This window comes from Mesorhizobium sp. M0778 (assembly GCF_040320105.1).
Classification (GTDB): Bacteria; Pseudomonadota; Alphaproteobacteria; order Rhizobiales; family Rhizobiaceae; genus Mesorhizobium.
The window spans coordinates 227691-284632 of the sequence record NZ_JAMYPA010000005.1; the positions used below are offsets into that span (position 1 = coordinate 227691).

Here is a 56942-nt window from a genome sequence, read left to right on the forward strand (position 1 = left end):
ACCCACGGGCTGGAATTCGTGCCGGTGGCCGACTGTTTTGCCAGTGCGTTCCCCGACGGCCGCTGGTTCGGTGTCAGCAGCGATCTGGAAACGACCGCTGCACGAATGGCCGCCTTCTCCGCAATCGACGTCGCCACATGGCGCCGCTTGGTTGCGGCATTCCCGGCCGAGGCCGAGCATCTGTTCCGGCTGCTGGGCTCGCCGATGAGCGGTCGAGCGCTCGCCGGCACTGCCTGGAACCTGTGGCGCAAGAAGGGTTTTGCCGGCGCGCTCGATACCGGGCGGCTGCTGCTTTCCTCACCCCGCGCGTGGCTCGAGGAGACTTTCCAGTCGCCGCATGTCAGGGCGACGCTCGCCACCTGGGGCATGCATCTCGACTTCGCCCCCGACATCGCCGGCGGCGCGGTGTTTCCTTACCTCGAATCCATGGCCAACCAGTGCTTCGGCATGGTGCTCGGCAAGGGCGGCGCCGACACCATCATCCGCGCTTTGTCGGGCATGCTCACGGCGGCCGGCGGCAAGATCGTCGCTGGGGCTGACGTCGCCGAAATCACGGTGTCCGCCGGCAAGGCGACCGGCGTGCGGCTCGCTTCCGGCGAGATCCACACCGCCACCAGGGCCGTCATCGCCAGTGTCGCGCCCAAGGCGCTGACTGGGAAGCTGTTGCCTGACGGTTCGCGCGACGCCGTTTTCGACACGGCCATGAAAAACTTTCGCCATGCGCCGGGGACGATGATGATCCATCTGGCGCTCGACGATCTGCCGGATTGGCGCGCCGGCGCCGAGCTTCGGCAGTTCGCCTATGTGCATCTGTCGCCGTCGCTCGATGCCATGTCGCGGACCTATCAGCAGGCGATGTCAGGCATGCTGCCGGACGAACCGGTGCTGGTCGTCGGTCAGCCGACGGCGGTCGACACATCGCGCGCGCCCGACGGCAAGCATGTGCTGTGGGTGCAGGTGCGCATGCTGCCGGCCGAGATTGTGAGCGATGCGGCGGGCACGATCGCGGCGGCTCACTGGGACGAGGCTAGGGAGCACTACGCCGAGCGCGTCCTCGACATTATCGAGCGCTATGCGCCCGGCCTTCGCCGGAAGATCCTCGACCGCGCCGTGTTCTCGCCCATCGACCTCGAACGCGAGAACCCGAACCTTGTCGGCGGCGACCAGATCTGCGGCAGCCATCATCTGGCGCAGAATTTCCTGTTCCGGCCGGCGCGCGGTTACGCCGGCTGGAACACGCCGGTCGGCAATCTGCATCTGACCGGGGCGGCAACATGGCCGGGCGCCGGCACCGGTGCGGGCTCGGGCTTCATGCTCGCGCAACAGCTTGGCGGGAGGTAGGGTCCATTTTTCATCTAGGGTGAAGGAGGACAAGGCGCGGTTGCCCAAGGAGCCTGAACCCACCGATTGACAACGACACCGCGCATAAAAGCAACAGGGGAACGACCATGACAATCAACAGACGAGAATTGCTCGGATATGGCGCGGCCGCACTTGGCGCCACGGCGCTCGGCCTGCCGCAACAAGCCAAGGCAGCCGGCGAACTGACCATCGCCTACAATGTCAACCTGCCGTCCTGGGACCCGACCACCGGGCCTTCGGCAGTCAACCCGACCATCCAGGGCCTTTACCAATCGGTGTTCGACCAGTTCATCCCGCAGAAGCCGGACCTTTCCTTCGCGCCCGGCCTGCTCACCGAATGGGGCTGGAACGAAGATCGCAGCAAGATCACGATGACGGTGCGCGAGGGCGTCACCTGGCATGACGGCTCGCCATTTACGGCCGAAGACGTGGTCTGGTCGCTGCAGCGGGCGGGCGACGAGAAGACCGGCAACCCGATCCAGTTCGTCTGGAAGAACGTCAACAACTTCAAGATCGACGGCAACAAGATCACCGGCGATGTCGTCCAATTCGACCCGGTGTATTTCAAATGGATGTCGTTCCTGACCGGCTACATCATGCCGAAAGCCTATTACGAGAAGGTCGGCGCCGAGGGTTTTGAGAAGGCTCCGATCGGCACCGGGCCCTATATGGTCGACAAATTCGAGCGCAACGCCTTCCTGCGGCTCAAGGCCAACCCTAACTATTGGGGTGGCAAGCCGGCCTTCAAAAACGTGACCATCAAGTTCGTCACCGATGCGGCGAGCCGCGTCGCCGAGATCGAGTCCGGTTCCTCGCAGGTGACGCTCGAAATCCCCTATGAGGAATATGACCGCCTGATCGCCAAGGACGGGCTTGCCGGCTCGTGCAAGAACGTTTCCGACATCGGCATGATCTTTTTCAACGACATCGATGTGATGCTGGACAAGAACGTGCGCCAGGCGGCGGTGATGGCGGTCGACAAGAAGCTGCTGGTCGACCGGCTGTTGCGCGGCTACGGCCAGCCGATCGGTACGCTGGAGACGCCGGAATACGCTGCCTACGATGCGTCGATCAAGGTCGAACATAACCCGGAAAAGGCCAAGGAATTGCTGGCCGCCTCCGGCTATTCGCCGGAAAAGCCGGTCAAGTTCACGATCCAGACGACCAAGGGCTTCAAGCCCAAGGATTACGAGATGATCCAGGCGATCGTCGGCATGTGGCGCAAGGTCGGCATCGAGGCGACGATCGAGGTCTACGAAATCGCCAAGCACTACGAGCTGCGCGCCGCCGACAAGCTGGCGCCGGCAGCCTTCTACAATTGGGGCAACGCCATCGGCGACCCCACCACTTCGACCGGCTTTGCCATGTATGGCCCGAGCCCGCATTCGGTGTGGGACAGCCAGGACTTGATCGACATGATCAACCCGCTATGGGGCGAGAAGGACGAGGCCAAGCGCATCGCCGGCTGGAAGGCCGTCGACAAATACATCGCCGAGCAGGCCTATGTGCTGCCGCTGATCCAGTATGCGCAGCCGATCGTGCATGCCAAGGGCGTCAATGTCGTGCAGCATGTGTCGGGCGCGCTGTTGCCGGCGCTGATGAGCCCGGCCTGAGATCGGCCCGGGACTAACGCGCGCCGTCTGCAACGACGGCGCGCCTTTTCCGCCAGGCATACAGGCGACCATGCTGCTGCAAAGATTCCTGATCCGTCTTCTGACGATGGCGATCACGCTGTTCGGCGTGGCCGTCGTCGTCTTTATCGTCATCCGCGTCGCCCCCGGCGATCCGATCGCGATGATGCTGCCGCCCGGCGCCACCGATGCCGACATCGCGCGGCTGCGCGCGCTGTACGGGCTGGACAAGACGATCGTCCAGCAATTCTTCATCTGGCTGTCCGGCGTAGTCAGAGGCGATTTCGGCACGTCGATCTCACTGCGGCAGGATGTGCTGGGGCTGGTCTTCAATCGCCTCCCGGCGACGCTGGAGCTCGCCTCCGTCGCGCTTGTGATGGCGGTGGCGATCGGCGGCACGATGGCGATCCTCGGCGCGCGCGAGCGCGGCACCGCGGTCGAGGCCGGCATCGACATTGCCAGTGGTGCGGCGCTCTCAATTCCCGATTTCCTGTGGGGTCTGGTGCTGATCTTGTTGTTCGGCGTGCTGGTGCCGGTGTTCGACATTTCCGGCCGAGTGTCGCCGCAACTCGACCTGCCCTTCGCCACGCAATTCTATCTGTTCGAAAGCATCGTGCGACTGCGCTTCGACCTGACCAGGGACCTGCTGGCACACATGCTGATGCCGGCGATCGCGCTGGCGCTGCCGCTGGCCGCGATCATCTCGCAGCTGCTGAAACAGTCGCTGAAGGAAGTGCTCGACCTCGACTATGTCGTGCTGGCGCGGGTAAAGGGCTTTTCGGAAACGCAGGTCATCCTGCGCGAGGCGTTGAAGAACGCGGCGCTGCCGACGCTCACTCTGGTCGGCGTGCAGTTTACCTTCCTGATCGGCGGCACGGTCATCGTCGAACGGCTGTTTTCCTATGAAGGTCTCGGCAATATGGCGATCGATGCCGTCATCAATCGCGACCTGCCGCTGATCCAGGGCATCGTGCTGGTCTTCGCGCTGTTGTTCGTGCTGATCAACCTTGCCGTCGACATGATGTACGCGTTGCTCAATCCGAGGCTGCGCCATGGATGAGGCCCGCATTTCAAGACATGGCTCGCGCGCCCGCCTGTGGCTGGCCGGCGGCTGGCTGCTGATTGCGCTGTTGGCCGCAATTTTTGCGCCGCTGGTCGCACCGCAGGACCCACTGGCGCAGGATTTGATGCTGGAGCGCCTGCCGCCGTTCTGGCTGGGCGGTGCCGAGCCCGGCTACTGGCTCGGCACCGACAGCCTCGGTCGCGATCTGTTGTCACGGCTGATCTTCGGTGCGCGCATCGCCTTCATCGTCGCCTTCGCGGCGGCCTTTGCCGCCTGCCTGGTCGGCTCGACGCTCGGCCTGATCGCCGGCTATTTCGGCGGCTGGGCCGACCGCATCATCTCGCGTATCGTCGATGTCTGGATGGCGTTTCCGCCGGTGCTGTTTGCCATCCTTCTGGTCGCCGTGCTCGGCACCGGCTTGAGCTCGGTCATCATCGCCATCGCCGTCATCGACTGGACGCGCTTCTGCCGGGTGATCCGCGCCGAGACCATGGGTCAGTCGCGCATGGACTATGTCGAGAACGCCCGCATCGCCGGCTATGGCCGCATCGGCATCATGCTGCGCGAGGTGCTGCCCAATGTGGTGCCGTCGATCGTGGCGCTGCTGTCGCTGGAGATGGGCATTGCCGTCATCGTCGAGGCGATCCTGTCCTTCGTCAATCTGTCGATCTCGACAGACGACCCGACCTGGGGCGGCATCATCGCCGAGGGCCGCCTGTCGATCCATCAGGCCTGGTGGGTGCTGGTGTTCCCGCTGGTCACGCTGATCCTGACGGTGCTGTCGTTCAGCCAGTTCGGCGAGGGCCTCAGGGCGCGTTTCGATCCGGTGCTGCGATGAACGCGCCTGCGAAACCCTGCCTGGACATACGCAACCTTAGCGCGGTGCTGCCTAATGGCTTGCGCGTGCTGCGCTCGGTGTCGCTCGCCGTCGAGCCCGGAGAAGTCCGCGCGCTGGTCGGCGAGAGCGGCGCCGGCAAGACAATGATCGGCAAGGCCGTGCTCGGCGTGCTGCCACCGAGCGTGCGCATCGTCGAAGGCAATATGCTGCTCGAAGGCGAGGATCTGGGCCGGCTGGCACCCAAGGCAAGGCGCACCCTGATCGGCGCGCGCACGGCGCTGATCCCGCAAGACCCGCTGACGGCGCTCAATCCGTCACGGCGCATCGGCCCGCAAATGACCGACCGGCTGGTGCGCATCCTCGGCTGGAGCGGTGAGAAGGCCGATGCACGCATCCGCCAATTGCTGGACGAGGTGCAGATCCGCGACCCCGAGCGCGTGCTCAAATGCTATCCGCACGAGCTGTCCGGCGGCATGCGGCAGCGCGTGCTAATCGCCGCGGCGTTTGCAGCCGAACCAAGGCTGATCGTCGCCGACGAGCCGACGACCGCGCTCGACGTGACCGTGCAGAAACAGATCTTGCGGCTGATCGCGCAATTACAGCGCGAGCACGGCACGGCGATCCTGTTCGTTACTCACGATCTCGGTGTGGTTGCCAAGATCAGCCAGAAAGTTTCGGTGCTCTATGCTGGCAAGGTGGTGGAAGAGGCCGATACCGCAGCGCTGTTCGCCGCACCCCAGCACCCTTATACGCTGGCGCTGATGGCGGCGACGCCGCGCTACACCGATCCGTTCGCCTCGCTGAAGCCGGTCGACGACAAGGTGCTGGCCGGGCTGGCCGCGGAGATCGCCGCCGCCGACCAGGCATGGAGGCGACCGCATGGTTGAGCCGCTGTTTTCCGTGCGCGGGTTGAAGGTTGCGTTGCCCGACATGACGCGCAAACCGCTGATCGGCCGGGCGCCGCTGGCCGAGATCCTGAAAGGCCTGGATTTCGACCTGCCAAGGGGATCGGTGACCGGCATCGTCGGCGAATCCGGCTCCGGCAAATCGACGCTCGGCCGTGCCTTGGTGCGCCTGCTGGAGCCCAGTGCCGGCAACGTCATGTTCGACGGCCGCGACATCACACATCTGCCTGAGGCCGAGCTCCGGCCGCTGCGCCGCAATCTGCAGATGATCTTCCAGGATCCGATGTCGTCGCTCAACCCGCGCCGCACCATCTTCAGCATCATTGCAGCACCCCTCAAGCAGAACGGGCTTGGCGACAATCTCAAGGCACGCGTCGCGGAGGCGCTGCAGCGCGTCGGCCTGCCGCAGAGCTTTGCCGGCCGCTACCGTCACGAAGTGTCGGGCGGCCAGCGCCAGCGCGTCGGCATTGCCCGCGCACTGGCGCTGTCGCCGAAATTCGTGCTGGCCGACGAAATCGTCTCCGGCCTCGACGTGTCGACCCAGGCGCAGATCCTGACGTTGCTGGAAAAACTCGCCGCCGAAATGGGCCTGACCGTTGCCTTTATCAGCCACGATCTGTCGGTGATCCGGAGGCTCTGCCGACAAGTGATCGTCATGCGCGAAGGCGCGATCGTCGAAGCCAGCGCGACGGATACTTTGTTCGAGCACCCGCGGCAGGCCTACACGCGCGACCTCCTCGCCGCCATTCCCCTGCCCGAGATCGATGACGCCTGGCTGCTTCCCGCCCCAAAGGCGCCGGCATGAAGCACAATCCTATTCGCACGCCGAAGAGCGGGCCTCGGGCGTGCGCCCAGCAAAATGTCCCGCTATGGAGGATGACTGATATGAAGAATGCGATCCGATATGCGACGCTTGCAGCCACCGTGCTGGGAAGCATCGGCACCGCTTGCGCCAGTTCCATACCCGGCATGCGTGGCCACGACCACACCGGCGTCACCGTCCCCGACATGCAGCAGGCGGTCGATTTCTTCACCGAAGTGGTTGGCTGCAAGAAGGCGATGTCGTTCGGCCCGTTCGCCGACGACAAGGGCACATTCATGCAGGATCTGCTGGGCGTCGATCCCAAGGCGGTGATCGAGGAGATCACCCTAGTCCGCTGCGGATACGGGTCGAACATCGAGCTGTTCAAATACACCGCGCCGGACCAGAAGGACCTGACGCCTCGCAACAGCGACATAGGCGGCTTCCATATCGCCTTCTATGTCGACGACATCGCCGCCGCAAAAGCCTATCTTGACGGCAAGGGCGTCAAGACGCGAATGGGACCGCTGCCGGTTACCGAAGGCCCCGCCGCCGGCCAGGCCATCCTTTACTTCCAGGCCCCTTGGGGCTTGCAGTTGGAAGCGATCAGCTATCCCAATGGCATGGCCTATGAAAAGGATGCAGAAACGGTGCTGTGGAGTCCGAAGAACCCGGAAAAATAGCCCGGGAGTCCCTGGCCTGCGGAGCCGACTGCCGGCAAGGCGAGTTATCCGGGCGGATTGTTTCAATCTTGAAACTTCAAGCTTGAATTAATTTTCCTCAGGCGTAAACTCGACAAACAGAAGCGAAGAGGAGATCGCACGATGAAAGTTGCGGTTCTCGGCGGCGGACCAGCCGGCCTCTACTTTGCCATCTCGATGAAGCTCCGGGATGCGGCGCATGAGGTGACGGTGTTCGAGCGCAACCGTGCCGACGATACGTTCGGCTGGGGCGTCGTGCTGTCGGCCGAAACGCTGGAGAACCTGACCAGGAACGACCCGGTCAGCGCCGTCTGGATCCGCAAGCATTTTGCCTATTGGGACGATATCGCCGTTATCCATGACGGCGTGCGCACGGTCTCGACCGGTCACGGCTTTTGCGGCATCGGCCGCAAGCGGCTGCTCACGCTGCTGCAGCGGCGGGCGCGCGAACTCGGCGTCAAGCTGGTCTTCGAGACCGACATCGCCGATCCCAAGCCATATATGGAGACGCACGATCTGGTCGTCGCCGCCGATGGGCTGAACTCGAAAGCGCGGGGCGCCTTCGTCGACGTGTTCAAGCCTGATATCGATGTCCGCAAATGCAAGTTCGTCTGGCTCGGCACCCGTCAGAAATTCGACGACGCCTTCACCTTCATCTTCGAGAAAACCGAACATGGCTGGGTCTGGGCGCATGGCTACCAGTTCGACAGCGATACCGCGACCTTCATCGTCGAATGCAGCGAGCAGACCTGGCAACGCTTCGGCTTCGGCGCGATGTCTCAGCAGGAATCGATTGCCGTCTGCGAGCGCATCTTTGCCCGCCATCTCGGCGGCCACGCGCTGATGACCAACGCCAATCATATCCGCGGCTCGGCCTGGATCAATTTCCCGCGCGTCTTGTGCGAACGCTGGTCCTACAAAAACCTGGCGCTGATGGGCGACGCGGCGGCGAGCGCGCATTTCTCGATCGGTTCCGGCACCAAGCTGGCGCTGGAAAGCGCGGTGGCGCTGGCCGACTATGTCGAGTCCGAGCCGGACCTCGAGGCCGCCTTTAGCAAATATGAGGACGCCCGCCGCACCGAAGTGCTGAAGCTGCAGTCGGCGGCACGCAATTCGCTCGAATGGTTCGAGGAGGTCGAGCGCTATCTCGGCCTCGATCCGGTGCAGTTCAATTATTCGCTGCTGACGCGTTCGCAGCGCATCAGTCACGAGAATTTGCGGCTGCGCGATGCCGAATGGCTGGCCGGCGCCGAGGAATGGTTCCAACGTCAGGCCGGTGCTGGCGGCAACAGTCTGCGTCGCGCGCCGATGTTTGCGCCGTTCCGGCTGCGCGACATGGCGCTGCAGAACCGTATCGTCGTCTCGCCGATGGCGCAGTACAAGGCGGTCGACGGCTGTCCGACCGACTGGCATTTCGCCCACTATGCCGAACGGGCCAAGGGCGGCGCCGCTCTCCTCTACATCGAGATGACCTGTGTCAGCCCGGAAGGCCGCATCACGCCAGGCTGCCCCGGTTTCTATGCGCCCGAGCATGAGGTCGCCTGGAAGCGGCTGGTCGAGTTCGTTCATGCCGAAACCGAAGCCAAAATCTGTGCGCAGATCGGCCATTCCGGCGCCAAGGGATCGACCCGGCTCGGCTGGCAGGGAACCGACGTGCCGCTGACCTCGGGCAATTGGCCCGTCATGGCGGCATCTTCCGTGCCGTGGTCGCCGCAGAACCAGGTGCCGAAGGCGATGAACCGCGCCGACATGGATACGGTGCGCGAGCAGTTCGTCGCTTCGGCCGAGATGGCGGCGCGCTGCGGCTTCGACATGCTCGAAATCCACGCCGCGCACGGTTATCTCCTGTCCTCCTTCATCACACCCTTGACCAACCGGCGCACCGACTCCTATGGCGGCTCGTTGGAAAACCGCATGCGCTATCCCTTGGAAATCTTTCATGCGGTGCGCGCCGTATGGCCGGCTGAAAAGCCGATCTCGATGCGCATCTCCGCCAATGACTGGCTCGGCATCGAGGGCGTGACGCCGGCCGATGCGGTCGAGATCGCGCGGCAGCTGCATGAAGCCGGAGTCGACATCTGCGACGTGTCGGCCGGCCAGACTTCGGCCGTGGCAAGACCGGTCTATGGCCGCATGTTCCAGACGCCATTTTCCGACCGCATCCGCAACGAAGTCGGCATGGCGACCATGGCGGTCGGCAATATCTACGAGCCGGACCATGTCAACTCGATCCTGATGGCCGGCCGCGCCGACCTCGTCGCACTGGCAAGGCCGCATCTTGCCGATCCCTATTGGACGCTGCATGCGGCGGTCACGCTTGGCGATCGCGGCGTCAAATGGCCGGATCCCTATCTGCCCGGCCGCGACCAACTCTACCGGCTGGCCGAGCGCGAAGCGGCGGCGGGGTTGAAAGTATGAGTTCCGCCGCAGCGATTTCAGGGCGACATGCGCTGGTCACCGGCGGCGGCTCCGGCGTCGGCCGGGCGATCGCGCTGGCGCTGGCCGGCGCAGGCATCGATGTGACCATCTGTGGCCGGCGCGTGGAGCCGCTTGCCGAGGTCGCCGCTCAGAACAAGCGCATCTTCGCCATTGCCGCCGACGTCACCGACGAGGCATCGATGGCGTCGCTCTACGAGGACGCGGAAGCGGCACGCGGACCGTTAGACGTCGTCGTTGCCAATGCCGGCATGTCCGGCAGCGCCTCGGCGCAGCGGACCTCGCTGGCAGACTGGCAGCGCACGCTCGACGTCAACTTGACCGGTGTGTTCCTGACGGTGAAGCCGGCGCTGGCCGGCATGGCCGCGCGCAAGACGGGCCGTATCATCTTCATCGCTTCCACCGCCGGACTGAAAGGCTATCCCTATGTTGCAGCTTATGTCGCAGCCAAGCATGGCGTCGTCGGTCTGATGCGGGCACTCGCCGTCGAGACCGCGAAGTCCGGCGTGACCGTAAATGCGGTGTGCCCGGGTTTCGTCGAAACCGAAATGCTGGAAGGCGCCGTTCGGCGCATCGTCGAAACGACCGGCCGCTCGGCCGAGCAGGCGCGGACAAGCCTTGCCGAGACCAACCCGCAAGGCCGCTTCATCCAGCCAGAGGAAATTGCAGCCGCCGTGCTCTATCTGTGTAGCGACGCCGCCGGGTCGATCACCGGACAAACGATTTCGATCTCCGGAGGTGAGACATGGTAGCCGGTCCCCTGCCCGCCCCGTCCGGACCCGGCAAGGACCGCCTGCGGCTGTGGATACGCTTGCTGCGCGCCTCGCGCACCATCGAGGCCGAGCTGCGCGAACGCTTGCGGCAAGAATTCAACACAACGCTGCCACGCTTCGACGTGATGGCCGCGCTCTACAGGGCGCCCGAGGGCATGCTGATGAGCGACCTGTCGCGCTTCCTGCTAGTGTCCAACGGCAATGTCACGGGCATCATCGACCGGCTGGTCTCGGAAGGGCTGGTGATGCGAGCCCGACGCAATGGCGACCGCCGCACCTCGATGGTACGGCTGACGGAAGAGGGATCGAAGACTTTCGGCGTGATCGCCGCCGCGCATGAAAAATGGGTCGGCGAATTGCTGGGCAATGTGAGCGAGGACGAGGCGCGCCGGCTGACCGGCATGCTGACCTCCTTCCGCAGCAATTGGGAGGGACGGGAATGGCAAAGATAGCCGGCCGCAAGCCGAAGCATTTCCTCTGGCAGGTCGAAGGCAAAATCGCAAAGATCCGGCTTGACCGGCCGGAGCGAAAGAACCCGCTGACCTTCGACAGCTATGCCGAATTGCGCGACACTTTTCGCGACCTTGTCTACGCCGACGACGTCGATGCGGTGGTGTTCCTTCCCAATGGCGGCAATTTCTGCTCGGGCGGCGATGTCCACGAAATCATCGGCCCACTGGTCAAGTTGGACATGAAGGCGCTGCTCGCCTTCACTCGCATGACCGGCGATTTCGTCAAGGCGATGCTGAATTGCGGCAAGCCGATTATTGCGGCGGTCGACGGCGTGGCGGTCGGCGCCGGCGCGATTATCGCCATGGCCTCCGACATCCGCATCGCCACGCCACAGGCAAAAACGGCTTTCCTGTTCAGCCGCGTCGGCCTTGCCGGCTGCGACATGGGCGCCTGCGCGATCCTGCCGCGCATCATTGGCCAGGGTCGCGCCGCCGAACTGCTCTATACCGGCCGCACGATGAGCGCCGAGGAAGGCGAGCGCTGGGGCTTCTACAATCGGCTGGTCGATGCCGCAACGCTCGAGGCCGACGCGCTCGACATGGCCGCGCGCATCGTTTCCGGCCCAACCTTCGCCCATGGCATGACCAAGACGCAGCTGAACCAGGAGTGGTCGATGGGCCTCGACCAGGCTATCGAAGCGGAAGCGCAGGCGCAGGCGATCTGCATGCAGACCCGCGATTTCGAACGGGCCTACAAGGCTTTCGTCGCCAAGGAGAAGCCGGTGTTCGAGGGGGATTGAGGATGATCGCTTCCATGGGCACGCTGGCAAGACAGCACCCCCCTCTGGCCTGCCGGCCATCTCCCCCTCAAGGGGGGAGATTGGATGTCAGGCCCGCTTTCGCCAATCTCCAACATCGCCGGGAGAGCAGTGGCAGCGAAGCCGCCAATCTCCCCCCTAGAGGGGGCGATGTCCGGCAGGACAGAGGGGGGCGCCGTGGAGCGCCAGGGCCGGAGAACTGTGGAGGCAGAAATGCCTGACCGTTCCTTCCTCACCTGGCCGTTTTTCGAGGACCATCACCGCGAGTTGGCAGAGCGGCTGGAGGCATGGTGCGCCAAGAACCTGCCGGTCGCGCATGACGATGTCGACGCAGCCTGCCGCGAGCTGGTGGCCAAGCTCGGCCGGGATGGCTGGCTGAAACCGACAGCGCTCGACACCGAAAACCCTGCAGCACTCGACGTGCGCACATTGTGCCTCACGCGCGAAACGCTGGCCCGGCATGACGGGCTGGCCGATTTCGCCTTCGCCATGCAAGGGCTCGGCACCGGCGCGCTCAGCCTGTTCGGCACGCCAGACCAGCAGCACTGGCTGGGGAAGACACGGGCCGGCAAGGCGATTTCGGCTTTCGCACTGTCGGAGGCGCGTTCGGGCTCGGACGTTGCCAATATGGAAATGACGGCCACGCGTGACGGCGATAGCTATATCCTATCCGGCGAAAAAACCTGGATCTCCAACGGCGGTATCGCTGACTTTTATGTTGTCTTTGTCCGTACTGGCGAAGCGCCCGGTGCCAAGGGGCTTTCGGCGTTCATCGTGCCGGCCGAGACAAAGGGCCTGACCATCGCCGAGCGGCTGGAGGTGATCGCGCCGCACCCGCTCGCCCGGCTGTCTTTCGACAATGCCCGCGTTCCAGCCTCGGCGCTGATCGGCAAACCCGGTGATGGTTTTCGCATCGCCATGTCGGTGCTCGACGTGTTCCGTTCGACGGTCGGGGCAGCTGCGCTCGGCTTTGCCCGGCGCGCGCTGGACGAAAGCATCAAAAGAGTGGCCGAGCGCAGGCTGTTCGGTGCAGCGATGGCCGAGCTGCAGATGGTGCAGGGCCACATCGCCGAGATGGCGCTGGATGTCGATGCCGCCGCCTTGTTGGTCTACCGCGCCGCCTGGACCAAGGACATGGGGACCGCCCGTGTCACCCGCGAAGCGGCGATGGCCAAGCTGTTCGCCACCGACAAGGCGCAGGAGGTGATCGACAGGGCTGTGCAGCTGCATGGCGGCGACGGCGTCCGCAGGGGCCATATCGTCGAAAGACTGTATCGCGAGATCCGGGCACTGCGCATCTACGAGGGAGCGTCGGACGTGCAGAAGGTGGTGATTGCACGGCAAGTGATGGGAGCGGCCTGAGACCGGAGTTTGTGTGGAAGAATTGATTGTCTTTGAGTTTTGAGCGACCGGATTTGAGCATTGGGAGGCTTTGATATGCACACCATCCTGCAGCCGGAAGGCTGGGCGAAACCCGTCGGCTACGCCAATGGCGTCGCCGCGCGTGGGCAGCTTGTCTTCGTCGGCGGGCAGGTCGGCTGGAACGGGCAGGGCCGCTTCGAGACCGACGATCTTGTCGGCCAGGTGAAGCAGACGCTGGCCAATATTGTCGCCGTGCTCGCCGAGGCCGGCGCCAAGCCGCAGCATATCACCTCGATGACCTGGTACTTTACCGACAAGGCGGAATATTTGGCCAATCTCAAGGGGATCGGCGAGGTCTATCGCGAGGTGATCGGCCGGCATTTTCCGGCGATGGCCGCCATGCAGGTGATGGCGTTGGTCGAGGATCGCGCCAAGGTTGAGATCCAGGCCACGGCGGTTATTCCGGACTGATGGCAACACGCGGCAATTTTTTAAGCTTAAAACTTTCGCCTTGAAAAGCGCGGTACTTTGGATAGCATCCGATGTCTTACGACTGCCGTGCCGGGAGGGCTTTCCGGCAGTCCGGTTACTTGGCGTATCAAAACCGTGCGGGGCCAACCCGTCCGATCACAACCAGAGGGAACGAAAATGAACTTCACCCGTCGCAACCTGCTTCTTGTTGCTGCCGCCATCGGCATCGCCGGCGGCCCGGCCTATGCCGAAGGCACGCTGAATGTCGGCGCCTATCCGACCAATCCGCCTTTTGAATACAAGAACGAGAGCGGTACATTCGAGGGTTTCGAAGTCGACATCATCAACGAAGCGGCAAAGCGTATCGGCATGACCACTGACATCGCCGACCTCGGTTTCCAGGCGCTGTTCGCCGCCACCACCTCTAAGCGCATCGACGTCGCCATTTCGTCGATCACCATCACGCCGGAGCGGCTGAAGTCGCAGTCGTTCACGCAACCCTACTATGATTCCGACATGGGCATCGCCGCGAAGGCCGACAGCCCAATCAAGGCCGAGGCCGACCTCAAGGGCAAGATCGTCGGCGTGCTGTCCGGCTCGACCGGCGAAACCTGGGTCAAGGGGCACCAGGAAGCGGACGGGTTCAGTGACGTCAAGGGCTACGACACGCAGCAGAATTTGCTGCTCGATCTCAGCTCCGGCCGCGTCGATGCGGCGGTCAGCGATATTCCGGGCCTGGAATATTCTTTCACCAGGATGAAGGATCTCGCCGTAAAAGAGCGCATCAAGACCGGCGAGCAGTACGGCCTGATGATGACCAAGGACCACCCGTTGCTCGGCAAGCTGAACGACGCGCTGACCGCGATGAAGACGGATGGCACGCTGGCCGCGATCCACAAGAAGTGGTTCGGCAGCGACGCACCGGCCGATTCCTCGACCGTCAAGGAAATGCCTATGCCGAAGGCCTGAGCGGCAGTTCGCGCTTAAATGTCGTGCCGGCTTTCGATGCCGGCACGATTTCGGATTTCGGGCTCGGGCTCGAGCGTCGCGGGACGCCAAACGTTTCGGGAATGCTGCGATGTCGCTGCTGGACACCTTCTTCAACGCCGACGTCATGATCTCCAGCCTGCCGGCACTGCTGCGCGGCTTCCTGAACACGCTGCTGCTCGGAATCATGAGCATCGGCATCGGTATTCCCGTCGGCCTCGCGATCAGCCTGGTGCGGCTCTATGCGCCAAAGCCGCTTCGGCTGCTGGCTGTCGGCTACATCGACATTTTCCGGGCGATGCCGGTGCTGGTCGTGCTGATCCTGATCTACTATGCGCTGCCGTTTCTCGGCATACGCCTGTCGTCTTGGACTTCCGCGGTGATGGCGTTCGCCATCATCATGGCGGCCTATTCGGCCGAGGTGTTCCGCTCCGGCATAGAAAGCATTCCGCGCGGCCAGTTCGAGGCGGCGCAGGCGCTCGGCCTGCCGTTCTTGCTGACCTTGCGCAAGGTAGTGCTGCCGCAGGCGATCCGCGTCGTCATTCCACCGATGACCAGCAACTGCGTTTCGATGTTCAAGGACACCTCGCTCGCCTCCACCGTGGCGCTGCCCGAACTGCTGAAGGAAGCGACCAACGCGCAATCGCTCTATGCCAACCCCTCACCGCTGATTGGCGCCGCGCTGGTCTATCTCATCTTTCTCTGGCCGATGGTCCGTCTCGTCAGCCTCCTTGAACGCCGATTTCAAACCGAAAAGACCCGCTGAATCTGTCAGCGCACTTCGCAGGAGACGACCTTGAACCAGCATCAGATTTCGAAAACGGGCGATGCCGCAGCTTTCCCGGTCGAGACGATCCGCGCCATGTTTCCCGCCTTGCAGCAGGCCGGCGACTTCATCTTCATGGACAATGCCGCCGGCGCGCAGATCCCGCAAAGTGTGCTCGACGCGGTCACCAACCATTTGGTCGCGCATAATGTGCAGCGCGGCGGCCGCTACGGCCGCAGCGTCACCGTCGATCAAGCCGTCGCCGGCGCGCGCGAAAGCGTGGCCTTGCTGATCAACGCCACCAACCCGGCGGAGATCTGTTTCGGCATGAACGCCACTTCGTTCATCCGCCTGGTCAGCCTCGGCATCGGCCAGATGCTTTCTGAGCGACCAAACGGGGAGCGTGACGAGATCGTCATCACCGACATGGATCACGATGCCAATATCGCGACGTGGCTGGCGCTGGCACCCGCCGGCGCCAAGTTCAAATGGTGGCGGATGCGCGAGGACGGCAATCTGCATGTCGACGATTTGCGCCCGCTGGTCTCCGAGCGCACCCGCCTCGTGGCCTGCACGGTGACGGCGCATTCGATCGGCTCGATCGTCGACGTTGCTTCAGTGGCTGGGATCGCGCATGCGGCAGGCGCCGAAGTGTTCCTCGACTGCGTGCATTACGGCCCGCACGGGCTGATCGATGTGCAGGCATGGGACTGCGACTATCTGGTCTGCTCCGGCTACAAGAATTTCTCGCCGCATATGGGCTTCCTGTGGGGCCGCTTCGAAACGCTGAAGCGTCTGCCGACCTTCCGCGAGGACTTCATTCCCGACGAGCCGCCCTATAAGATCGAGGCCGGCACCTTCATCTACGAGAACGTCTCCGGCATGGATGCCGCGGTGCGCTATCTCGAATCGATCGGCCGCAATTTCGCTCCAGCCAATAACCGATCGCGCCGCGACAACATCGTCGCCGGTATGAATGCCATTCGCGATTACGAGCAGGTGCTGGCGCGCGAAATGCTGGCGGTGCTCAAAGATTGCGGCGCGATGATCTACGGCGTGGCCGAAGAGGCACGCCTCCGCGAGCGCGTGCCGACCTTCTGCTTCAACATCGGCACGCTGTCGCCGCAGAGGATCGTCGAGGAGATGGCCGAGATGCAGATCGGCATTCGCGACGGCCACATGTATGCGCCGCGCCTGATGAAGCGGCTCAACCTCAGCATGGACAGCGGCGCCGTCCGCGCCTCGCTGGTGCATTACAATACGATCGAGGAAGTCCGGCGCTTCGGCGAGGCGCTTCGCACCATCATTGCCCGGCTGTCCTGATCGGGCTGGCCGGCGGCGCCGGCGCGATCCTCGTGAAGGGCGAAGGCGGTCGCACCCGGGTTCTCCAAGCCGAGGCGCAACTGCATGCTTGGGATCAGGTAATCGCCGCCATTCTGCTGCCGATAAGGAATGGGCTGGATTGTCTCGAGCGTCCGCATCCTTTCGCGCAGTCGCTCCGCGACAGGCTCGAAATCGGCCTCCCCGAAACGGTCCACCCTGTAGACCACGAACGGCGGAAGCACGTCGTAGCCCGGATAGTATAGAATCCCGTGGTTGATCGGGAACAGCAGGTCGTCGATCGGGCCGTTGACGCCGCGGGCGGAATAATGCTCCTCCCAGCCGCCGGTGGTAACGATTAGCATCGCGCGCTTGCCGGCGAGCGTTCCCTCGCCAAAGCGGTCACCCCACCTCTTATCGCTGTGCTCGCCGACGCCATAGGCGAAGCCGTAGGCATACACCCGATCGACCCAGCCCTTGAGGATCGCCGGCATGGCGTACCACCACAGGGGAAACTGGAGGATCAGGGTGTCGGCCCATAGCAGCTTGTCGATCTCCGCTTTGACGTCATCGGTCAGAGTGCCGCTCGCAAAAGCTTTTTTGGAGGCGCCGGCCGGCAGGAAGCGTGCTTCGGGCGGCCACGACGGAAAGTCGGCACGGTCCACCTCGGATTTCCAGCCATCGGCATAGAGGTCAGACACCCGCACCTCGTGGCCTTGGGTCTCGAGCTCCCTGATGGCGACGTCACGCAGTGCGCCGTTGAGCGAATTCGGTTCAGGATGAGCAAAAACAAGCAGGACTTTCATGGGTCTACTCCGAAGAAGGACGATAGACACCAAAGGTAGCCAGCCGTCGGCTAATCCACTATATGTAGGAAATGTATAAGATAATGCCGAATAATGGATAAATCGGACGTCACCCTCGAGCGCATGCGCACCTTCGTTCGCGTCGCCGAGCGCGGCAGCCTCTCGGCGGTGGCGCGCGAGCTCGGAGTTGGTCAGTCGACGGTCACGCGGCATCTGCGGGAGCTCGAGGAGGCCGTCGGCGTGCCCTTGCTCAGCAGGACCACCCGGCGTGTCACGATGACCGATGAAGGCAGCCGTTACTATGCCGACAGCGTCCAGATCCTGCGCCTCGTTGAGCAGGCCGGCGATGAGGCGCGAGGCACGCGCGGCGCATCGGCTGGCACGATCCGGATATCCTGCACGGCGGCGCTCGGCGTCTTGCACGTCAGCCGGCTGATCTTCGCCTTTCAGGACCGTTATCCCGACATCGGCATCGATCTCAGCCTAACCGACGAGCGCATCGACCTTGTGCGGGAGGGCGTCGACATCGCGCTTCGCCTCGGTCCGCTCACTGACAGCTCGATGAAGCTGCGGGCGCTCGGTCAGTCCCGGCGTCTGCTGGTGGCGGCGCCGGCCTATCTGGCGGCCCGGGGCAGACCGGCTGTCCCGCAGGATCTGCCTGGCCATGAAGGCATTCGGATGTCGAACATCGCGGGAAGCGACACGCTCGCCCTGCAGGGGCCGGGCGGCGAGCGCTTTGCGGTGCCCTTTGGCGGCCGATTTCGGGTCGACCATGGGCTTGCTGCGCGCAAAGCCCTTGTCGCCGGACGCGGTATCGCACCCGCCCACCACTGGCTTGTCGACGATCTTCTGGCGGCCGGCCGGCTGGAAATTATCCTGCCGGGCTATTTTCCGCCTCCCGTCCCGCTGAGCATGCTGATCGTTCCGGAGCGTGCGGGCATTGCCCGGGTGCGGCTGCTGGTCGACTTTCTCGCCGAGCAGATCTCCGGCATTCCGGGGATCGAGAAGCGGTAGCCGGCCGGCAAACCTCGCCGGATCAGGCGGCCTTCTTTTTCGCCAATCTTGCCTTGATGCTGGCGACGTCGGCACGCGGCGTCGCCGCGAACAGCGTCCTGGTATAGCTGTGCTTGGGGTCGGCGAAGACCTCGTCGCGCGAGCCGTATTCGACCGCTTCGCCGAAATACATCACCATCACATCGTCGGCGATATAGCGCACCACCGACAGGTCGTGGCTGATGAAAACATAGGTCAGTTGAAACTCATCCTGCAGGTCGGCGAGCAGATTCAGAACCTGCGCCTGCACCGAAAGATCAAGTGCCGAGACCGGCTCGTCCAGCACCAGGAGGCTGGGGTTGAGCATCAGCGCGCGGGCAATGGCGATGCGCTGGCGCTGGCCGCCCGAAAACATATGCGGGTAGCGATTGTAGTGCTCGGGGCCGAGACCGACCTTTTTCAGCATCTTCATGGCGAGATCGCGCCGCTCGCCGGCCGTGCTGTCGGTGTTGATGAGCAGCGGTTCGCCAAGCACGTCGCCGATCTTCTGGCGTGGATTGAGCGAACCATAGGGGTTCTGGAAGACAATCTGCACCTTGCGGCGCATTTCCTTCGACAGGCCGTCCCTCGCGATGTCTACCTTCTTGCCGTCGATGAAAAGCTCGCCGGAGGTCGCCGGGTCGATCAGAGTGATGATGCGGGCGAGCGTTGACTTGCCGCAGCCGCTCTCGCCGACGATGGCCAGCGTCTTGCCCTTGTCGACGCTGAACGAAACACCCTTGACCGCGTGAACCGTACGGGAGGGGCGGAAAAGCCCGCCGCCGACATGATAGTCGCGCACGATGTTCTTGCCTTCGACTACCGTCACGCTCATGTGGCGGTTCCTCCCGCGGATCGGGCTGCGACTACAGATGGGGCCGGCTCGAACAGCATGTCGGAAACAGTAGGCAACCGGTCGCCGACGGCGTTTTCCGGCAGCGCCGACAGAAGCGCGCTCGTGTAATTGCTCTTGGGGGATTCGAACAGCGACAGCACGTCGGCCTCTTCCATCTTGCGGCCCTTGTATTGGACGATGACACGGTCGGCGGTCTCGGCAACCACCCCCATATTGTGGGTGATCATGATCAGGCCCATGCCGTATTTGGCCTGCAGGCCGACCAGCAGATCGAGGATCTGCTTCTGGATGGTGACGTCGAGGGCCGTGGTTGGCTCGTCGGCGATCAAAAGCTTGGGATTGCAGGCGATGGCGATGGCGATCATGACGCGCTGGCACTGGCCGCCCGACATCTGGTGCGGGAAGGAGCCCAGCCGTTCCTCAGGGTCGGCGATGCCGACCAACTTCATCAGTTCGATGGCGCGTGCCCGGCGCTGGGCGCGGTCCATGCCCATGTGAAAGCGCAGCACCTCCTCAATCTGGAAGCCGACGGTAAAGCACGGGTTGAGGCTGGCGACCGGCTCCTGGAAGATCATCGAGATGTCCTTGCCGACAATCTTGCGCCGCTCGGACGGGCCGAGCTTAAGCAGGTCGATGCCGTCGAAGGCCATGCGGTCCGCCCTCACCGTCGCCGTGTTGGGCAAAAGCCCCATCACCGCCAGCATTGCCACTGATTTTCCGGAACCGGATTCGCCGACGATCGCCAACACCTCGCGCGGTTCGACCGACAGGTCGATGCCTTGTACCGCCATGAATGGTCCAGCGGCGGTGTCGAAGGAAACGGTCAGGTTCTTGATCTCGAGAAGAGGCATTGGATTATGACCTCTTCAGCTTGGGATCGAAGGCATCGCGCAGGCCGTCGCCGATCAGATTGATGGCAAGCACAGTGATCAGAATGGCAAGGCCGGGGAAGGTCACTACCCAAGGCGCGCGCAGGATGAACTCGCGCGCCGAGGCGAGCATCGTGCCCCATTCCGGCGTCGGCGGCTGCGCACCGACACCGAGGAAGCCGAGCGCCGCAGCCTCGAGAATGGCGTTGGAGAAGGACAGGGTGGCCTGCACGATCAGCGGTGCCAGGCAGTTCGGCAAGATCGTCCTCACCATCAAGCGAAGATGACCGGCACCAGCCACCTTGGCGGAGATGACATATTCGCGGTTCTTTTCGGCCATCACGGCGGCGCGGGTGAGACGCGCAAAATGCGGCTGCAGCACCAGCGCGATCGCCAGCATGGCGTTGAACAGCCCGGGGCCGAGGATCGCCACCAGCACCAGCGCCAGAAGCAGCGACGGGAAGGCCAGGATAATATCCATGATGCGCATGATCAGCGTGTCGACCCAGCCGCGGAAATAGCCGGCGAGCACGCCAAGCACGATGCCGCTGGTGAGCGAGAAGACGACCACCACCAGGCCGATGAACAGCGAGAAACGCGCCCCGAAAATCAACCGCGAAAGCATGTCGCGGCCGACCGCATCGGTGCCGAGCAGGAACATCGATTTGCCGCCTTGCTGCCAGGCAGGGGGCGCCAGCAGCGCATCGCGAAACTGCTCGTCGGGCGAATGCGGCGCGACGAACGGCGCAAAGACCGCCACCAGCACCAACGCCGAAAACACGACAAGGCCGATGACCGCGCCGGTGTTCATCGAGAAGTAGTGCCAGAACTCGGCGAAGGCGCGTTGCCTGCCGCCTGTCGGGATGGAGGCAGCGGTGGCTTCGGCGGCGGATTCGTCGGTCATCTCACTGCACCCGGATGCGCGGATTGATGACGGCGTAGAGCACGTCGACGATCAGGTTCACCGCCATGACGATCAGCGCGATGATCAGCAATCCGCTCTGAACGACGACATAGTCGCGCTTGCCGATGGCGTCGATCATCCATTTGCCGATGCCGGGCCAGGAAAAAATGGTTTCGGTAAGAATGGCGCCCGCCATCAACGTGCCGACCTGCAGTCCGATGGTGGTGACCACCGGAATCAGCGCGTTGCGAAAAGCGTGCAGCCCGATGACACGGCGCGGCGCCAGGCCCTTGGCGCGCGCGGTGCGGACATAGTCCTCGCCCAGCACCTCGAGCATCGCCGAGCGAGTCTGGCGCGCTATGACGGCAAGCGGGATCGTCGCCAGCACGATGGACGGCAGGATCAAATGGCTGACGGCGGATTTGAAAGCGCCGCTCCTGCCGGAGATCAGGCTGTCGATGAGCATGAACCCGGTCGTCGGCCTGAAGAAATACTGCAGGCCGATGCGGCCGGAAACCGGCGTCCAGCCGAGATAACCGGAGAAGAAGATGATGAGCAGCAACCCCCACCAGAAGATCGGCATCGAATAGCCGGTCAGCGCGACACCCATCGTCGCCTGGTCGAACCACGAGCCGCGCTTGACCGCCGCGAAGATACCGGCAGGAATGCCGAGCAGGACGGCGATGATCAACGCCACCGTCGCCAGTTCCAGCGTGGCTGGAAACAGCGCCTGGAATTCGCCGAGCACTGGCCGCTTGGTGGCAATCGATATGCCGAAATCGCCGGTCAGGACCCTGCCGATATATTCCAGGTACTGGATGACATAAGGCCGGTTGTAGCCAAACTGCTCGATGAGCTGGGCGTAGCGTTCGGGGCTGACGCCGCGCTCGCCGGCCAGGGCCAGGATGGGATCGCCGGGCAGAAGCCGGACGAAAGCGAACGCCGCCAGCGATATGCCGAACACGGTCGGGATGATCAAAGCGAGCTTGTGGAGGAGATAACGGAGCATCTTGCTTCATAGAACGGCGGCGCAGGAAGTCCAGCGCCGCCGTTCAATTTCTCAGGACTATTCGGTGACGTCGACGCCGTCAAACCGATGAATGCCGAGCGGGTCCATAACGAAGCCCGACACCTTCTTGTTCATCGGCATGAAGACCTTGGAGTGGGCGATGGTCAGCCACGGAGCCTCACGCTTGAACACCACCTGAGCTTCCTCGTAGATCTTGGTGCGCTCGGCGACGTCCGTCGTCGCCTTGCCTTTTTTCAGCAGGGCTTCGAATTCCTGGTTGCACCAGATCGCATAATTGGACTGGCCGATGGCATCGCAACCGAGCAGGAAAAAGAAGTTGTCCGGATCGCCATTGTCACCGGTCCAGCCCAGTTGGAAGGCGCCGTCGCGATCCTTAGCTTTGCCGCGCTGGCGATACTCGGTCCATTCGTAGCTGACGATCTCCGCCTTGACGCCGACGGCGGCATAGTCGGCCTGGATCAACTCGGCGACGCGCTGGGCGTTCGGGTTGTAGGGGCGGCTGACCGGCATAGCCCAGATCTTCATCGACAGATCCTTGACGCCTGCATCGGCCAGCATCTTCTTGGCCGCCTCCGGATCATAGGGATCGTCCTTGATGTCCTTGTTATAGGACCACATGGTCGGCGGGATCGGGTTGATGGCCGGCGCGCCGGCGCCCTGATAGACCGCGTCGATGATCGCCTTCTTGTTTACCGCCATGTTGAGGGCCTTGCGGACCTCGACTTTGTCGAACGGCGGCAGCGTCGTGTTGTAGGCGAGATAGCCGATGTTCAGGCCTTCCTGCTCGTCGACTTTGAGGTTCGCGTCACCCTGCAGCCCGGCAATGTCGGCCGGCGCCGGGTATGACATGATATCGCACTCGCCTGCCTTCAGCTTCTGCGCGCGCACGGCCGGATCGGGCGTGATGGCGAAGATCAGATCGTCGATCTTCTGGCGGCCGCCAAAGTAGCCGTCCCATGCCGCATAGCGCACGACCGCATCGACCTGATAGTCGACGAACTGGAACGGACCAGTGCCGACTGGCTTCTGGGTGAACTGCTGCCTGGTGCCGGCCTTGTCGAGCTGGTCGGCATATTCCTTGGAAACGATCGAGGCGAAATCCATGCCGAGGTCCGGCAGGAACGCGACTTCAGGCTTGTTCAGCACGAACTTCACCGTCAGGTCGTCGACCTTGACGATTTCCTTCAGGAGATCGGGGAAGCCCATGCCGGTGAAATACTCCCAGCCGGTGCCTTCCAGATAGCTGTACCAGGGGCTTTCTTTCTTCCACTGGCGTTCGAAGGAAAAGATCACGTCGTCGGCGTTGAGGTCGCGCGTGGGCGTGAAATAATCCGTCGTCTGGAATTTCACACCCGGGCGAAGCTTGAAGGTGTATTCGAGACCGTCGTCGGAAACCGTCCAGCTCTCCGCCAGGCCGGGCGAGATGGTGGTCTTGCCATGCTCGAACTCGACCAGGCGCGAATAGATGGTGCGCGACGAAGCGTCGAAGTCGTTGCCGCCGCTCCATGGCGACGGGTCGAAGCCGGCCGGCGATGCCTCCGAGCAATAGACCAGTTGTTTTGCATTGGCCATGCCGCCGAGGACGCTTGCAGCCAGCAACGCGGCTGCAAAAGTCAGTTTCTTTTTCATTGAGCACTCCCTGATGTTCTTCCAAGCCCCTCTATCAGGCTCGCGAAGGCCGCATATAAGCACCGTTTTTCTGGCTTTGGAACTGCTTGTTTGCCTAACCCACGGGAAGCAGAAAAAAATTCCGGCATGCGGCGAATTGTGGAAAAAACGAGCCAAATCCGCAGATCACGACATTATTAGCGACTTCAATTTTTTGTTGATCGGCGATGCCGCCAATTCGGGGAATCGAGCCGTTCGGTTCAAGAGATGCGCGCCCGAAAACCGGTCGCGGCCGAGAGCTTTGACGGCAAGTCTTGCCGCACTGCCACGTGGGCGAGGCTTGCACGGCCGCCGCTAGTGGCAATACATAGATGGATGGACAGCGTGCTGGATTTCCCAGGCTCCGGACATTGCGGCAAGCGTGGGATACCTTTGTTTGTCAGGGGCGGCGGTGGCGCTCAAGCGTGCCGAAACAATAAGAACGATTGAGGGAGCGACAGGTGGCAAAACCGGCAAAGACAACAACCGCGGCGAAAGCAAAGGCCGAGGCAACATCGAAAGCGGTCAAGCCAAAAGCGGCCGCCGCCAAGCCGAAGACTACCGCGAAGGCAAGTGCGAAGCCGGCGAAGACCGCGGCTGGAAAGACTGCCAAGCCGGCAGCCGGCAAGACGGCGCCTGCCGCAAAGTACCCCACCGTCAAGCCGGCGGCGGAGGCAGTGCCGACAGCGCCCAAACAGGCGGCAGCTTCAGCCAGAAGATTGCCGAAGGCGATCACCTCGCTGGCCGCCGGCCTGCCTGAAAAACCGTGGCTCCAGAGTTACCCAAAGATCGTGCCGGCCGAGATCGGCGCCCTGCCCTCCAGCTCGATCGGTGACTTTCTCGTCGCCGCCTGCAAGCAGTTTGCGAACCGGCCGGCCTTCGTCTGCATGGGCAAATCGATCACCTATGCCGATCTTGAGCGACAGTCGGCTGCCTTCGGCGCCTATTTGCAATCAAAGGGGCTGCAGAAGGGCGCACGTGTCGCGCTGATGATGCCGAACGTGCTGCAATATCCGGTGGCGATGATGGCGGTGCTTCGCGCCGGCTATGTCGTGGTGAACATCAATCCGCTCTACACGCCGCGCGAGCTTGAGCACCAGCTCAAGGATTCCGGCGCTCAAGCCATTGTCATCCTCGAAAATTTCGCCTGCACCTTGCAGGCGGTGATCGCCAGGACCGCGGTCAAGCATGTCGTGGTCGCCACGATGGGCGACATGCTCGGCGGGCTCAAGGGAACGATCGTCAACTTCGTCGTGCGCCGCGTCAAGAAGATGGTGCCGGCATGGTCGCTGCCCGGCCATGTCAAATTCAACGCCGCATTGAAGGCCGGCGCCGGCGCGACCTTCAAACCCGCCGAGGTCGTGGCCGGCGACATCGCCTTCCTGCAATTTACGGGCGGTACGACCGGCATCTCCAAGGGCGCGATGCTTTTGCACAGCAATGTCTTGGCGAACGTCGCGCAGAACGCGCTCTGGGTCGAAGACGCCTACACGGTCAAGCCGAAACCGGCGCATATGAACTTCCTCTGCGCGCTGCCCCTCTATCATATCTTTGCGCTCACAGTGAACGCGATGATGGGAATGCAGCAGGGCGCGCAGAACGTGCTCATCCCCAATCCGCGCGACATTCCCGGCTTCGTCAAGGAGCTGCAGAAATACCCGATCCACATCTTTCCTGGCCTCAACACGCTGTTCAATGCGCTGCTCAATAATGAGGATTTTCGCAGGCTCGACTTCAAGCCGCTGATCCTGACGCTGGGTGGCGGCATGGCAGTGCAGAAGGGCATCGCCGAGCGCTGGAAGGCGCTGACCGGCTGCCCGATCAGCGAGGCCTATGGACTCTCCGAAACCTCGCCGGGGGCGACCGCCAACAAATTCAGCGACGGAGTCTACACCGGCACGATCGGCCTGCCGCTGCCCTCGACCGAGATCGCCATCCGCGACGACGACGGCAACAATTTGCCGCTCGGCGAGGTCGGCGAAATCTGCATTCGCGGACCGCAAGTGATGGCCGGCTATTGGAACCGGCCGGACGAGACCGCCAAGGTGATGACAGAGGACGGCTTCTTCAAGTCGGGCGACATGGGCTTCATGGACGAGCGTGGCTACACCAAGATCGTCGATCGCAAGAAGGACATGATCCTGGTTTCCGGCTTCAACGTCTATCCGAACGAACTCGAGGAGGTGGTGGCGCAGCATCCGGGCGTGCTCGAAGTGGCGGCGATCGGCGTACCGGACGAGCATTCGGGTGAAGTTCCAAAGCTGTTCGTCGTCAAGAAGGACCCGGCACTGACCGCCGAGATGCTGACGGCTTATTGCCGCGAGAACCTGACCGGCTACAAGCGCCCCAGATATATCGAGTTCCGCCCCGAGCTGCCGAAGACACCGGTCGGCAAGATTCTGCGACGAGCGTTGCGGGGCTAGGCGCCGCTTGAGCGATTGCATCGCCGGCGCCAACACCGTGGGTATAGGTTCGCATCCAGACCCGGCAGACTTCATCCGGGCGAACATGCGGATCACCGCCGTGCCTGCGCTTCCCGAAATCCAGCTTTACACCGCCCATCCGGGAAGCGGGCTCAGGCGGCTTGTCGAGTGGAACCAACACGGGATTGAAGAAGACCGACCTGAACCGGAGCCACCGTACTGGGCCTATGCCTGGGCCGGCGGCGCGGTGCTCGCCCGCTACATAATCGACCGGCCGGAGACCGTGGCCGGGCGGCGCGTGCTCGACCTCGGTGCCGGCTCGGGCCTTGTCGGCATCGCAGCGGCAAAGGCCGGAGCCAGCGAGGTCGTCGCAGCAGAGATCGACCGCAATGGCGTGGCCGCGCTCGGCCTCAATGCGGCTGCGAACGGCGTCGCTATCATGACCATTGGCGAAGACATCACCGGCGGTCCGCCGCCACCAGTGGATATCGTGATGGTCGGCGACCTGTTTTACGCCCACGATCTTGCCGGCCGGATCGTTCCCTTCCTCGACCGCTGCCTTGCTGCCGGCATCGCCGTGCTGATCGGCGATCCGGGCCGCGCCTATCTGCCCCGCTCGCGGCTTCGCCTGCTGGCCGAATACGAGGTGCCGGATGTCGGCGACGGCAGGAATGCGGCGATGAAACCAAGCGGCGTGTTTTCGTTCGAGCCGGATAGCTGCGCGCTCAAGCCGTCTCGCTGACTCGGGCCGCAAGAAAATCGGGCAGATCGGCAACCGAATCCAGGATGACGTCGGCGATCTGCGATAGCGATTCACGTGTGCCGGTGCCGGACAGCACGCCGATCGCCAGGCCGCAGCCGCCGGCACGCGCCATTTCCAGATCGTGACGGTTGTCGCCGACCACGGCGATCGTTGCCGGCCTTAGCCCTGTCAGATCCGAGAAGGCAAGGATCGTATCCGGCGCCGGTTTTGGATTGGCCACCGCGTCGTAACCATAGGCGGCTTCGAACAGCTGGGCGACGCCCAGCGTGACTAGGGTCTTTTCCGCGCCGCTGGTTGAGTCATTGGTGGCGACGCCAAGCCGGTAGGATTTTCTGTGAAGCAGCCCAAGCGTCTCGACCACGCCCGGCAGCGCCACCGCCATCGCCGATCCTTGCGCCGAGGTGATGGCATTGAAGCGGGCGACGGCAAGCATCTGGTCCTCATCGGACAGCCGCGGGAACCACAGCTCGACGACATCCATGTTGGTGCCGGAGGCAAAGATCGAATCCGGCTTGAAGCGCTTGGTGGCGAAATCGAAGCCTGCCGCCGCAAGCAGCCTGTCTGCTTTCCAGCGATCGCCTTCGGCCGCATCCATCGCCATGAAGTCGGCGATGCCCAGCCATGTCGCGTTGAAATCTACGAGCGTGCCGTCCTTGTCGAACAATATTCCCTTGATGTCCGCCAAGCTTTTCACTCCGAGCCACGCAAGCGGTGGATGTGTTCCACCAATCCAGTCGTCGAGGCATCCCGCTTTGCGGCATTCTCCTTGCCTTCAACGACGGGCAGCAGCCCGGTCGCCAGTTCCTTGCCGAGTTCGACGCCCCATTGGTCGAAGGAGTTGATATTGAACAGCGTGCCTTCGACGAAGACGCGGTGTTCGTAAAGCGCAATCAGCCGTCCGAATGTGTGGGGGTCGAGCTTCCTGTAGAGGATCGTCACCGAGGGGCGGTCGCCGGAGAAGACGCGGTGCGGGGCGATCCTGTCGACGTCGGCGGGCGCCATGCCTTTCGCCAGCATCTGCGCGCGGGCTTCCTCCAGCGTGCGGCCCTTCATGAAGGCCTCCGACTGCGCCAGGCAATTGGCGAGCAGAAGGTCGTGATGATGCTTCAGTTCCGGCTCGTGGCCGACGGCAGCGGCGAGGAATTCGACCGGAATGAAATCGGTGCCCTGATGCAGAAGCTGGAAGAAGGCGTGCTGGCCGTTGGTGCCGGGCTCGCCCCAGACCAGTGGGCCGGTCGGCGTCGTTACAGCACCGCCATCCAGGGTGACGCTCTTGCCGTTCGATTCCATGTCGAGCTGCTGCAGATAGGCCGGCAGCCTGGACAGACGCTGATCGTAAGGGATGACGGCGCGAGCGGGATATTTGCAGATCACGCGATGCCACCAGCCGATCAGCCCCATCAGCGCCGGCAGGTTGTTCGCCAGCGGCGCGGTGCGGAAATGCTCGTCCATCTCATGGGCGCCGTCGAGAAAGGCGCGAAAATCCTTAGGGCCTATGGCGATCATCACCGGCAGGCCGATCGCACCCCAGACGGAATAACGACCGCCGACCCAGTCCCAGAAGCCGAAGACGCGATCGGGCGCGATGCCGAATTTGGCGACCAGGTCGAGCGCCGTCGAGACGGCAGCGAAATGCTTGCCGACCGCTTCCTTGCCGAGCGCCTTCTCGACCCATCTGCGTGCCGTCTCGGCGTTGGTCATCGTCTCGACCGTAGTGAAGGTCTTGGAGGCGATGATGAACAGGGTGGTCTCGGCGGAAAGACCCTTCAGCGTGTCGTGGATATGGGCACCGTCGATATTGGACACGTAATGTGCGCGCGGACCGTCATGATAGGGCGCCAGCGCCAGCGTCGCCATGGCCGGGCCGAGGTCGGAGCCGCCGATGCCGATGTTGACGATGTCGGTGATCTTCTTGCCGGTGGCGCCGGCCGCCTTGCCGGAACGCACCGCGTCGGCGAAGGCGCCCATCGCGTCGAGTACGCCGAGGACTTCCGCCTTCACGTCCTGGCCGTCGAGCACGATGCCCTTGCCGGTAAGGTTACGCAGCGCCGTGTGCAGCACGGCGCGGCCTTCGGTGACGTTGATCTTGTTGCCAGCAAACATCGCGTCGCGCCGGCCTTCGAGGTCGGCGGCCTCAGCTAGGTTCTCCAGCAACTCCATCGTCCGCGCATCGACCGCGCATTTCGACCAGTCGAGCAGCAGGTCGCCGTCGCTGGCGGAGAATTTCTCGAAGCGCTGCGGATCGGCAGCGAAAGCCTCGCGCATCGAGCCCGATTTGACCGCACGATGATCGCGCAACGCATTGAGCTGCTTTTGAAAGGACGATTGATCCACTGCTTCGCTCCGGTCTCTTGAGATGCATCTTATCAGGCCGGATGTTTCCGGCGCGTGTCGTCGCGGCAAACTATCGGGTCGAATTCCATCCGTTTCAATGCGCAGCGATGCCGCAGCGCAGCGTGGGCCGGCGCAAAGGATCACTGGCATAAATCCCAGCGATCAGAAAAATTGATTGGCGCAACACCTTGTGCCACCGGTACATTCGACTGGTCCAGCCAAGTGAAAAAAGCTGGCCATCGAGGAACATCTCCCATGCCACAGCGAAACGACACGGCCATATGGTCCGGCCTGTTCCGGATTTCGGCGGAATCCGGTCAGACCCTGCAGGCGCAGATCCGTCAGGCGATCGTCGCCGCCATCCTCGACCGGCAGATCGCGGCTTCCATGCCGCTTCCGTCCTGCCGGATTCTTGCCGAAAAACTCGGCGTGGCGCGCGGCACCGTGGTGCTGGCCTTCCAGCAGCTGGTCGACCAGGGGTTCCTGGTGGCGCGCGAGCGCCGCGGCCATTTCGTCAATCCCGAAGTGCTGGCGACGCCGGCCAAGCCGCACCAGAAAGCGCCCGACCAGGCCAACGAGATCGACTGGAAGGCGCGCCGGCAGATCGCGGCGAGCGACATGCCACCGCCGGCCAAGCACGACAACTGGATCAAGTCGTCCTACCCCTTCGTCTACGGCCAGTTCGACCCGGCGCTGTTCCCGACCGCCGAATGGCGCGAGTGCAACCGCATGGCGCTGGCCGTTCTCGAAATCCGCAACTGGGCGTCCGACATGGTCGACCGTGACGATCCGCTGCTGATCGAGCAGATCCAGGCACGGCTGCTGCCGCGGCGCGGCATCTTCGCCAATCCGGACGAAATCATCGTGACGCTGGGGGCGCAGAACGCGCTCTACATGCTGGCGACGCTGTTGATGACCAAGGGCTCGAAGGTGGCGATGGAGGACCCGGGCTATCCGGATGCACGTTCGATCTTCCGGCTGGCCGGCGCCGACATCCAGCCGGTTCCGGTCGACCACTCCGGCATCGTAACCTCGGCCATTCCCAATGATGCCGGCTTCGTCTTCGTCACCCCCAGCCACCATTGCCCGACCATGGTGCCGCTGTCGGCAGAGCGGCGACAGGATCTCTTGGCGCGGGCCAACCGCTACAACCAGATAATCATCGAGGACGGCTATGACAGTCAGCTCCTGGACGAGGCGCCGCAGCAGGCGCTGAAGAGCCTCGATCGTTCCGGCCGCGTCGTCTATGTCGGCTCGATGTCGAAGACGCTGGCTCCCGGCCTCAGGCTCGGCTACATCGTCGCCTCGGCCGGGCTGATTTCCGAGCTTCGGGCGCTACGCCGCTTCATGCTGCGCCACCCGCCGGCGAACAACCAGCGCGCCGTCGCATTGTTCCTGTCGCTCGGCCATCACGAGGCGCTGGTGCGGCGGCTGTCGAGCGCCTTCGACGAGAGGCGCAAGCGTCTGGTCCATGCGATTTCCGCCTTCCTGCCGGAGTGGCGCTCGACCGATTCGGCCGGCGGCACGTCGCTCTGGCTCGAGGGACCGCGCGGCACCGATTCGCGTGGGCTGGCGGAGGCCGCGGCCTCGCGCAGCGTCATCATCGAGCCTGGCGACCGCTTCTTCGACCGCACCGAAAAGCCATCGCGTTTCATGCGCTTGGGCATTTCCTCGATCGCGTTGCAGCACATCGAACCCGGCATCCGCGAACTGGCGACGGCAGCTGGACGCAGGCCGGCAGCGGCCTGATCTCCCTTCCCCGACCGGAGCCTGGCGCATGTAGCGCGACTCCGGTTCTTTAGCTCCTTGGCATATGCGACGGGACCGGCTGGCACATAGGCTGTGCCAATGCCGGCGGCATAGTCGGAGTACATAGGGGACGAAGCAGGCAGATGGTGGACCAACCGCCGCGCCCGCTTCGCAGCTAAAGTTGGAGTGCCTTCATGCCGGTGGCCCATGAGAAGCAGGACGTGTCCGCAGACCAGCGTTCGCGACGGTCCGGCGGGCGCGAGGCGCGCCGCGCCATGCGAGCGGCACCGCTTGCCGACGACGTCAAGCCGGTGCGTGCCGGCCTCGAAGGCGGAAGCTACAGCCCGCTCAGCGGCAATGATTGCGAACGTATCCACGAGGCCGTGCTTACCCTTCTGGAGACGGTCGGTTTCGCCAACGCCATCCCCTCCTGCATTGAGGCACTGACCAAGGCCGGCGCAACGCTTGGCGAGGACGGCCGCCTGCGCTTTCCTCGCGCTCTGGTGCTCGACACGATCAAGAAAGCGGCGCGGCATTTCACCCTGCACGGCCAGGATCCGAAGCACGACATGGTGATCCAGGGCAAGCGTGTGCATTACGGCACGGCTGGTGCTGCGGTGCATCTTGTCGATGTCGAAAAGCGTGAGTATCGCGAGTCGCTGCTGCAGGACATTTACGATGCGGCGCGCCTGGTCGAGGGGCTCGACAACATCCATTTCTTCCAGCGGCCGATGGTGCCACGCGACATCCCCGACCCGCTCGACATGGATTTCAACACGCTCTACGCCTGCGTCATGGGCACGTCGAAGCATGTCGGCACCTCGTTTACCGTGCGTGAGAACGTCAAGCCGGCGCTCGACATGCTCTATGCCATCGCCGGCGGCGAAGAGAATTTTCGCGCGCGGCCTTTCGTCTCCAATTCGAACTGTTTCGTCGTGCCGCCGATGAAGTTTGCCGAGGACGCCTGCGGCGTGCTCGAAGCCTGTGTCGAGGGCGGCATTCCGATCCTGCTGCTGTCGGCAGGCCAGGCAGGTGCGACGGCACCGGCGGCGATTGCCGGTGCCGTGGTGCAGGCGGTCGCCGAAGTGCTGGTCGGCCTAATCTATGTCAACGCCATCAAGCCGGGCCACCCGGCAATCTTCGGCACCTGGCCGTTCGTCTCGGACCTCCGGACCGGCGCCATGTCGGGCGGTTCGGCCGAGCAGGCGGTGCTGACCGCGGCCTGCGCGCAGATGGCGCAATTTTACGACCTGCCGGGCGGTTCGGCCGCCGGCATGACGGATTCGAAACTGCCTGACATTCAGTCCGGGTACGAAAAGGGCATAACCGACGTGATGGCCGGTCTTGCCGGCCTCAACCTGGTTTACGAATCGGCCGGCATGCACGCCTCGCTGCTCGGCTTTTGCCTTGAGAGCCTGATCATCGACAACGACATGCTCGGCCACTGCCTGCGCTGCGTGCGTGGCATCGAGGTGACGGACGAGTCGCTGTCCATCGACACCATCGCCGATGTCTGCCTGAAAGGCCCGGGCCATTATCTCGGCAACGAGCAGACGCTGCGGCTGATGCAGACCGAATATTTCTACCCGGCCGTCGGCGACCGCTTTTCGCCGAAGGAATGGAATGAGAAAGGCAGGCCCGACATCTTGCAGCGGGCGATCATCGAGAAGAAACGCGTGCTTGCCGAACGCTTCCCGCGCCATGTGCCGAAGCCCGTCGACGACAAATTGCGCGCCCGTTTCGGCGATATGATCAAGCTGCCGCGCGGCAGAATGGGCGGCTGAGGCGTTACCCGCTCGCCGCCAGCAATAAGACGCCGGCCAGCGCCGATCCGGCAAGCGTCGGCAGCATGCCGATTTTCAGCTTCAGAATGGCGATCATCGAGGCACAGGAAAGCAGCGCCGCGCGCCAGTCTATCGATGAAAGCACCGGCACGTCCATTCCAAGCCCGACATTGCGCACTTCGCCGAAGATGACGTGCAAGCCGAACCACAGGGCGAGATTCATGATGACGCCGACGACGGCGGCGGTGATCGCACCGAGCGCCGCCGACAGCGCCTTGTTGCCGCGCAGCGCTTCGATGTAAGGCGCGCCAAGGAATATCCACAGGAAACATGGGGTAAACGTCGCCCACAGCGTGAACAGCCCGCCAAACAGTCCGGCAAGCAGCGGCGCCAGCAAGCCCGGCTGGCGGAACGCGGCAACGAAGCCGACGAACTGCAAGACCAGGATGAGCGGACCCGGTGTGGTTTCGGCAAGTCCGAGGCCGTCGACCATTTCACCGGGTGCCAGCCAGCCGAAGTACTCGACCGCTGCCTGCGCGACATAGGCAAGGGCTGCGTAGGCACCGCCGAAGGTGACGACCGCCATGACACTGAAGAAGCCACCGATTTGCGTCCAAACGCTGGCAGGGCCGGTGACAGCCCAGATCAGCAGAACAGGCCCCAGCCACATCGGCAGCCAGATCGCCAAGATGCGCGGCGCGTGCCATCGTGTCGGCCTGACGTGGGTCAGTTCGCCGCGCTCGAACATCAGATCGACCACGCCCTTGATGTCGGGAACATCGCCCTTGCCATGCGAAGCGCCGGAAAAAAATGCCGGCGCACTACGATTGCCGATCCAGCCTGCCAGGCCGGCAAGCAGGACGATCAGCGGAAACGGCACGCTCAACGCGTAGATGGCGATGAAGGCGGCGAGTGCGATCGACACCATGACGGGGTTTTTCAGCGCGCGTCTGCCGATCCGGATCACCGCCTCGATGACAATGGCGAGCACGGTCGCCTTGACCCCGAAAAACAGCGCCGCGACGAGTGGTACATCGCCATAGAGCGCATAGAGGCTGCTCAGGACGAGCATGACAAGCGCGCCCGGCACGACGAAGAGAATGCCGGCAACAAGGCCGCCGACCGTTTTGTGCAGCAACCAGCCGATATAGATGGCAAGTTGCTGGGCCTCGGGGCCAGGCAGCAGCATGCAGTAGTTCAACGCATGCAGGAAACGCTGTTCGCCGATCCAGCGCCGTTCCTCGACCAATTCCTTGTGCATGAGTGCGATCTGCCCGGCCGGGCCGCCAAAGCTGAGCACGCCGATTTTCGCCCAGACTTTCACGGCCTGCCGGAAGCTCGGCACAACCGGCTCTTGGATCTCCGGCGGCTCTTTCGAAAGGACGGCGCTCACGAAGGCTTGCCCGCGCCGAGATTGCCCGTGCCGGCGGCTGGCCAGTTATGCGTCTCCTCGGTGGCATCGCGGCACCAGCGGAAGAACGCATCGTAAAGCAGCATGCCGGCCTCGAGCTGCTCCAGATCGTCGCGAAACATCCGTGACAGGCCAAGCGAGGCGGCCAGGAACCCGGCCGCCTGTGGGACAAGATCGAGGCTCGCAGTATCGGCAGCGCGTATGATCGTGGCGAGGCGATCGAGCGCTTCGGATTTTAGTCCGAACTCCTCGATCATGGTATCGAAGGTGCAGCGTTCGCCGCGGTGGCTCCAGAACACGTTCTCGATGTCGAAAGGCACGGCCTGAAAGCGATCGGCGACGGCCGCCACTTCGGCCGGCTCGACGAAGAGAAAGACCGCGTGAGGATTGATGAAGCGTCGGATCAGCCAGGGGCACGCGATGCGATCGACCTTCGGGCGCGTACGCGTCACCCAAACGGTGCGGCCCTTGGCATCGGCGGGCGGTATCTTGCCGGTGTGAACCAAAAGCCCCTTGGCATCGCGCCATGCCTCAAACCCGCCTTCGAGCGATTCGGCGGCAATGCCCTCGTGCCGCAGCCATGCGGCCACGCCTTGCGAGAGCTTTTTTCCCTGTTGGCAGACGACCGTCACTTGCTGGCCAGTGAATTCGCCAGCCCAGGTGGCGACAGCCTTGAAGTCACGCCGGGTTGAGCCCGGCAACAGGCGCGGATCGGCGTTGTAGTCATCATCGGTGCGGACATCGATGATTGCGGGCGCACCCGGCAGCCCAATCAGACGAGACAGTTGCGATACAGTGATAGCGGTTGTTGACGGCATGGCGTCCACCTCCTTGAAAGAGAAGCTTGGACGCGAACGTTGGGCTGACGCCTCACGGGGTCGTCGCGATGCACCCCTTACGATGATCGTGGATTTGTCACGCCCGCTTGTCAAGCATTCCCGTTCTCGCGGGAGCAATCGCTTTTGACAAATGACCGCGTCCAACTCTGTGGCGGGCATTTCTCCCCGTTAGCGGGCTGTTAACGGGGAGAAATGAGGTGACCGTTACGCTGGCGACCTGACGGCTCGTGCGACGGACCCTGGTCAGTGATTGTCCCTCGGCACGCCGCTTGTATGAGCCACATCCTGGTACTTCACCGCCGGCTTCAGCACCATGCCTTCGGAAAACTGGTCGACCATGCCGCGCTGGATTTCCTGCCACGGCGTCTGGTGCTTCGGATAGTGATAGCCGCCATTGTTCTGCAGCTCGGCGCGGCGCCGCGTGATCTCGTCGTCGCTGACGAGGATGTCAGCGGTACCCTTGCGCAGGTCGATGCGGACGCGATCGCCGGTCTTCAGCAGCGCCAGGCCGCCGCCGATGGCGGCTTCCGGCGAGGCGTTGAGGATCGACGGCGAGCCCGACGTGCCTGACTGACGACCGTCGCCGATACAGGCCAGCGCGTGGATGCCCTTTTTGATCAGATAGGCAGGCGGCTGCATGTTGACGACTTCGGCGCCGCCGGGATAGCCGATCGGGCCGGCGCCGCGCATGAACAGAATGGTGTGCTCGTCGATGCCCTGTGCCGGGTCGTCGATGCGGGCGTGATAATCCTCGGGGCCGTCGAAGACCATGGCGTTGCCCTCGAACGCTTCCGGGTCCTTCGGGTTCGACAGATAGCGTTCGCGGAATTCGGGCGAGATGCCACTGGTCTTCATGATCGCCGAATCGAACAGATTGCCCTTGAGGTTGATGAAGCCGGCATTGGCTTTCAGCGGCTCGGCAACCGTGCGGATGACGTCGAGGTTCTCGTTGACGGCGCCGCTGCAATTGTCGCCGATGGTCTTGCCGTTAGCGGTCATGGCTTCCGGATAGGGCAGCATGCCGCCCTTCATCAGTTCGGCGATCACAGCCGGCACGCCGCCGGCATGGTGATAGTCCTCGCCGAGATATTCGCCGGTCGGCTGCAGATTGACGATGAGCGGAATGTTGAGGCCAACCTTCTGCCAATCGTTGTTGTCGAGCGGCACGCCGAGGTGGCGGGCGATGGCGTTGAGGTGGATCGGCGCATTGGTCGACCCGCCGATCGCCGAATTGACGACGATGGCGTTCTCGAAGGCCTTGCGGGTCATGATGTCGGAGGGCTTCAGATCCTCATGCACCATGTCGACGATGCGCTTTCCAGTCTCATAGGCGATCTGGCCGCGTTCGCGATAGGGGGCGGGGATTGCGGCCGAGCCCGGCAATTGCATGCCGAGCGCCTCGGCCAGCGAATTCATCGTGGTAGCGGTGCCCATCGTGTTGCAATAGCCGGTCGACGGCGCCGAGGAGGCGACGATGTCCATGAACTCGTCATAGCCGATCTCGCCGGCCGACAGGCGCTGGCGCGATTCCCAGACGATGGTGCCGGAGCCGGTGCGCTTGCCCTTGTGCCAGCCGTTGAGCATCGGGCCGACCGAAAGCGCGATAGCCGGAATGTTGACGGTAGCCGCGGCCATCAGCATGGCCGGCGTCGTCTTGTCGCAGCCGATGGTGAGCACCACGCCGTCGAGCGGATAGCCGTAGAGCACCTCGACCAGGCTGAGATAGGCAAGGTTGCGGTCGAGCGCAGCTGTCGGCCGCTTGCCGGTTTCCTGGATCGGGTGGCAAGGAAACTCGAAAGGAATGCCGCCCATCGAGACGATGCCCTCGCGCACGCGCTTGGCCAGTTCGATGTGATGGCGGTTGCAGGGCGACAGGTCCGAGCCGGTCTGGGCGATGCCGATCAGCGGCTTGCCGGACATCAGTTCGGCCCGCGTCAGCCCGTAATTCAGGTAGCGCTCCAGATAAAGTGCTGTCATGCCCGGATTGTCGGGATTGTCGAACCACTCCTGCGAGCGAAATTTTTTCTTGCTGGTGGGGGCGCCTGCCATCGTGGTCTCCGTATTTGTATGACAAATCGATATGACAACGCGCGGGAGCAGGCAAGGGGCACGCGCCATCCGAATCCGCACTTTGGTGCGATAGACACACATCTGCCTCCGCGCTAGACGGGATCGTGGTTTGTCAGTCCGCTATCCCGGAAAAGTTCGAGCATGTCGTCGCGGACCCCACCCGACCCTTGCGGCCACCTCCCCTCAAGGGGCCGACTTGGGGAGGGACATCCGCATCACTCAAACACGATGCTCGGCACTGCAGCCTCGGCCGCGCCGCGCTCTTCATTGACGCGGTGCCAGACCTTGGCGGCGATGTCGCGATAGATTTTCGCCTCGGCGCTATCGGGCTTGGAGACCACCACCGGCGTGCCGGCATCGGAGCTTTCGCGGATGCCCATCTCGAGCGGCACTTCGCCAAGGAAGGTGACGCCGAGGCGCTCGGCCTCACGGCGCGCGCCGCCATGGCCGAAGATGTCGTAGCGTTTCCCCGTATCGGGGGCGAGAAAATAGCTCATGTTTTCGACGATGCCCAACAGCGGCACGTCGACCTTTCTGAACATGTTGAGGCCTTTGCGCGCATCGATCAGGGCCAGGTCCTGTGGCGTCGAGACGATGACGGCGCCGGCCAGCGGCACCTGTTGGGCCATGGTCAGCTGGGCGTCGCCGGTGCCGGGCGGCATGTCGACGACGAGCACGTCGAGCGGTCCCCATTCGACCTCGCGCAGCATTTGCGTCAATGCCGACATCACCATCGGCCCGCGCCAGATCATCGGCGTCTCCTCATCGACGAGGAAGCCCATCGACATGACCTTGAGGCCATAGTTCTGCATCGGCTTCAGGATCTTGCCGTCGACGGTCTGCGGCCGGCCATGAATGTTGAGCAGACGTGGCATGGACGGGCCATAAATATCGGCATCGAGCACGCCGACCCGCAACCCGTTGGCGGCCAGGCCAAGGGCGATATTGACGGCGGTGGTCGACTTGCCGACGCCGCCCTTGCCGGAAGCAACAGCGATGATGGCGTCGATGCCTGGTACGCCGCGCTTGCCATGGCTGTGCGAGGCGGGCGCCTGCGGCGCGGGACGAGCAGGTGCGGCCGGCGGAGCGGGCCTCTGAGCCGGTCTTTGCGGAACCGGCGCCTCCATGCCGCCGCCCTTCTTTTCCGCCGTCAGCGCGACCACGGCGCCGGCGACACCGGGGATCGCCTTGACGACACGCTCGGCGGCCGCACGCAGCGGCTCCATCTCCTGGGCACGGGCGGCGGGAACGGTGATCGAGAAGAACACCTTGGCATCGGCAATGAAAATCTCGGAAACCATGCCGAGGTCGACGATATTGCCGGTGAAATCCGGCCCGTTGACCGTCTTCAGGCGTTCGATGACGATTTCCTTGGTGACGGACATCAGATCTTCCTTATGCAAGCTCGCGCCTGAGATAGTGCAGTTTCCGGAGAGAACCAAGTCGTGGAGCAACAGCCGGCCTGGTGTGCCCCGGAAAACGGACCGACGCTGTCAGATTTGCCTGATCGACGGTCGCCAACCATCCGCTACGACCTATCTGAAGGAGCAGCATGAGCACGACATCAAGGGAAGGAGACGATCATGCTCGCAAACAGCAACGCAACGGCCAATCTCGCAGTGAAGGACCTGGCCAAGGCCAGGGCTTTCTACGAAGGGACGCTCGGCCTGAAAGAGGTGCACAATGAAGGTGGCGAACTGATCGTCTATAAAAGCGGCGATACCAGCATCAACGTGTACCGTTCGAATTTCGCTGGGACCAACAAGGCGACGGCTGTGACCTGGACGGTCGGCGACGAGCTCGGCAAAATCGTTGAGGCGTTGAAATCGAAGGGCGTGGCCTTCGAGCATTACGACATGCCCGGCCTGACGCTGGAGGGTGACGTTCATGTCGGTCAGGGCATGAAGGTCGCATGGTTCAAGGATCCGGACGGCAACATCCTGAACCTTGTGGACAGGTAGATACGGCGTTCACGCACCGCCGCCGCGCAGTGCTGCGGTGCTCTCACCTTGCCAGGCCGACCGCGAGGTAGGTGAGGGCCGCAATCACCGCGGTTGCCGGCAGGGTGATAATCCAGGCAACCACGATGTTGCCGGCAATGCCCCAGCGAACGGCTGAGACGCGGCGGGCGGCGCCGACGCCAATGATGGCGCCGGTGATCGTGTGTGTGGTCGATACCGGAATACCGAGCCAGGTGGCGGCGAACAGGGTGATCGCACCGCCGGTCTCGGCGCAGAAACCCTGCATCGGGTTCAGCCGGGTGATCTTCGATCCCATTGTGTGGACGATGCGCCAGCCGCCGAGCAACGTGCCCAGCGCCAGCGCCGACTGACAGGTGATGACGACCCACAGCGGCACGTAAAAATTCGCGCCGAGCATGCCTTGCGAATAAAGCAGCACGGCGATGATGCCCATGGTCTTCTGCGCGTCGTTGCCGCCATGGCCGAGCGAATAGAGCGAGGCGGAAAAGAACTGCATGACGCGGAAGGTGCTGTCGACGGCGAACGGCGTCTGCCGCACGAACAGCCAGGAGACCGCGAGGATCAAGACGAGCGCCAGCAGAAAGCCTGCCGCCGGCGACAGCACGATGGCCGCCGTCGTCTTGCCCAATCCGGCCCAGACGATGGCGCCGGTGCCGGCCTTGGCAACGCCGGCGCCGACCAAACCGCCGATCAGCGCGTGCGAGCTGCTGGACGGGATACCGACGAGCCAGGTGACGATATTCCAGACGATGGCACCGACAAGTGCTGCGAAGATCACTGCCGGCGTGACGATGCTGGCGTCGATGATGCCGGTTCCCAGCGTCTCCGCCACGTGAAGACCGAAGAACATGAAGGCGATGAAATTGAAGAAAGCCGCCCAGAACACCGCATAATGCGGCCTCAGCACGCGGGTGGAGACGATTGTCGCGATGGAGTTGGCGGCATCGTGCAGGCCGTTGAGGAAATCGAAGAACAGTGCGACGGCGACAAGGCCGACCAGCACCGGAAAGGCTATCGCGGCTTCCACTATACGTTCTCGATGACGATGCCGCTGATTTCGTTGGCGACGTCCTCGAAGCGGTCGACCACCTTTTCCAGCTGGCCGTAGATCTCGCTGCCGATCAGATAGGCCATCGGATCGCTGCGGCCGTGCCGCTTGAACAGGTCCTTCAGGCCCTGTTCGTGCAGGTCGTCGGCCCGGCCTTCGGCGCGCATGACCTCCTCGGCGATGGCGTTGAGGCGCACCGTATGCGCCCCGACCTTGCCGAGCAGTGGGATCGCCTCGGCCACCAACTTGGCGGCCTCGACGATGACGGCCCCCATTTCCTGCATCAGCGGGTCGAATTCCTTCTTTTCGAACAACCTTACCGTCTTGACGGTCCTGTGCATCATGTCGATGGCATCATCCATCGACTGGATCAGGTCCTTGATGTCGCCGCGATCGAAGGGCGTGATGAAGGAGCGGCGCACGGCCAGCAGAACTTCCGCGGTGATCTGATCGGCTTCGTCCTCGAGATCGATGATCGTCTGACACCAGCGGTCGATGTCGTTGCCCTGCAAAAGCTGCTGCAGTGCCTCAGCGCCGCCGACCACAGTGCGGGAATGCCGCTCGAACAGGTCGAAGAAGCGATCTTCGCGCGGCAAAAGCTTGCGGAACCAGCCCAGCATGTTTCGGTCTCCCGTCGTGTCCAGTCCACGACCCCGTCCCATCCACATAGCGCCGCGTTCCATCGCGGGAAACAGTAAGCCGGCTGAAAGATGTGGATGCGGGCGATTTGCACAGGCGGCTTGCGGCCGAAGGCGATTTCCCCGACCTTGCGCGCTAAGATCGGACATAGCGTCCGTGACAGGCTCCCGACGGCATGATCGACAAGCTGGAATTCTTCATAGCACTCGCCAGGGAAGAACATTTCGGCCGCGCGGCGGAGGTGTGCGGCGTCACCCAACCGACGCTTTCGGCCGGCATCAAGCAGCTGGAGGGCCAGCTCGGCGTGATGCTGGTGCTGCGCGGCTCGCGCTTCCAGGGGCTGACGCCGGAAGGCAAGCAGGTGCTGGTGTGGGCGCGCCGCATCGTCGGCGATAGCAGGACCATGCGCGAGGAGATGCGGGCGGCACGCCACGGCCTGTCAGGACGCATCCGCATCGCCGCGATCCCGACGGCCCTCGCCATGGTGGCGCGATTGACGACGCCGTTTCGGGCAAAGCATCCCGGCGTCACCTTCTCGGTGCTGTCGCGGACATCGATCGAGGTGCTGTCGCTGCTCGGCAATTTCGACATCGACGCCGGCATCACCTATCTCGACAACGAGCCGCTCGGACGCGTCACCAGCGTGCCGCTCTACGACGAGCGCTACCAGTTGATCACCGCTGTCGGGAACCCCTATTTCGACCGCGACAAAGTGACATGGGCGGAACTCTCCCAGCTGCCGCTCTGCCTGCTGACGCCGGACATGCAGAACCGCCGCATCATCGACCAGCATCTGGCCGAAGCCGGCGTGCAGGTGCGGCCGACACTGGAATCCAACTCGATGATCGTGCTGTTCTCGCATATCCGCACCGGCAAATGGTCGTCCATCATGCCGCTTAACCTTGCGGAAACGTTCGGCTTTTCCGAGCCGATCCGGGCTATCCCGATCGTCGAGCCGGATGCCAGCCACACCGTCGGGCTGGTGGCGGCGCCGCGCGAACCGCACACGCCGCTGGTCTCGGCGCTGTTGGACGAGGCAATGGCGCTGGCGGACGATTTCCGCGCCCGCCGCTAGGCTAGATAATGCTGGTGATCGAGATCGATAGAAAATTTCTATCGAGCAACGGATCGGCTTTATTGATTTAGCGGGTTTCCTCTGATTTCCTAAGCACTTAGCGGAAGACCGCCACGACCAGGGAGGGCGCTGCATGACGATGCAGCCTGCAAGTACCGAGATCGCATCGCGCACGGCGGCGATCATCCACGAGCTGAAAGGCCTCGAAGGCCCGCTGTTGCCGATCCTGCACGGCATACAGGAAGAGTTCGGCTATGTGCCGCGGGACGCGCTGCCGGTCATTGCCGAGTCGCTGAACATCTCCAGGGCCGAGGTGCATGGCGTCGTCACCTTCTATCACGATTACCGCAGCCAGCCCGCCGGCCGCCATGTGCTGAAGCTTTGCCAGGCGGAAGCCTGCCAGTCGATGGGCTCGGATGCGATTGCCGCCAAGCTCAAATCAATGCTGGGCATCGGTTTCCACGAGACAACCCGCGACGGTTCGGTGACGCTGGAGCCGGTCTATTGCCTTGGCCTTTGCGCTTGCTCGCCATCGGCGATGCTGGACGGCGAGGTGATCGGGCGGCTCGACGACGAAAAGCTCAATGAAATCGTTGCCGAGGTGCGCTCATGATCCCGCGTATCTATATTCCCGGCGATTCCGGCGCGCTGGCGCTGGGTGCGGAAAGGGTCGCCAAGGCGGTTCGGGCGGAGTTGGCCGAGCGCGGCATCGAGGCCAAGATCGTGCGCAACGGCTCGCGCGGCGCCTATTTCCTCGAGCCGATGGTCGAAGTGGCGACGGCCAATGGCCGCGTCGCCTATGGGCCGGTGAAGCCATCCGACGTCAAAAGCCTGTTCGACTGCGGCTTCCTCACCGGTGGCCACCACAAGCGCTGGCTGGGCGCGCCGGACAAGATCCCGTTCCTTGCCAGGCAGACGCGGTTGACCTTTGCGCGCTGCGGCGTCACCGATCCGCTGTCGCTCGATCACTACAAGGCGCATGGCGGGCTGAACGGCCTGCAGAATGCAGTGGCGACGACACCGGCCGACATCGTCAAGCAGGTGACCGAGTCCGGGCTGCGCGGTCGTGGCGGCGCCGGCTTCCCGACCGGCATCAAATGGAAGACGGTCCTCGATACGTCGGCCGACCGCAAATACATCGTCTGCAATGCCGATGAAGGCGATTCCGGTACGTTCGCCGACCGCATGATCATGGAAGGCGACCCCTTCGTGCTGATCGAAGGCATGGCGATCGCCGGCATCGCCACCGGCGCGACCAAGGGCTTCATCTATATCCGCTCGGAATATCCGCATGCGGTGGCGGTGATGCAGAAGGCCGTCGAGATCGCCCGCAGGGCCGGCGTGCTCGGCGTCAATGTGCTCGGGTCACCCAATTCATTCGACATGGAAGTCCGCGTCGGCGCCGGCGCCTATGTCTGCGGCGAAGAGACCGCCCTGCTCGACAGCCTCGAAGGCAAGCGCGGACAGGTGCGGGCCAAGCCGCCGCTGCCGGCGCATAAGGGCCTGTTCGGCAAGCCGACGGTGATCAACAACGTCATTTCGCTGGCCTCGGTACCGGTGATCATGGACAAGGGTGCCGCCTTCTACAAGGATTTCGGCATGGGCCGTTCGCGCGGCACCATCCCGATCCAGATCGCCGGCAACGTCAAATATGCTGGTCTCTACGAGGCGGCGTTCGGCATGACTCTGGGCGAGATCGTCGACGATATCGGTGGCGGCACGGCAACGGGTCGCCCAGTCAAAGCGGTGCAGGTCGGTGGCCCACTCGGCGCCTATTTCCCGCGCGCCCTGTTCGACACGCCGTTCGACTACGAGGCGTTCGCGGCCAAGGACGGGCTGATCGGCCACGCCGGCATCGTCGTTTTCGACGACAGCGCCGACATGCTGAAGCAGGCGCGCTTCGCCATGGAATTCTGCGCCATCGAGAGCTGCGGCAAGTGCACGCCCTGCCGCATCGGCTCGACGCGCGGCGTCGAGGTGCTGGACCGGCTCGCTGAGAACATCGAACCGGAAAAGCAGATCGCGCTGGTCACCGACCTTTGCAACACGATGAAGTTCGGCTCGCTTTGCGCTCTCGGCGGCTTCACCCCATATCCAGTGATGAGTGCACTCAACCATTTCCCGGACGACTTTCGGCCGACGCCGGTCGCCGAAGCAGCGGAATAGGAGCGGACAGGCATGAACGCGGCATTCGACATCAAATCGCTGGTCCAGGAAATCGACTACGGCACACCCGCCTCCGAAGCGGAACAGCAGGTGACGCTGACCGTCGATGGCAAGCCGGTGACGGTGCCGGCGGGTACCTCGATCATGCGCGCTTCGATGGAAGCGGGCGTTGAAATCCCGAAACTCTGCGCCACCGACATGCTGGACTCGTTCGGCTCCTGCCGGGTCTGCCTCGTCGAGATCGACGGGCGCGGCGGCACGCCGGCCTCGTGCACGACGCCGGTTGGCGAAGGCATGGTCGTGCATACCCAGAGCGACCGGCTGAACGCCATTCGTCGCGGCGTGATGGAGCTCTATGTCTCTGACCATCCGGCTGCGTGGGGCGAGACGGCCGGCACCGGCGCCAGCGAGTTCGACAAGGTCGTCAGGACGGTCGGCCTGACCGAGAACCGCTATGGCGTGGACGGCCGCAACCACGTCGAGCAAGAAAACGGCGTGGCGCCCGGCCATGGCTCGCTGACCATCGACTACATCGCCCGCGATGAATCGAACCCCTATTTCACCTATGATCCGGCGCAATGCATCGTCTGCTCGCGCTGCGTGCGCGCCTGCGAAGAGGTGCAAGGCACGTTCGCGCTGACCATCGAGGGCCGCGGCTTCGAATCCAGGGTCTCGGCTGGCATGCACGAGGCGTTCGTCGATTCCGAATGCGTGTCGTGCGGGGCCTGCGTGCAGGCCTGCCCGACCGATGCGCTGAGGGAGAAAACCGTGCTGGCGAAAGGCCTGCCCGAGCGCTCGACCGTCACCACCTGCGCCTATTGCGGCGTCGGCTGCTCATTCAAGGCCGAGGTCAAGGGCGACGAGGTCATTCGCATGATGCCCTACAAGGCAGGCAAGGCCAACCACGGCCACTCCTGCGTCAAGGGCCGCTTCGCCTATGGCTATGCGACACACAAGGACCGTATCCTGAAGCCGATGATCCGCGAGCGGGTCAGCGATCCGTGGCGCGAAGTGTCGTGGGAAGAGGCGCTCACCCATACGGCGAATGAATTCCGCCGCATCCAGTACCAGTACGGCCGCACGTCGATCGGCGGCATCACCTCGTCGCGCTGCACCAACGAGGAGACCTACCTCGTCCAGAAGCTGGTCCGGCAGGGCTTCCGCAACAACAATGTCGATACCTGCGCCCGCGTCTGCCATTCGCCGACCGGCTATGGCCTGGGCCAGACCTTCGGTACCTCCGCCGGCACGCAGGATTTCGATTCGATCGAGCAGACGGACGTCATCCTGCTGATCGGCGCCAATCCGACCGATGCGCATCCGGTGTTCGCCTCGCGCATGAAAAAGCGCATGCGCCAGGGCGCCAAGCTGATCGTGCTCGATCCGCGCCGCACCGATATCGTGCGCTCGGCCCATGTCGAAGCGCAGTTCCATCTGCCGCTGAAGCCGGGCACCAACGTCGCCATGCTGACCGCACTTGCCCATGTCATCGTCACCGAAGGCCTGTTCGACGAGGCGTTCATCCGCGAGCGCTGCGACTGGGACGAGTTTCAGGACTGGGCATCGTTCGTGGCATTGCCGGAAAACAGCCCGGAGGTCGTCGGCCAGCTCGCCAATGTCGATCCCGACGACATACGCGGCGCGGCCCGGCTCTACGCGCGCGGCGGCAACGGTGCGATCTATTACGGCCTCGGCGTGACCGAGCACAGCCAGGGCTCGACCACCGTCATCGCCATTGCCAACCTCGCCATGGCGACCGGCAATATCGGCCGGCCGGGCGTCGGCGTGAACCCGCTGCGCGGCCAGAACAATGTGCAGGGCTCCTGCGACATGGGCTCGTTCCCGCACGAGCTTCCCGGCTATCGCCACATCTCAGGCGACGCGGTGCGCGCCATCTATGAGAGCCTGTGGGGCGTCAAGCTCGACGACGAGCCCGGCCTGCGCATCCCCAATATGCTGGACGCAGCCGTCGACGGCTCGTTCAAGGGGCTCTATGTGCAGGGCGAGGACATCCTGCAGTCGGACCCCGACACCAAGCATGTCGCCGCGGGTCTCGCGGCGATGGAGTGCGTGGTCGTGCACGATCTCTTCCTCAACGAGACGGCCAATTACGCACATGTGTTCCTGCCCGGCTCGACCTTCCTCGAGAAGGACGGCACCTTCACCAATGCCGAGCGCCGCATCAACATGGTGCGCAAGGTGATGGAGCCGAAATGCGGCTATGCCGACTGGGGGACGACGCAGGAGCTCGCCAAGGCGCTCGGCCTCGGCTGGAACTACACGCATCCCTCCGAGATCATGGACGAGATCGCCAAGACGACGCCGAGCTTCTCCGGCGTTTCCTTCGACCTTCTCGACCGGGTGGGCTCGGTGCAGTGGCCCTGCAACGAGAAGTCGCCGGAAGGCACGCCGATCATGCATATTGGCGGCTTCGTGCGCGGCAAGGGCAAGTTCATCCGCACCGAATATGTCGCGACCGACGAGAGGACCGGGCCGCGCTTCCCGCTGCTGCTGACCACCGGCCGCATCCTGTCGCAGTATAATGTCGGCGCGCAGACCAGGCGCACCGACAACGTCGTGTGGCACAGCGAGGATCGGCTGGAGATCCATCCGCATGATGCCGAAAATCGCGGCCTGCGCGATGGCGACTGGGTGCGGCTGACCAGCCGCTCGGGCGAGACGACGCTGCGCGCGCTGATCACCGACCGGGTGTCGCCGGGCGTCGTCTATACGACCTTCCACCATCCCGACACCCAGGCCAACGTCATCACCACCGACTTCTCCGACTGGGCGACCAACTGCCCGGAATACAAGGTGACCGCGGTGCAGGTGGGTGCATCCAACGGCCCGTCGGAATGGCAGCGCGACTATGACGAGCAGGCAAAGCAAAGCCGCCGCATCGCCTCGCTGCAAGCAGCGGAGTAGCGTTTTGGCGTCGTGCCGGAGCACCCCCCTCTGGCCTACCGGCCATCTCCCCCTCAAGGGGGGAGATTGGATGTCATCTCGGCTTTCGCCAATCACCAGCGTCGAAGGGTGCCTTACGTCTGAACTGCCAATCTCCCCCCTTGAGGGGGAGATGGCCGGTAGGCCAGAGGGGGGTGCCGCGTGATGCCCAAACGTCGTGCTGTCACCCAGATCAGCCGCCTCGCGCGCCGCGCCGGCGGCACCGCGGCCGCCAACCGCATGGTGCCGGAAGAGACGCCGGTAGCATTCTCCTTTGCCGGCACCACGCATGCGGTGATGATGGCAAGCCCGGCCGATTTCGAGGATTTCGCGCTCGGCTTCTCGCTGACCGAAGGCATCATTGCCTCGCCAGACGAAATCGAAGCCATCGAGGTCGAGGATCACGGCGCCGGCATCGATATCCAGATCCGGCTGAAGGACCAGGCCAACACCCGTTTCGAGGCGCGTCGCAGACGGCTCGCCGGCCCGGTCGGCTGCGGGCTGTGCGGCATCGAATCGATCGAGGAAGCGATGCGCTCGGTCGATCCGGTCGGTGCGTCGAAACTTACACTTCAGGCCGATGACATCGTCCGCTCGGTCAAGCTTTTGTCGAAGGTGCAGCCGCTGCACGCCGAGACCGGCGCGGTCCACGCCGCCGGTTTTTACCTCCCCGGCAAGGGCATCGTCATGGCGCGCGAGGATGTCGGCCGTCACAATGCGCTGGACAAGCTGGCCGGCGCGCTGGCCAAAGCCGGTATCGACGGCAGGTCGGGGGCCGTCGTCGTGACGTCGCGCGTTTCGGTCGAGATGGTGCAGAAGACCGCGGCGATCGGTGCTGCCTTCATCATCGCCGTCTCGGCGCCGACGGCACTTGCCATCCGCACCGCAGACGACGCCGGCATGACGCTGGTGGCGCTGGTGCGCGGCGATGATTTCGATATTTTCATCCATCCTGACCGCGTGGTTTCCGGAGTTGCCAAGCATGTCGCATGACGAAGGCCACCTCATGAGCACCAGCGAAAAGCTGGTTCGCATGGCCAACCAGATCGCTGCCTTTTTCCACCCCAAGCCGCGCGAGCAAGGCATTGCCGGCGTCGCCGAGCACATCAACAAGTTCTGGGAGCCGAGGATGCGCCGGCAATTGTTCGAGATGCTCGACAGCGGCGGCGAAGGCTTCAACGAGCTTGTCGTCGCGGCCGCCCCACACATCAAGCGGCCGGGCGCGCCGGAGGGCGCAGGTTTTAGCGTCGGCGGAGCGAGCACCGAGACTACGGCTGCGTCACAGAAGTAGGCGCCGCGGGCCTACATTCACACCCTCTAAGGTTTCATCTGCCGCAAGTCTCGCGGCTCTGCTATGATCCGGCGATAAGAAATCGTCGGGTCGGGCGGACAAACCTCGTGAGGCCGATCGAAACTCGCTACGCGCTCAGCGGCGACGTGCGGATCGCCTATCAGGTGGTCGGCCAGGGATCGCTCAATCTCGTCTTCGTGCCGGGTTTCATTTCCAATCTCGACCTGCACTGGGAAGACGAAGGCTACAGCCGGCTGTTGGCGTTCCTTGCGGAACACCGCAGTCATACATCGTCTCTTATGCAAGGTGGCGGCAGCCGGGGCAGCGCAAGCCTCCATGACTACGGAGAGGGAAACCCCCTACTCGCTCTCACCCTCCAGCGCCGGCACCGACACCCCGGCAAGCTCCGCCGCCAGCAACCGCGCGGCACCGGCGCGCGCGATCCTCAGCATCAGCGCCTTGCGCGTCGCCGCCGCCATCCGGTGCTCGGGCGCATCGCGCAGGACCTCGGCACCATAGCCGTCGGAGAGAATGAAGCCGCACTCTTCCGGAAAGATCTCCGCGGGCACGCCGGGATGGGTGGCGAAGAAGAAGCGGTCGGAATGCAGCCGGTAGTCCGGCCATTTGCGGTCGACCCTGAAATCCTCGATCGAGGATTTGACCTCGATGATCCAGATATCGCCCTGGCGGGTCAGCGCTACGAGATCGGCGCGGCGCCCGGTGGCCAGCGACAGTTCGGGCAAGACATGCGCGCCCATCTGCTTGAGCAGCCGCTGCACGCCACGCCTGACCAGCATGGCACGCTCCGACTGGCGACCGTCGAGAAGGGGGTTGAGGGGTAGAGGTGAGATGATCGGCATGGCCGCACCATGCCAGATTTTGTTCACGGTTTGAACCCGGTTTTTTGGGGCGGCTATTATCTGGTTGACAACCCCCTCTAACTAACCGGCATCATGCCCTCCAGAGCAATGATCCTCGTCTTTGCACAGCGTTCGCGGATGGCTTTGAGGCGGCCGTATTCCGGAGAGTCGTACCATGCGAGGAGCGAGGCCATGTCGGGAAATTCGACGATGACAAGGCGATGAGGCTCCCAATCGCCTTCCAGCACTTTGGTGGCTCCGCCACGAGCGATGTACCTTCCCCCGTAGCGGGCTTCGGTTGCAGGCACGTCCCGGCGGTATTCCTCGAAAACGGCGGCGTCGGTTATGTCGACATCGGCAATAAGATAGGCTGCCATTGACCTTACTCCCCTTAGGAAAGGCATTGAAGCAGGTCCATTAGCGGTCCCGCAACTAAGCCAGCGGTACTACGCCTCGGAAACGACTCGCGTTCTCCCGGATTGGGGCGCTTTACTACATTCGTGGGGGTAGCTCTGGGAGGAGACGAACCATGCCGATGTATCTCACGCGATTCAGCTACAGGCCCGAAACGTGGGCGCGCTTGATGGACAACCCCGAGGACAGACGCGAGGCTGCCCGCTCCTACATCGAGTCGGTGGGCGGAAAGCTGCACGGGTTCTGGTATGCCTTCGGAGAACACGACGGCTGGAATCTGTGGGAGGCGCCGGACAACGTCTCCATGGCATCGGTCATGCTTGCCATTGGTGCGGGAGGCGCGCTCAGCTCCTACGAGACCACCGTGCTGCTAAGTGTCGAAGAGACGATGGAAGCGCTTGGCAGGGCGAAGTCGATCCGGTATCGCCCACCGGGATCGTGACGGCCGCCCGTGCTTTGCGGAGTGTCGAAGGCTAGGTAACGCTTGCTATCGAACGGCGCACGCTCCTAAACTTTTGCGCAAAAGAGTCCTCTGCACCCTCTTGGCAGCGCCGGCAGCTTGCGCTTTCAATGTCGGCCACGGGATTTTTACGAGGAGCATTAGATGACGGACGATGACGGACGCAAATCGGCGACACCGGAGGAAATCCGCACGGCCGTTAGAGGATGGGCGGTGCTTGGGGCAATCATCGTTGCCGTGTTTGGTGCCGCCTACGTCATGATCGATAGTTGAATGGCCGACGATCCTGGTCGCCCCGATGGACTGCCTGAAAAGATCGGCACGGTCCTTGGTGCAGTGGTGGTGATCGGCACGTTCGGGCTTCTGGCTTGGACGGTGCTTCGCGGCGTTCTTTATTGAACCGGCCTATTGAACCAGGCTTGTCAGGATTATCTCCTGCAGCGGCCGCGTCTCAGGCGAGATCAGGCCGATCTCCTCGTAGTAACGGATGGCCTTGGCTGGCCGGCCAGAGCGCCAGCCAGCGTCACCGACATTCATGGTGATTCCCCGTCTCGGGGTTCTTGTTCTTGGCCCATTGATTTTGCAGCATAATCCTGCGGGGGCTGTTGCCGAAATGCCATAGTCGCAGGTTTACCAGCACGCAAGCCCAAGGATATAGGCATCGCCCGCTTGGCAAGCAAAGCAAATGCCAGCATGAATGAAGATGAAAAAAGCGGCCGACTCGAGCCGCTGTTGTTTGGGCAGGCATCGGACCTTTTCATGCGCATGAAGTCACTTGCAATCGTCGCGGCCCTGGCGCTGTCGACGGCTGTCGCCGGTTGCAGCACCATCGGCTCTCAGATCTTCACCAACAACTATGGCGCGGTGACCGATGCCGGCTATCATCTGCCGCGCATCCCGATCGAAAAGGTGCCGTTCAAATACCGCCGGCAGATCGTCGACTACGACACCAGGGAAAAGCCGGGCACCATCATCGTCGATACGCAGAACAAGTTCCTCTATTTCGTCATGGGCGACGGCGAAGCGATGCGCTACGGCATCGGCGTCGGCCGTGAAGGTTTCGAATGGCACGGCACCGCCCGTATCGCACTAAAGCGCGAATGGCCGACCTGGACGCCGCCTTCGCAGATGATCAGGCGACAGCCGGAGCTGGCCAAGTTTGCCGGCGGCATGGAGCCGGGGTTGAAGAACCCGCTCGGCGCGCGCGCCATGTACCTGTTCAACAAGGGCGGCGACATGGGCTACCGCCTGCATGGCAGCCCGGAATGGAATTCGATCGGCAAGGCGATGTCGTCGGGCTGCATCCGGCTGATGAACCAGGACATTATCGACCTCTACGACCGCACCTCGGTCGGCGCCAAGGTCATTGTGCTGTAAGACCATGATCCCGAAAAGCGGGACCCGGTTTTCGGACAAGATCATGGTCAAACAAGAAGAGCTTTATACGCGGACCGTCTAGGCAACACACAGACGTCGCAAACAGAAAACCGGGCACTTTGGCCCGGTTTTTTGTTGTCTATCGACGTTGACGATGGAACGGCGCGTCAGGAGACCTGTTCGACGTGCTGCACTTCCGGCACAAAGTGCCGGAGCAGGTTCTGGATGCCGTGCTTCAGCGTCGCCGTCGAGGACGGGCAACCGGCGCAGGCGCCCTTCATGTGCAGGAATACGGTGCCGTTCTCGAAGCCGCGGAAGGTAATGTCGCCGCCATCCTGGGCCACCGCCGGGCGCACCCGCGTGTCGAGCAGCTCCTTGATGGTGACGACCAGCTCCTCGTCGGCCTTGTCGTAGAATTCGCCGGTCTGGCTGGTCTCGGCGGCGGGGCCGGTCTTGGCCATCACCGGGGCGCCGGACATGAAATGCTCCATGATGGCGCCGAGGATAGCCGGCTTCAGATGCTGCCAGTCGGGACCGTCCTTGGTCACGGTGATGAAATCATAGCCGAAGAAGACGCCGGTGACGCCGGGGATCTCGAACAGACGGCCGGCCAGCGGCGAAGCCGTCGCGGCGCTGTCGGCATCACGGAAATCGGCGGTGCCTTCTTGCAGCACTTCCTTGCCGGGCAGGAATTTCAGCGTCGCCGGGTTTGGCGTCGACTCGGTCTGGATGAACATGGCCATCTCCGTGCCCGTTTCGGGCAGCTAGTTTGGAATAATTCTAATTAGGCTTTATCCGCCCGACATTCAAGCGAAAGGCATCGCGGGGAACGGCTGGCTGGTGGAATGTTTTGCTAGCTCGCTGAAACAATTGGAGATGTGTTGAGATTCAGGTCAGGCCGAGCCGAAAATGATGGTTTCCGAGAACCGGAGCGGAGCGTACTTTTGGTACGTGAGCACCGGAAGCGCAGGAAGCCGCCATTTGTAGGCCGGCCTCACCTGAATATCGGCACATCTCAGGCGAGGCTGTCGATCTCCTCGTCCGACAGGTTCTGCGGCACCACAGTCACTGGAATCGGAAAGGCGGCGCCCTTGCCGGCGACCGCGCCGACCAGCGGCCCGGGCCCTTCCTTGCCGGCGCCTGCCGCCAGCACCAGGATGGCGATGTCCTGGTCTTCCTCGATCAGCTTGTGGATCTCTTCGGTCGGCTTGCCTTCGCGCACCACCAGTTCCGGCTCGATGCCGAGCTTCTGGCGCACCTTGTTGGCGTAGCTGTCGAGCGCGGCGCGCGCCGTGGCGGTCGCCTCCTCGCGCATGATCTTCTCGACGCCCAGCCAGTGCTGGAAATCATCCGGCTCGATGACATAGAGCAGCACCAGCACGCCGCCCGTGCTTTGCGCCCGCTTCGAGGCGTAGGCGACGGCGCGCTCGCATTCCGGCGTGTCGTCGATGATCGCCAGGAACTTGCGGCGATGACCGGCTTCGCGGCTGAGGCGTTTGGAGACCATATTCACCCTGCTCGATGGTTTCGGCCGCAATCTGCCACCGCCACAGCCCGCCCGCAAGCGACCGGCGGCTGTGGCGATGTTGGTGCAGCTTAAAGCGCGTCGCGTTCGACCGGCCTCATGCGACGCGCTTCAGGTTCTTGTTTTATGCATGTCGTTATCGCAAAACCGCTGCACACTTTGCGCGACATAAATTAGCCTTGCAGCAGGCCGATAATGTCGCGCACGGTCTTCATCGTCGCTTCGGCCAATGTGCCGGCACGCTCGCCGCCATCCCGCAGCACCGCGTCGACATAGGCGCGGTCGCCGGAGATGCGGCGCATCTCGTCGGCGATCGGCGCCAGCTTTTCCACCGCGAGATCGGCCAGCGCCGGCTTGAACACCGAAAACTGCTGGCCGCCGAATTCCTTCAGCACCGCCTCTTTCGATATTTCGGCGAGGCCGGCATAGATGCCGACGAGGTTTTCCGCTTCCGGCCGGCCGGCAAGCCCGTCCAGTTCGCCGGGCAAAGCCTCCGGGTCCGTCTTGGCCTTGCGGATCTTCTTCGAGATGGCGTCGGCATCGTCAGTCAGGTTGATGCGCGACAGGTCCGACGGGTCGGACTTCGACATCTTTTTCGAACCGTCGCGCAGCGACATGATGCGCGCCGCCGGGCCGCCGATGACCGGCTCGGTCAGCGGGAAATAGCCGTTCACCGTCTCTTCGCCGACCTGCATCTCGACGCCGACGCCAAGCGCCGCGATGCGGTCCGAAAAGTCGTTGTTGAATTTCTGCGCAATATCGCGGGTCAGCTCCAGATGCTGCTTCTGGTCGTCGCCGACCGGCACATGGGTGGCGCGGTAGACGAGGATATCGGCGGCCATCAGGGAGGGATAGGCGAGCAGGCCGAGCGAGGCGTTCTCGCGGTCCTTGCCGGCCTTGTCCTTGAACTGCGTCATGCGGTTCATCCAGCCGATGCGCGCCACGCAGTTGAAGATCCAGGCAAGCTCGGCGTGCTGCATCACCCGCGACTGGTTGAAGACGATGTGCTTGGTCGGATCGATGCCGGAGGCGAGAAACGCCGCGGTGATCGAACGCGTCTGGTCCTGAAGATCCTCATAGACGAGCTGCGCGGTCAGCGAATGCAGATCGACGACGCAATAGATGCAGTCGGAAGTGTCCTGCAGGGCGACGAATTTCTTGATGGCGCCGAGATAATTGCCGAGATGCAGATTGCCGGTCGGCTGGACGCCGGAAAAGACGAGTGGCTTGAAGGCGAGCTGGTTGAGGTCGGGCATGGTGTTTCCCTGGCTTGTGGAGGGCCGTTTCGCGCGCGGCGAAAGTCTTGCGACGGCGCGCTTATGGACGAGAGCAAGGAGACGATCAAGAGGGGTGTTGGCTGGGCCGCGCAGGACTTTGGCCGTGGCCGAGCAAGACGCCACAGAAGGCTGTTTTAAGGGGATGGCGCCGACCAGAATCAAAAACCCGCCTTACGGCGGGGTCGTCGATGCGAATCAGCACCATACGCAAATTAGTAGCATAGCTGCCGGCACAAAGCAAGAACAAAATTGGCGCTGACGAATTTTCCGCCTCACGAATCCGGAGATTGCTCCTTGACCGGCTGGGAGCCCTTGCGCCCGATATTGCGGCGGATCATGCCGAAATCCGCACCCCCGGTGGCAAACGCGGTGACGAAGTAAAGCAGCGCCCCGCCGGCGACCAGCGCAAGCAGCGTTACCGCCTTGATCACCAGCGGCGAGCCGGATCCGAGCCTTGCGGCGAACCAGTGTTCGGCAAAATAGAGCGCCGCGGCCATCACCGCCGCCGACAGCACCAGCCGCGGAATGCGTTTCATGAGCGGCACGTCGCGGCCCCAATGGCCGCGCCGGATCAGCACGGCCAGCAGCATCGTCGCATTGACCCAGCCGGCGACGGCGGAGGCAACGGCAATGCCGGGCGCGCCCATCGTCGGGAACAGCGTCAGTGCCGTCGTAATGTTAACCGCCACCGAGATGGCGGCGAAAATCATCGGCGTGCGCGTGTCCTCGCGGGCGAAATAGCCTGGCGTGAACGCCTTGATCAGCACGAAGGCCGGCAGGCCGAGCCCGAAGATCGCCAGGATTGCCGCGACCGTCGGCGTCGAATTGTTGGCGGCGAAGGCGCCGCGCTCATAGACCAGCCGCACGATCGGCTCGGACATGACCAGCAGGGCGGCCGCCGCCGGCAAGGTCATGAACAGGGTGAACTCGACCGAGCGGTTCTGCAGATTGGCCGCCTCGACCAGATTGCCTGACTTCAGCGCCCGCGACAGTTCCGGCAAAAGCACGATGGCGACGGCGACGCCGACAACGCCCAGCGGCAGCTGGTAAACGCGGTCGGCATAGGCCAGCGACGACACCGCGCTGTCCTGCGCCGACGCGATCGCCGTGCCAATCAGCTGGTTGATCTGGGTGATGCCGCCGGTGATCGCCGCCGGCAGTGCCAGGATCAGCAGCCGCTTGACGCTGGGCGTCATCTTCGGCCGGCGGAAGCCGATCGAAATGCCGGCATGGCGCACCGCCGCCCAGACGATCGCCAGCTGCACCAGGCCGGCCGCCAGTACGCCCCAGGCCAGCCCGAAACCGACGGTGCGGGCGTCCGAACCCTTGTACCAGGCATAGGCAAGCACGGCGATGAGGATGATGTTGAGGAACACCGGCGCCACCGCGGCGGCGAAATAGCGGCGCAGCGAATTCAGCATGCCGGCCATCATGGCGCCGAGCGACATGCAGATCAGGTAAGGGAACATGACGGTCGCCAGTGCCACCGTCATCTCGAATTTTCCGGGCGTGTCGGCAAAGCCCGGCGCCACCAGGTAGCGCACGATCAGCGGCATCGCCAATTCCATGGCGATGGTTAGCGCCAGAAGCGCGGTGAACAAGACGCCGAACACCTCTTCGGAAAAACGCTTGGCGCCGTCGGTGCCGTGCGTCTCGATCTCTTTGGCGAACAGCGGCACGAAGGCGGCGTTGAAGGCGCCTTCGGCGAACAGCCGGCGAAAGGTGTTGGGAAACTGAAAGGCGGCGTTGAAGGCGTCGGCGATCGGCCCGGTGCCGAGTGCGGCAGCCATCAGCATCTCGCGGCCAAAGCCGAGGGCTCGGCTCATCAGCGTGCCGGAAGCGACCGTGGCGAATTTCTTGACAAGGCTCATGCGCTTGAAGACTGCCTGTGGGATTGGGGCAAATGGAAGGTAACAGTCACTCGGCGGCCGTTTTGGTCTTGCCGCGCTCGGACGCCGTGCCCTCGAGCACCGCGATCAGCCTGTTGCGGATGGTCGCCGTACGCGACGGGCTGTCGATCTTCTGGCCGGTGAGATCGGTGACGTAGAACGTGTCGATGACCTTTTCGCCGAAGGTGGTGATGTGGGCCGAGGCGATGTCGAGCGACAGGTCCGACAACATGCCGGTGATCTCCGACAGAAGGCCCGGCCTGTCCAGTCCTTCGATCTCGATCACCGAGAACCGGTTCGACAGGGTGTTGCGGATCTCGGCGCGTGGCGGGATGCGGAAGACCTTGGCGCCGCGCCGTGGCTTGGTGCGCTTCTCGATCATTTCGGGCAGCCAGCTCTTGCCCGACAGCACGTCCTCGATCAGCCGGCCGACGCGCTCGGCACGGCGACGCTCGTCCTCGTCGCGGTCGAACTCCCTGGAGATCAGGATGGTGTCGAGCGCGCGGCCGTCCGAAGTGGTGAATATCTGCGCGTCGACGATGTTGCCGCCGGCCGCAGCACAGGCGCCGGCAATCACCGAGAGCAGGCGCGGATGGTCCTGCGCCAGCACCGTGATCTCGGTCACCGCCTCGAACTGGTGGGTCTTGACCATGGTGGCGAGCTTCTTGCCGGCGTGATCGGCCTCGCGGATGAATTCGGCATGGCGCAGCTGGTCGGGAAGATCGACCGCCAGCAGATAGTTCTCGTAGTGCTGGCCGACATAACGCTTGCGGGCCTTTTCCGGCCAGTCGG

54 protein-coding genes and 1 pseudogene (2 of these 55 cut by a window edge) are annotated in these 56942 nt (G+C 63.4%); 32 read left to right on the forward strand and 23 right to left on the reverse strand.

Annotated features, from left to right (window positions below):
- From NKI22_RS09905 to NKI22_RS09980, 16 genes are all read left to right on the forward strand, one after another.
- Positions 1 to 1341: the 3' portion of a phytoene desaturase family protein gene (locus NKI22_RS09905; RefSeq protein ID WP_352815803.1), read on the forward strand. 234 nt of this gene lie to the left of the window's left edge; the window shows 1341 of its 1575 coding nt (coding positions 235-1575); its start codon lies off the left edge, out of view; it ends in the stop codon at positions 1339 to 1341.
- A gap of 107 nt (positions 1342 to 1448) precedes the next feature.
- Positions 1449 to 2975: an ABC transporter substrate-binding protein gene (locus tag NKI22_RS09910; RefSeq protein ID WP_023717864.1), complete on the forward strand. Its 1527-nt coding sequence runs from the start codon at positions 1449 to 1451 to the stop codon at positions 2973 to 2975.
- Between the two features lie 70 nt (positions 2976 to 3045).
- Entirely contained in the window at positions 3046 to 4053 is a 1008-nt protein-coding gene (locus NKI22_RS09915) for an ABC transporter permease (RefSeq protein ID WP_023717865.1), read from the forward strand.
- The gene (locus NKI22_RS09920; RefSeq protein WP_023717866.1) at positions 4046 to 4894 is read left to right on the forward strand and encodes an ABC transporter permease; all 849 of its coding nucleotides are present in this window, start codon (positions 4046 to 4048) and stop codon (positions 4892 to 4894) included. The genes NKI22_RS09915 and NKI22_RS09920 overlap by 8 nt, the downstream gene beginning before the upstream one ends.
- A complete protein-coding gene (locus NKI22_RS09925; RefSeq protein WP_031193635.1) occupies positions 4891 to 5781 on the forward strand; it encodes an ABC transporter ATP-binding protein in 891 nt (296 codons plus the stop codon). Before NKI22_RS09920 ends, NKI22_RS09925 begins: the two co-directional genes overlap by 4 nt.
- Positions 5774 to 6604, forward strand: a complete 831-nt coding sequence (locus tag NKI22_RS09930) for an ATP-binding cassette domain-containing protein (protein ID WP_023717868.1) — start codon at positions 5774 to 5776, stop codon at positions 6602 to 6604. Before NKI22_RS09925 ends, NKI22_RS09930 begins: the two co-directional genes overlap by 8 nt.
- An 80-nt stretch (positions 6605 to 6684) precedes the next feature.
- Positions 6685 to 7284: a VOC family protein gene (locus NKI22_RS09935; RefSeq protein WP_352815806.1), complete on the forward strand. Its 600-nt coding sequence runs from the start codon at positions 6685 to 6687 to the stop codon at positions 7282 to 7284.
- Between the two features lie 141 nt (positions 7285 to 7425).
- A complete protein-coding gene (locus NKI22_RS09940) occupies positions 7426 to 9720 on the forward strand; it encodes a bifunctional salicylyl-CoA 5-hydroxylase/oxidoreductase (RefSeq protein ID WP_352483282.1) in 2295 nt (764 codons plus the stop codon).
- The gene (locus NKI22_RS09945; protein ID WP_023717869.1) at positions 9717 to 10490 is read left to right on the forward strand and encodes an SDR family NAD(P)-dependent oxidoreductase; all 774 of its coding nucleotides are present in this window, start codon (positions 9717 to 9719) and stop codon (positions 10488 to 10490) included. The genes NKI22_RS09940 and NKI22_RS09945 overlap by 4 nt, the downstream gene beginning before the upstream one ends.
- The gene (locus tag NKI22_RS09950) at positions 10484 to 10963 is read left to right on the forward strand and encodes a MarR family winged helix-turn-helix transcriptional regulator (RefSeq protein WP_023717870.1); all 480 of its coding nucleotides are present in this window, start codon (positions 10484 to 10486) and stop codon (positions 10961 to 10963) included. Before NKI22_RS09945 ends, NKI22_RS09950 begins: the two co-directional genes overlap by 7 nt.
- A complete protein-coding gene (locus NKI22_RS09955; protein ID WP_352483284.1) occupies positions 10951 to 11763 on the forward strand; it encodes an enoyl-CoA hydratase family protein in 813 nt (270 codons plus the stop codon). The genes NKI22_RS09950 and NKI22_RS09955 overlap by 13 nt, the downstream gene beginning before the upstream one ends.
- Before the next feature lie 231 nt (positions 11764 to 11994).
- A complete protein-coding gene (locus NKI22_RS09960) occupies positions 11995 to 13143 on the forward strand; it encodes an acyl-CoA dehydrogenase family protein (protein WP_352483285.1) in 1149 nt (382 codons plus the stop codon).
- 75 nt (positions 13144 to 13218) lie between these two features.
- Entirely contained in the window at positions 13219 to 13614 is a 396-nt protein-coding gene (locus NKI22_RS09965) for a RidA family protein (protein WP_352483286.1), read from the forward strand.
- A 177-nt stretch (positions 13615 to 13791) separates the two neighbouring features.
- A complete protein-coding gene (locus NKI22_RS09970) occupies positions 13792 to 14583 on the forward strand; it encodes an ABC transporter substrate-binding protein (RefSeq protein ID WP_352815808.1) in 792 nt (263 codons plus the stop codon).
- A gap of 109 nt (positions 14584 to 14692) precedes the next feature.
- The gene (locus NKI22_RS09975; RefSeq protein ID WP_023717875.1) at positions 14693 to 15367 is read left to right on the forward strand and encodes an amino acid ABC transporter permease; all 675 of its coding nucleotides are present in this window, start codon (positions 14693 to 14695) and stop codon (positions 15365 to 15367) included.
- A 30-nt stretch (positions 15368 to 15397) separates the two neighbouring features.
- The gene (locus NKI22_RS09980; RefSeq protein ID WP_352548809.1) at positions 15398 to 16690 is read left to right on the forward strand and encodes a cysteine desulfurase-like protein; all 1293 of its coding nucleotides are present in this window, start codon (positions 15398 to 15400) and stop codon (positions 16688 to 16690) included.
- Here the strand turns inward: NKI22_RS09980 and NKI22_RS09985 are convergent.
- Positions 16621 to 17493, reverse strand: a complete 873-nt coding sequence (locus NKI22_RS09985; protein WP_352483288.1) for an NAD(P)H-dependent oxidoreductase — start codon at positions 17491 to 17493, stop codon at positions 16621 to 16623. The genes NKI22_RS09980 and NKI22_RS09985 overlap by 70 nt on opposite strands.
- Before the next feature lie 93 nt (positions 17494 to 17586).
- Between NKI22_RS09985 and NKI22_RS09990 the strand changes: the two genes are divergently transcribed.
- Positions 17587 to 18507: a LysR family transcriptional regulator gene (locus NKI22_RS09990; RefSeq protein WP_023717878.1), complete on the forward strand. Its 921-nt coding sequence runs from the start codon at positions 17587 to 17589 to the stop codon at positions 18505 to 18507.
- 22 nt (positions 18508 to 18529) lie between these two features.
- Here the strand turns inward: NKI22_RS09990 and NKI22_RS09995 are convergent, their stop codons facing one another.
- The 5 genes from NKI22_RS09995 to NKI22_RS10015 are packed head-to-tail and all read right to left on the reverse strand — an operon-like array spanning position 18530 to position 23813.
- A complete protein-coding gene (locus NKI22_RS09995; protein ID WP_352483289.1) occupies positions 18530 to 19360 on the reverse strand; it encodes a dipeptide ABC transporter ATP-binding protein in 831 nt (276 codons plus the stop codon).
- Positions 19357 to 20232, reverse strand: coding sequence for an ABC transporter ATP-binding protein (locus tag NKI22_RS10000; protein ID WP_352483290.1), 876 nt, complete (start codon positions 20230 to 20232; stop codon positions 19357 to 19359). Before NKI22_RS10000 ends, NKI22_RS09995 begins: the two co-directional genes overlap by 4 nt.
- 4 nt (positions 20233 to 20236) lie before the next feature.
- Positions 20237 to 21154: an ABC transporter permease subunit gene (locus tag NKI22_RS10005; RefSeq protein WP_023717881.1), complete on the reverse strand. Its 918-nt coding sequence runs from the start codon at positions 21152 to 21154 to the stop codon at positions 20237 to 20239.
- Between the two features lies 1 nt (position 21155).
- Positions 21156 to 22163, reverse strand: coding sequence for an ABC transporter permease subunit (locus NKI22_RS10010; RefSeq protein ID WP_023676822.1), 1008 nt, complete (start codon positions 22161 to 22163; stop codon positions 21156 to 21158).
- Positions 22164 to 22220: 57 nt separating this feature from the next.
- Positions 22221 to 23813, reverse strand: a complete 1593-nt coding sequence (locus NKI22_RS10015; RefSeq protein ID WP_023717882.1) for an ABC transporter substrate-binding protein — start codon at positions 23811 to 23813, stop codon at positions 22221 to 22223.
- A 479-nt stretch (positions 23814 to 24292) separates the two neighbouring features.
- Here NKI22_RS10015 and NKI22_RS10020 point away from each other — a divergent pair, with 479 nt between their 5' ends.
- Positions 24293 to 26254 carry a long-chain fatty acid--CoA ligase gene (locus NKI22_RS10020; protein ID WP_352815811.1) on the forward strand — a complete coding sequence of 654 codons (1962 nt, stop codon included), beginning with the start codon at positions 24293 to 24295 and terminating at the stop codon, positions 26252 to 26254.
- 85 nt (positions 26255 to 26339) lie between these two features.
- Positions 26340 to 26996, forward strand: coding sequence for a class I SAM-dependent methyltransferase (locus tag NKI22_RS10025; RefSeq protein ID WP_352815838.1), 657 nt, complete (start codon positions 26340 to 26342; stop codon positions 26994 to 26996).
- Here NKI22_RS10025 and NKI22_RS10030 read toward each other — a convergent pair.
- Both NKI22_RS10030 and pgi read right to left on the reverse strand, forming a co-directional pair.
- On the reverse strand, positions 26980 to 27702 hold the full coding sequence (locus NKI22_RS10030; protein ID WP_352815813.1) for an HAD family hydrolase: 723 nt from the start codon (positions 27700 to 27702) through the stop codon (positions 26980 to 26982). The two genes, NKI22_RS10025 and NKI22_RS10030, sit on opposite strands and share 17 nt — an antisense overlap.
- Positions 27703 to 27707: 5 nt before the next feature.
- Positions 27708 to 29351 carry a glucose-6-phosphate isomerase gene (pgi, locus tag NKI22_RS10035; protein WP_352815815.1) on the reverse strand — a complete coding sequence of 548 codons (1644 nt, stop codon included), beginning with the start codon at positions 29349 to 29351 and terminating at the stop codon, positions 27708 to 27710.
- Between the two features lie 255 nt (positions 29352 to 29606).
- Between pgi and pdxR the strand changes: the two genes are divergently transcribed.
- Both pdxR and NKI22_RS10045 read left to right on the forward strand, forming a co-directional pair.
- Positions 29607 to 31100, forward strand: coding sequence for a MocR-like pyridoxine biosynthesis transcription factor PdxR (pdxR, locus tag NKI22_RS10040; protein WP_023717888.1), 1494 nt, complete (start codon positions 29607 to 29609; stop codon positions 31098 to 31100).
- Between the two features lie 194 nt (positions 31101 to 31294).
- The gene (locus NKI22_RS10045; protein ID WP_023717889.1) at positions 31295 to 32884 is read left to right on the forward strand and encodes a trimethylamine methyltransferase family protein; all 1590 of its coding nucleotides are present in this window, start codon (positions 31295 to 31297) and stop codon (positions 32882 to 32884) included.
- 4 nt (positions 32885 to 32888) lie between these two features.
- Here NKI22_RS10045 and chrA read toward each other — a convergent pair whose 3' ends face one another.
- From chrA to NKI22_RS10065, 4 genes are all read right to left on the reverse strand, one after another.
- On the reverse strand, positions 32889 to 34277 hold the full coding sequence (chrA, locus tag NKI22_RS10050; RefSeq protein ID WP_352851484.1) for a chromate efflux transporter: 1389 nt from the start codon (positions 34275 to 34277) through the stop codon (positions 32889 to 32891).
- Complete coding sequence (locus tag NKI22_RS10055) at positions 34274 to 35113, reverse strand: chromate resistance protein ChrB domain-containing protein (protein ID WP_023717891.1); 840 nt, start codon at positions 35111 to 35113, stop codon at positions 34274 to 34276. Before NKI22_RS10055 ends, chrA begins: the two co-directional genes overlap by 4 nt.
- A gap of 264 nt (positions 35114 to 35377) precedes the next feature.
- On the reverse strand, positions 35378 to 37183 hold the full coding sequence (locus NKI22_RS10060) for an IlvD/Edd family dehydratase (RefSeq protein ID WP_352483298.1): 1806 nt from the start codon (positions 37181 to 37183) through the stop codon (positions 35378 to 35380).
- 236 nt (positions 37184 to 37419) lie between these two features.
- The gene (locus tag NKI22_RS10065) at positions 37420 to 38592 is read right to left on the reverse strand and encodes an Mrp/NBP35 family ATP-binding protein (protein WP_352483316.1); all 1173 of its coding nucleotides are present in this window, start codon (positions 38590 to 38592) and stop codon (positions 37420 to 37422) included.
- Between the two features lie 195 nt (positions 38593 to 38787).
- Here NKI22_RS10065 and NKI22_RS10070 point away from each other — a divergent pair, with 195 nt between their 5' ends.
- The gene (locus NKI22_RS10070) at positions 38788 to 39165 is read left to right on the forward strand and encodes a VOC family protein (protein WP_352493735.1); all 378 of its coding nucleotides are present in this window, start codon (positions 38788 to 38790) and stop codon (positions 39163 to 39165) included.
- A gap of 43 nt (positions 39166 to 39208) precedes the next feature.
- Here NKI22_RS10070 and NKI22_RS10075 read toward each other — a convergent pair whose 3' ends face one another.
- Positions 39209 to 40213, reverse strand: a complete 1005-nt coding sequence (locus tag NKI22_RS10075; protein WP_352493734.1) for an inorganic phosphate transporter — start codon at positions 40211 to 40213, stop codon at positions 39209 to 39211.
- The gene (locus NKI22_RS10080) at positions 40213 to 40854 is read right to left on the reverse strand and encodes a DUF47 family protein (RefSeq protein ID WP_352958398.1); all 642 of its coding nucleotides are present in this window, start codon (positions 40852 to 40854) and stop codon (positions 40213 to 40215) included. Before NKI22_RS10080 ends, NKI22_RS10075 begins: the two co-directional genes overlap by 1 nt.
- Positions 40855 to 41048: 194 nt before the next feature.
- On the opposite strand from NKI22_RS10080, the gene NKI22_RS10085 reads away from it, so the two are divergent.
- From NKI22_RS10085 to NKI22_RS10110, 6 genes are all read left to right on the forward strand, one after another.
- Positions 41049 to 41948, forward strand: coding sequence for a LysR family transcriptional regulator (locus tag NKI22_RS10085; RefSeq protein ID WP_023717897.1), 900 nt, complete (start codon positions 41049 to 41051; stop codon positions 41946 to 41948).
- A gap of 133 nt (positions 41949 to 42081) precedes the next feature.
- Positions 42082 to 42561, forward strand: coding sequence for a formate dehydrogenase subunit gamma (locus NKI22_RS10090; protein WP_352851482.1), 480 nt, complete (start codon positions 42082 to 42084; stop codon positions 42559 to 42561).
- Positions 42558 to 44114: a formate dehydrogenase beta subunit gene (locus NKI22_RS10095; RefSeq protein WP_352851480.1), complete on the forward strand. Its 1557-nt coding sequence runs from the start codon at positions 42558 to 42560 to the stop codon at positions 44112 to 44114. Before NKI22_RS10090 ends, NKI22_RS10095 begins: the two co-directional genes overlap by 4 nt.
- Before the next feature lie 12 nt (positions 44115 to 44126).
- Positions 44127 to 47039, forward strand: coding sequence for a formate dehydrogenase subunit alpha (gene fdhF, locus NKI22_RS10100; protein ID WP_352937752.1), 2913 nt, complete (start codon positions 44127 to 44129; stop codon positions 47037 to 47039).
- Between the two features lie 183 nt (positions 47040 to 47222).
- A complete protein-coding gene (gene fdhD, locus NKI22_RS10105; RefSeq protein WP_502897690.1) occupies positions 47223 to 48050 on the forward strand; it encodes a formate dehydrogenase accessory sulfurtransferase FdhD in 828 nt (275 codons plus the stop codon).
- Positions 48040 to 48348: a formate dehydrogenase subunit delta gene (locus NKI22_RS10110; protein ID WP_352937754.1), complete on the forward strand. Its 309-nt coding sequence runs from the start codon at positions 48040 to 48042 to the stop codon at positions 48346 to 48348. The genes fdhD and NKI22_RS10110 overlap by 11 nt, the downstream gene beginning before the upstream one ends.
- A gap of 26 nt (positions 48349 to 48374) precedes the next feature.
- Here NKI22_RS10110 and NKI22_RS10115 read toward each other — a convergent pair whose 3' ends face one another.
- The 3 genes from NKI22_RS10115 to NKI22_RS10125 form a co-directional block, all read right to left on the reverse strand.
- Entirely contained in the window at positions 48375 to 48635 is a 261-nt protein-coding gene (locus NKI22_RS10115) for a hypothetical protein (RefSeq protein WP_198030469.1), read from the reverse strand.
- Between the two features lie 72 nt (positions 48636 to 48707).
- Complete coding sequence (locus NKI22_RS10120) at positions 48708 to 49208, reverse strand: MmcB family DNA repair protein (RefSeq protein ID WP_352851518.1); 501 nt, start codon at positions 49206 to 49208, stop codon at positions 48708 to 48710.
- A 77-nt stretch (positions 49209 to 49285) separates the two neighbouring features.
- Positions 49286 to 49585 (reverse strand): DUF1330 domain-containing protein, encoded by a 300-nt coding sequence (locus NKI22_RS10125; protein ID WP_023717905.1) that lies wholly within the window; start codon positions 49583 to 49585, stop codon positions 49286 to 49288.
- Between the two features lie 152 nt (positions 49586 to 49737).
- On the opposite strand from NKI22_RS10125, the gene NKI22_RS10130 reads away from it, so the two are divergent.
- The 3 genes from NKI22_RS10130 (at position 49738) to NKI22_RS10140 (ending at position 50481) form a co-directional block, all read left to right on the forward strand.
- Positions 49738 to 50064, forward strand: a complete 327-nt coding sequence (locus NKI22_RS10130; RefSeq protein ID WP_352483306.1) for a GYD domain-containing protein — start codon at positions 49738 to 49740, stop codon at positions 50062 to 50064.
- Positions 50065 to 50226: 162 nt separating this feature from the next.
- A complete protein-coding gene (locus tag NKI22_RS10135; protein ID WP_352590769.1) occupies positions 50227 to 50355 on the forward strand; it encodes a hypothetical protein in 129 nt (42 codons plus the stop codon).
- Positions 50356 to 50481: a hypothetical protein gene (locus NKI22_RS10140; protein ID WP_352483308.1), complete on the forward strand. Its 126-nt coding sequence runs from the start codon at positions 50356 to 50358 to the stop codon at positions 50479 to 50481.
- Between the two features lie 54 nt (positions 50482 to 50535).
- Here the strand turns inward: NKI22_RS10140 and NKI22_RS10145 are convergent.
- Positions 50536 to 50619, reverse strand: a pseudogene (locus tag NKI22_RS10145) (Cu(I)-responsive transcriptional regulator); the annotation flags it as partial.
- A 222-nt stretch (positions 50620 to 50841) separates the two neighbouring features.
- Between NKI22_RS10145 and NKI22_RS10150 the strand changes: the two are divergent.
- Positions 50842 to 51459 (forward strand): L,D-transpeptidase, encoded by a 618-nt coding sequence (locus tag NKI22_RS10150; RefSeq protein ID WP_023717909.1) that lies wholly within the window; start codon positions 50842 to 50844, stop codon positions 51457 to 51459.
- A gap of 167 nt (positions 51460 to 51626) precedes the next feature.
- Here NKI22_RS10150 and NKI22_RS10155 read toward each other — a convergent pair whose 3' ends face one another.
- The 5 genes from NKI22_RS10155 to NKI22_RS10175 all read right to left on the reverse strand — a co-directional run.
- Positions 51627 to 52196: a NifU family protein gene (locus NKI22_RS10155; protein WP_352815828.1), complete on the reverse strand. Its 570-nt coding sequence runs from the start codon at positions 52194 to 52196 to the stop codon at positions 51627 to 51629.
- Between the two features lie 278 nt (positions 52197 to 52474).
- Positions 52475 to 52966, reverse strand: coding sequence for a universal stress protein (locus NKI22_RS10160; protein ID WP_023717912.1), 492 nt, complete (start codon positions 52964 to 52966; stop codon positions 52475 to 52477).
- Between the two features lie 191 nt (positions 52967 to 53157).
- Positions 53158 to 54240 (reverse strand): tryptophan--tRNA ligase, encoded by a 1083-nt coding sequence (gene trpS, locus NKI22_RS10165; RefSeq protein WP_352810458.1) that lies wholly within the window; start codon positions 54238 to 54240, stop codon positions 53158 to 53160.
- A gap of 293 nt (positions 54241 to 54533) precedes the next feature.
- On the reverse strand, positions 54534 to 56132 hold the full coding sequence (gene murJ / locus NKI22_RS10170) for a murein biosynthesis integral membrane protein MurJ (RefSeq protein WP_352815830.1): 1599 nt from the start codon (positions 56130 to 56132) through the stop codon (positions 54534 to 54536).
- A gap of 46 nt (positions 56133 to 56178) precedes the next feature.
- Positions 56179 to 56942, reverse strand: the 3' portion of a protein-coding gene (locus tag NKI22_RS10175) for a [protein-PII] uridylyltransferase (RefSeq protein ID WP_352958402.1). It continues 2035 nt past the right edge of the window; the window shows 764 of its 2799 coding nt (coding positions 2036-2799); its start codon lies beyond the right edge, outside the window; it ends in the stop codon at positions 56179 to 56181.

Bases quoted from the DNA above. Each gene is read 5' to 3' on its own strand.
- NKI22_RS10045 (WP_023717889.1), top strand. From the start codon at position 31,295: ATGCCGGTGGCCCATGAGAAGCAGGACGTGTCCGCAGACCAGCGTTCG.
- NKI22_RS09940 (WP_352483282.1), top strand. From the start codon at position 7,426: ATGAAAGTTGCGGTTCTCGGCGGCGGACCAGCCGGCCTCTACTTTGCC.
- NKI22_RS10110 (WP_352937754.1), top strand. From the start codon at position 48,040: ATGTCGCATGACGAAGGCCACCTCATGAGCACCAGCGAAAAGCTGGTT.
- NKI22_RS09965 (WP_352483286.1), top strand. From the start codon at position 13,219: ATGCACACCATCCTGCAGCCGGAAGGCTGGGCGAAACCCGTCGGCTAC.
- NKI22_RS09910 (WP_023717864.1), top strand. From the start codon at position 1,449: ATGACAATCAACAGACGAGAATTGCTCGGATATGGCGCGGCCGCACTT.
- NKI22_RS10130 (WP_352483306.1), top strand. From the start codon at position 49,738: ATGCCGATGTATCTCACGCGATTCAGCTACAGGCCCGAAACGTGGGCG.
- NKI22_RS10080 (WP_352958398.1), bottom strand. From the start codon at position 40,854: ATGCTGGGCTGGTTCCGCAAGCTTTTGCCGCGCGAAGATCGCTTCTTC.
- fdhF (WP_352937752.1), top strand. From the start codon at position 44,127: ATGAACGCGGCATTCGACATCAAATCGCTGGTCCAGGAAATCGACTAC.
- NKI22_RS09955 (WP_352483284.1), top strand. From the start codon at position 10,951: ATGGCAAAGATAGCCGGCCGCAAGCCGAAGCATTTCCTCTGGCAGGTC.
- NKI22_RS10010 (WP_023676822.1), bottom strand. From the start codon at position 22,163: ATGCTCCGTTATCTCCTCCACAAGCTCGCTTTGATCATCCCGACCGTG.
- NKI22_RS10025 (WP_352815838.1), top strand. From the start codon at position 26,340: ATGCGGATCACCGCCGTGCCTGCGCTTCCCGAAATCCAGCTTTACACC.
- NKI22_RS09985 (WP_352483288.1), bottom strand. From the start codon at position 17,493: ATGAAAGTCCTGCTTGTTTTTGCTCATCCTGAACCGAATTCGCTCAAC.
- NKI22_RS10120 (WP_352851518.1), bottom strand. From the start codon at position 49,208: ATGCCGATCATCTCACCTCTACCCCTCAACCCCCTTCTCGACGGTCGC.
- NKI22_RS09915 (WP_023717865.1), top strand. From the start codon at position 3,046: ATGCTGCTGCAAAGATTCCTGATCCGTCTTCTGACGATGGCGATCACG.
- NKI22_RS09970 (WP_352815808.1), top strand. From the start codon at position 13,792: ATGAACTTCACCCGTCGCAACCTGCTTCTTGTTGCTGCCGCCATCGGC.
- NKI22_RS10000 (WP_352483290.1), bottom strand. From the start codon at position 20,232: ATGCCTCTTCTCGAGATCAAGAACCTGACCGTTTCCTTCGACACCGCC.
- NKI22_RS10125 (WP_023717905.1), bottom strand. From the start codon at position 49,585: ATGGCAGCCTATCTTATTGCCGATGTCGACATAACCGACGCCGCCGTT.
- NKI22_RS10135 (WP_352590769.1), top strand. From the start codon at position 50,227: ATGACGGACGATGACGGACGCAAATCGGCGACACCGGAGGAAATCCGC.
- NKI22_RS09945 (WP_023717869.1), top strand. From the start codon at position 9,717: ATGAGTTCCGCCGCAGCGATTTCAGGGCGACATGCGCTGGTCACCGGC.
- NKI22_RS10155 (WP_352815828.1), bottom strand. From the start codon at position 52,196: ATGTTCATCCAGACCGAGTCGACGCCAAACCCGGCGACGCTGAAATTC.
- murJ (WP_352815830.1), bottom strand. From the start codon at position 56,132: ATGAGCCTTGTCAAGAAATTCGCCACGGTCGCTTCCGGCACGCTGATG.
- NKI22_RS09975 (WP_023717875.1), top strand. From the start codon at position 14,693: ATGTCGCTGCTGGACACCTTCTTCAACGCCGACGTCATGATCTCCAGC.
- NKI22_RS10160 (WP_023717912.1), bottom strand. From the start codon at position 52,966: ATGGTCTCCAAACGCCTCAGCCGCGAAGCCGGTCATCGCCGCAAGTTC.
- NKI22_RS09950 (WP_023717870.1), top strand. From the start codon at position 10,484: ATGGTAGCCGGTCCCCTGCCCGCCCCGTCCGGACCCGGCAAGGACCGC.
- NKI22_RS10015 (WP_023717882.1), bottom strand. From the start codon at position 23,813: ATGAAAAAGAAACTGACTTTTGCAGCCGCGTTGCTGGCTGCAAGCGTC.
- NKI22_RS09930 (WP_023717868.1), top strand. From the start codon at position 5,774: ATGGTTGAGCCGCTGTTTTCCGTGCGCGGGTTGAAGGTTGCGTTGCCC.
- NKI22_RS10055 (WP_023717891.1), bottom strand. From the start codon at position 35,113: ATGCCGTCAACAACCGCTATCACTGTATCGCAACTGTCTCGTCTGATT.
- NKI22_RS10140 (WP_352483308.1), top strand. From the start codon at position 50,356: ATGGCCGACGATCCTGGTCGCCCCGATGGACTGCCTGAAAAGATCGGC.
- NKI22_RS09960 (WP_352483285.1), top strand. From the start codon at position 11,995: ATGCCTGACCGTTCCTTCCTCACCTGGCCGTTTTTCGAGGACCATCAC.
- NKI22_RS10060 (WP_352483298.1), bottom strand. From the start codon at position 37,183: ATGGCAGGCGCCCCCACCAGCAAGAAAAAATTTCGCTCGCAGGAGTGG.
- NKI22_RS10150 (WP_023717909.1), top strand. From the start codon at position 50,842: ATGCGCATGAAGTCACTTGCAATCGTCGCGGCCCTGGCGCTGTCGACG.
- NKI22_RS09925 (WP_031193635.1), top strand. From the start codon at position 4,891: ATGAACGCGCCTGCGAAACCCTGCCTGGACATACGCAACCTTAGCGCG.
- NKI22_RS10005 (WP_023717881.1), bottom strand. From the start codon at position 21,154: ATGACCGACGAATCCGCCGCCGAAGCCACCGCTGCCTCCATCCCGACA.
- trpS (WP_352810458.1), bottom strand. From the start codon at position 54,240: ATGCCCGACCTCAACCAGCTCGCCTTCAAGCCACTCGTCTTTTCCGGC.
- NKI22_RS10085 (WP_023717897.1), top strand. From the start codon at position 41,049: ATGATCGACAAGCTGGAATTCTTCATAGCACTCGCCAGGGAAGAACAT.
- NKI22_RS09920 (WP_023717866.1), top strand. From the start codon at position 4,046: ATGGATGAGGCCCGCATTTCAAGACATGGCTCGCGCGCCCGCCTGTGG.
- NKI22_RS10095 (WP_352851480.1), top strand. From the start codon at position 42,558: ATGATCCCGCGTATCTATATTCCCGGCGATTCCGGCGCGCTGGCGCTG.
- NKI22_RS09995 (WP_352483289.1), bottom strand. From the start codon at position 19,360: ATGAGCGTGACGGTAGTCGAAGGCAAGAACATCGTGCGCGACTATCAT.
- NKI22_RS10070 (WP_352493735.1), top strand. From the start codon at position 38,788: ATGCTCGCAAACAGCAACGCAACGGCCAATCTCGCAGTGAAGGACCTG.
- NKI22_RS10115 (WP_198030469.1), bottom strand. From the start codon at position 48,635: ATGACTGCGGTGTTCCGCAAGGAACGCCAACAGCCGGCTGTAGCCTTC.
- NKI22_RS09990 (WP_023717878.1), top strand. From the start codon at position 17,587: ATGGATAAATCGGACGTCACCCTCGAGCGCATGCGCACCTTCGTTCGC.
- fdhD (WP_502897690.1), top strand. From the start codon at position 47,223: ATGCCCAAACGTCGTGCTGTCACCCAGATCAGCCGCCTCGCGCGCCGC.
- pdxR (WP_023717888.1), top strand. From the start codon at position 29,607: ATGCCACAGCGAAACGACACGGCCATATGGTCCGGCCTGTTCCGGATT.
- NKI22_RS10090 (WP_352851482.1), top strand. From the start codon at position 42,082: ATGACGATGCAGCCTGCAAGTACCGAGATCGCATCGCGCACGGCGGCG.
- NKI22_RS09935 (WP_352815806.1), top strand. From the start codon at position 6,685: ATGAAGAATGCGATCCGATATGCGACGCTTGCAGCCACCGTGCTGGGA.